The organism is Leifsonia sp. NPDC058292 (assembly GCF_042880955.1).
Taxonomy (GTDB): Bacteria; Actinomycetota; Actinomycetes; order Actinomycetales; family Microbacteriaceae; genus Leifsonia.
The window spans coordinates 1-57,203 of sequence record NZ_JBHVYL010000014.1 but is presented as its reverse complement, the minus strand read 5'-3'; the positions used below and the strand labels follow the sequence as shown (position 1 = coordinate 57,203).

Annotated in this window: 55 protein-coding genes (1 of these 55 running past the window's edge); 43 read left to right on the top strand and 12 right to left on the bottom strand. The window is 67.6% G+C overall.

What is annotated here, in order from left to right:
* Window positions 1-4: the final stretch of a J domain-containing protein gene (locus ACFVWR_RS09930; RefSeq protein WP_387210660.1), read on the top strand. The gene continues 947 nt to the left of window position 1, outside the view; only the last 4 of its 951 coding nucleotides appear in the window; the start codon falls outside the window, past its left edge; its stop codon occupies window positions 2-4.
* A 50-nt stretch (window positions 5-54) separates the two neighbouring features.
* Window positions 55-444, top strand: a complete 390-nt coding sequence (locus ACFVWR_RS09925; protein ID WP_387210657.1) for a VOC family protein — start codon at window positions 55-57, stop codon at window positions 442-444.
* Here the strand turns inward: ACFVWR_RS09925 and ACFVWR_RS09920 are convergent.
* The 4 genes from ACFVWR_RS09920 to ACFVWR_RS09905 form a co-directional block, all read right to left on the bottom strand.
* Window positions 435-1,283 (bottom strand): DUF72 domain-containing protein, encoded by an 849-nt coding sequence (locus ACFVWR_RS09920; RefSeq protein WP_387210654.1) that lies wholly within the window; start codon window positions 1,281-1,283, stop codon window positions 435-437. The two genes, ACFVWR_RS09925 and ACFVWR_RS09920, sit on opposite strands and share 10 nt — an antisense overlap.
* Window positions 1,283-1,657 (bottom strand): RNA-binding S4 domain-containing protein, encoded by a 375-nt coding sequence (locus ACFVWR_RS09915; RefSeq protein ID WP_387210774.1) that lies wholly within the window; start codon window positions 1,655-1,657, stop codon window positions 1,283-1,285. Before ACFVWR_RS09915 ends, ACFVWR_RS09920 begins: the two co-directional genes overlap by 1 nt.
* Complete coding sequence (locus ACFVWR_RS09910) at window positions 1,654-2,100, bottom strand: hypothetical protein (RefSeq protein ID WP_387210651.1); 447 nt, start codon at window positions 2,098-2,100, stop codon at window positions 1,654-1,656. The genes ACFVWR_RS09915 and ACFVWR_RS09910 overlap by 4 nt, the downstream gene beginning before the upstream one ends.
* Window positions 2,101-2,164: 64 nt before the next feature.
* Window positions 2,165-2,995 (bottom strand): DUF1295 domain-containing protein, encoded by an 831-nt coding sequence (locus tag ACFVWR_RS09905; protein WP_387210647.1) that lies wholly within the window; start codon window positions 2,993-2,995, stop codon window positions 2,165-2,167.
* A gap of 44 nt (window positions 2,996-3,039) precedes the next feature.
* On the opposite strand from ACFVWR_RS09905, the gene ACFVWR_RS09900 reads away from it, so the two are divergent.
* The 4 genes from ACFVWR_RS09900 to ACFVWR_RS09885 all read left to right on the top strand — a co-directional run bounded on the left by ACFVWR_RS09900 (window position 3,040) and on the right by ACFVWR_RS09885 (window position 5,554).
* Window positions 3,040-3,675 carry a CDP-alcohol phosphatidyltransferase family protein gene (locus tag ACFVWR_RS09900; protein ID WP_387210644.1) on the top strand — a complete coding sequence of 212 codons (636 nt, stop codon included), beginning with the start codon at window positions 3,040-3,042 and terminating at the stop codon, window positions 3,673-3,675.
* Complete coding sequence (locus ACFVWR_RS09895) at window positions 3,668-4,174, top strand: FHA domain-containing protein (RefSeq protein WP_387210641.1); 507 nt, start codon at window positions 3,668-3,670, stop codon at window positions 4,172-4,174. Before ACFVWR_RS09900 ends, ACFVWR_RS09895 begins: the two co-directional genes overlap by 8 nt.
* On the top strand, window positions 4,174-4,875 hold the full coding sequence (locus ACFVWR_RS09890) for a MerR family transcriptional regulator (protein ID WP_387210638.1): 702 nt from the start codon (window positions 4,174-4,176) through the stop codon (window positions 4,873-4,875). The genes ACFVWR_RS09895 and ACFVWR_RS09890 overlap by 1 nt, the downstream gene beginning before the upstream one ends.
* Window positions 4,876-5,005: 130 nt before the next feature.
* Window positions 5,006-5,554, top strand: coding sequence for a MerR family transcriptional regulator (locus ACFVWR_RS09885; protein WP_387210635.1), 549 nt, complete (start codon window positions 5,006-5,008; stop codon window positions 5,552-5,554).
* Window positions 5,555-5,669: 115 nt separating this feature from the next.
* Here ACFVWR_RS09885 and ACFVWR_RS09880 read toward each other — a convergent pair whose 3' ends face one another.
* Window positions 5,670-6,473, bottom strand: a complete 804-nt coding sequence (locus tag ACFVWR_RS09880) for a ParA family protein (RefSeq protein ID WP_387210632.1) — start codon at window positions 6,471-6,473, stop codon at window positions 5,670-5,672.
* Window positions 6,474-6,553: 80 nt separating this feature from the next.
* On the opposite strand from ACFVWR_RS09880, the gene ACFVWR_RS09875 reads away from it, so the two are divergent.
* The 4 genes from ACFVWR_RS09875 (at window position 6,554) to ACFVWR_RS09860 (ending at window position 12,790) form a co-directional block, all read left to right on the top strand.
* Window positions 6,554-9,958, top strand: coding sequence for a pyruvate carboxylase (locus tag ACFVWR_RS09875; protein ID WP_387210628.1), 3,405 nt, complete (start codon window positions 6,554-6,556; stop codon window positions 9,956-9,958).
* A gap of 81 nt (window positions 9,959-10,039) precedes the next feature.
* Window positions 10,040-11,347: an AAA family ATPase gene (locus ACFVWR_RS09870; RefSeq protein ID WP_387210625.1), complete on the top strand. Its 1,308-nt coding sequence runs from the start codon at window positions 10,040-10,042 to the stop codon at window positions 11,345-11,347.
* Window positions 11,348-11,393: 46 nt separating this feature from the next.
* Window positions 11,394-11,885, top strand: a complete 492-nt coding sequence (def, locus tag ACFVWR_RS09865; protein ID WP_387210622.1) for a peptide deformylase — start codon at window positions 11,394-11,396, stop codon at window positions 11,883-11,885.
* A gap of 59 nt (window positions 11,886-11,944) precedes the next feature.
* Window positions 11,945-12,790, top strand: coding sequence for an NAD-dependent epimerase/dehydratase family protein (locus ACFVWR_RS09860; RefSeq protein WP_387210620.1), 846 nt, complete (start codon window positions 11,945-11,947; stop codon window positions 12,788-12,790).
* Between the two features lie 20 nt (window positions 12,791-12,810).
* Here the strand turns inward: ACFVWR_RS09860 and ACFVWR_RS09855 are convergent, their stop codons facing one another.
* Window positions 12,811-14,640, bottom strand: a complete 1,830-nt coding sequence (locus ACFVWR_RS09855; protein WP_387210617.1) for an AMP-dependent synthetase/ligase — start codon at window positions 14,638-14,640, stop codon at window positions 12,811-12,813.
* A gap of 151 nt (window positions 14,641-14,791) precedes the next feature.
* On the opposite strand from ACFVWR_RS09855, the gene ACFVWR_RS09850 reads away from it, so the two are divergent.
* The 3 genes from ACFVWR_RS09850 (at window position 14,792) to ACFVWR_RS09840 (ending at window position 17,904) form a co-directional block, all read left to right on the top strand.
* On the top strand, window positions 14,792-15,742 hold the full coding sequence (locus tag ACFVWR_RS09850; RefSeq protein WP_387210614.1) for an ROK family glucokinase: 951 nt from the start codon (window positions 14,792-14,794) through the stop codon (window positions 15,740-15,742).
* A gap of 9 nt (window positions 15,743-15,751) precedes the next feature.
* Window positions 15,752-16,441, top strand: a complete 690-nt coding sequence (locus tag ACFVWR_RS09845; RefSeq protein ID WP_387210611.1) for a lysophospholipid acyltransferase family protein — start codon at window positions 15,752-15,754, stop codon at window positions 16,439-16,441.
* 134 nt (window positions 16,442-16,575) lie between these two features.
* The gene (locus ACFVWR_RS09840; RefSeq protein WP_387210608.1) at window positions 16,576-17,904 is read left to right on the top strand and encodes a class II 3-deoxy-7-phosphoheptulonate synthase; all 1,329 of its coding nucleotides are present in this window, start codon (window positions 16,576-16,578) and stop codon (window positions 17,902-17,904) included.
* 18 nt (window positions 17,905-17,922) lie between these two features.
* Here the strand turns inward: ACFVWR_RS09840 and pknB are convergent, their stop codons facing one another.
* On the bottom strand, window positions 17,923-19,833 hold the full coding sequence (gene pknB, locus ACFVWR_RS09835) for a Stk1 family PASTA domain-containing Ser/Thr kinase (protein ID WP_387210605.1): 1,911 nt from the start codon (window positions 19,831-19,833) through the stop codon (window positions 17,923-17,925).
* Window positions 19,834-19,923: 90 nt separating this feature from the next.
* A complete protein-coding gene (locus tag ACFVWR_RS09830) occupies window positions 19,924-21,063 on the bottom strand; it encodes a LysM peptidoglycan-binding domain-containing protein (protein ID WP_387210602.1) in 1,140 nt (379 codons plus the stop codon).
* 147 nt (window positions 21,064-21,210) lie between these two features.
* On the opposite strand from ACFVWR_RS09830, the gene ACFVWR_RS09825 reads away from it, so the two are divergent.
* Complete coding sequence (locus tag ACFVWR_RS09825; RefSeq protein ID WP_387210599.1) at window positions 21,211-21,552, top strand: Rv2175c family DNA-binding protein; 342 nt, start codon at window positions 21,211-21,213, stop codon at window positions 21,550-21,552.
* A gap of 12 nt (window positions 21,553-21,564) precedes the next feature.
* On the opposite strand, the gene ACFVWR_RS09820 is transcribed toward ACFVWR_RS09825, so the two are convergent.
* A complete protein-coding gene (locus tag ACFVWR_RS09820; RefSeq protein ID WP_387210596.1) occupies window positions 21,565-22,683 on the bottom strand; it encodes a polyprenyl synthetase family protein in 1,119 nt (372 codons plus the stop codon).
* A 76-nt stretch (window positions 22,684-22,759) separates the two neighbouring features.
* Between ACFVWR_RS09820 and ACFVWR_RS09815 the strand changes: the two genes are divergently transcribed.
* The 21 genes from ACFVWR_RS09815 (at window position 22,760) to dnaE (ending at window position 46,916) form a co-directional block, all read left to right on the top strand.
* Window positions 22,760-23,149, top strand: coding sequence for a DUF3040 domain-containing protein (locus ACFVWR_RS09815; RefSeq protein WP_387210593.1), 390 nt, complete (start codon window positions 22,760-22,762; stop codon window positions 23,147-23,149).
* 239 nt (window positions 23,150-23,388) lie between these two features.
* Window positions 23,389-23,820, top strand: coding sequence for a division/cell wall cluster transcriptional repressor MraZ (gene mraZ / locus ACFVWR_RS09810; protein ID WP_387210590.1), 432 nt, complete (start codon window positions 23,389-23,391; stop codon window positions 23,818-23,820).
* Between the two features lie 104 nt (window positions 23,821-23,924).
* A complete protein-coding gene (gene rsmH / locus ACFVWR_RS09805; RefSeq protein WP_387210587.1) occupies window positions 23,925-24,890 on the top strand; it encodes a 16S rRNA (cytosine(1402)-N(4))-methyltransferase RsmH in 966 nt (321 codons plus the stop codon).
* Window positions 24,887-25,552: a hypothetical protein gene (locus ACFVWR_RS09800; RefSeq protein ID WP_387210584.1), complete on the top strand. Its 666-nt coding sequence runs from the start codon at window positions 24,887-24,889 to the stop codon at window positions 25,550-25,552. Before rsmH ends, ACFVWR_RS09800 begins: the two co-directional genes overlap by 4 nt.
* 25 nt (window positions 25,553-25,577) lie before the next feature.
* Window positions 25,578-27,329, top strand: a complete 1,752-nt coding sequence (locus ACFVWR_RS09795) for a peptidoglycan D,D-transpeptidase FtsI family protein (RefSeq protein WP_387210771.1) — start codon at window positions 25,578-25,580, stop codon at window positions 27,327-27,329.
* A gap of 11 nt (window positions 27,330-27,340) precedes the next feature.
* Window positions 27,341-28,885 (top strand): Mur ligase family protein, encoded by a 1,545-nt coding sequence (locus ACFVWR_RS09790; RefSeq protein WP_387210581.1) that lies wholly within the window; start codon window positions 27,341-27,343, stop codon window positions 28,883-28,885.
* Complete coding sequence (gene murF / locus ACFVWR_RS09785; RefSeq protein ID WP_387210578.1) at window positions 28,885-30,312, top strand: UDP-N-acetylmuramoyl-tripeptide--D-alanyl-D-alanine ligase; 1,428 nt, start codon at window positions 28,885-28,887, stop codon at window positions 30,310-30,312. Before ACFVWR_RS09790 ends, murF begins: the two co-directional genes overlap by 1 nt.
* Window positions 30,309-31,421 (top strand): phospho-N-acetylmuramoyl-pentapeptide-transferase, encoded by a 1,113-nt coding sequence (gene mraY / locus ACFVWR_RS09780; protein WP_387210575.1) that lies wholly within the window; start codon window positions 30,309-30,311, stop codon window positions 31,419-31,421. Before murF ends, mraY begins: the two co-directional genes overlap by 4 nt.
* 5 nt (window positions 31,422-31,426) lie before the next feature.
* Window positions 31,427-32,947 (top strand): UDP-N-acetylmuramoyl-L-alanine--D-glutamate ligase, encoded by a 1,521-nt coding sequence (gene murD, locus ACFVWR_RS09775; RefSeq protein WP_387210767.1) that lies wholly within the window; start codon window positions 31,427-31,429, stop codon window positions 32,945-32,947.
* Window positions 32,910-34,142, top strand: coding sequence for a putative lipid II flippase FtsW (gene ftsW, locus ACFVWR_RS09770; protein WP_387210572.1), 1,233 nt, complete (start codon window positions 32,910-32,912; stop codon window positions 34,140-34,142). The genes murD and ftsW overlap by 38 nt, the downstream gene beginning before the upstream one ends.
* Window positions 34,139-35,215, top strand: coding sequence for a glycosyltransferase (locus tag ACFVWR_RS09765; protein ID WP_387210569.1), 1,077 nt, complete (start codon window positions 34,139-34,141; stop codon window positions 35,213-35,215). Before ftsW ends, ACFVWR_RS09765 begins: the two co-directional genes overlap by 4 nt.
* Before the next feature lie 75 nt (window positions 35,216-35,290).
* Window positions 35,291-36,700, top strand: a complete 1,410-nt coding sequence (gene murC, locus ACFVWR_RS09760; protein WP_387210566.1) for a UDP-N-acetylmuramate--L-alanine ligase — start codon at window positions 35,291-35,293, stop codon at window positions 36,698-36,700.
* 13 nt (window positions 36,701-36,713) lie between these two features.
* Window positions 36,714-37,799, top strand: coding sequence for an FtsQ-type POTRA domain-containing protein (locus tag ACFVWR_RS09755; RefSeq protein WP_387210563.1), 1,086 nt, complete (start codon window positions 36,714-36,716; stop codon window positions 37,797-37,799).
* Window positions 37,800-37,969: 170 nt separating this feature from the next.
* On the top strand, window positions 37,970-39,154 hold the full coding sequence (gene ftsZ, locus ACFVWR_RS09750) for a cell division protein FtsZ (RefSeq protein ID WP_387210560.1): 1,185 nt from the start codon (window positions 37,970-37,972) through the stop codon (window positions 39,152-39,154).
* Complete coding sequence (locus tag ACFVWR_RS09745) at window positions 39,120-39,821, top strand: YggS family pyridoxal phosphate-dependent enzyme (protein ID WP_387210557.1); 702 nt, start codon at window positions 39,120-39,122, stop codon at window positions 39,819-39,821. Before ftsZ ends, ACFVWR_RS09745 begins: the two co-directional genes overlap by 35 nt.
* A gap of 65 nt (window positions 39,822-39,886) precedes the next feature.
* Window positions 39,887-40,402 (top strand): cell division protein SepF, encoded by a 516-nt coding sequence (locus ACFVWR_RS09740; protein ID WP_387210554.1) that lies wholly within the window; start codon window positions 39,887-39,889, stop codon window positions 40,400-40,402.
* Window positions 40,403-40,472: 70 nt separating this feature from the next.
* A complete protein-coding gene (locus ACFVWR_RS09735) occupies window positions 40,473-40,775 on the top strand; it encodes a YggT family protein (RefSeq protein WP_387210551.1) in 303 nt (100 codons plus the stop codon).
* Window positions 40,776-40,957: 182 nt separating this feature from the next.
* On the top strand, window positions 40,958-41,764 hold the full coding sequence (locus tag ACFVWR_RS09730) for a DivIVA domain-containing protein (protein ID WP_387210548.1): 807 nt from the start codon (window positions 40,958-40,960) through the stop codon (window positions 41,762-41,764).
* Between the two features lie 34 nt (window positions 41,765-41,798).
* Window positions 41,799-42,413 carry a signal peptidase II gene (gene lspA, locus ACFVWR_RS09725; protein ID WP_387210545.1) on the top strand — a complete coding sequence of 205 codons (615 nt, stop codon included), beginning with the start codon at window positions 41,799-41,801 and terminating at the stop codon, window positions 42,411-42,413.
* 2 nt (window positions 42,414-42,415) lie between these two features.
* A complete protein-coding gene (locus ACFVWR_RS09720; RefSeq protein ID WP_387210542.1) occupies window positions 42,416-43,336 on the top strand; it encodes an RluA family pseudouridine synthase in 921 nt (306 codons plus the stop codon).
* 109 nt (window positions 43,337-43,445) lie between these two features.
* The gene (dnaE, locus tag ACFVWR_RS09715; RefSeq protein ID WP_387210763.1) at window positions 43,446-46,916 is read left to right on the top strand and encodes a DNA polymerase III subunit alpha; all 3,471 of its coding nucleotides are present in this window, start codon (window positions 43,446-43,448) and stop codon (window positions 46,914-46,916) included.
* A 3-nt stretch (window positions 46,917-46,919) separates the two neighbouring features.
* On the opposite strand, the gene ACFVWR_RS09710 is transcribed toward dnaE, so the two are convergent.
* Window positions 46,920-47,504 carry a flavin reductase gene (locus ACFVWR_RS09710; protein ID WP_387210539.1) on the bottom strand — a complete coding sequence of 195 codons (585 nt, stop codon included), beginning with the start codon at window positions 47,502-47,504 and terminating at the stop codon, window positions 46,920-46,922.
* A gap of 61 nt (window positions 47,505-47,565) precedes the next feature.
* Here ACFVWR_RS09710 and hisD point away from each other — a divergent pair, with 61 nt between their 5' ends.
* From hisD to ACFVWR_RS09695, 3 genes are read left to right on the top strand one after another with little or no spacing between them, the layout of a single operon-like run.
* Entirely contained in the window at window positions 47,566-48,891 is a 1,326-nt protein-coding gene (gene hisD / locus ACFVWR_RS09705) for a histidinol dehydrogenase (protein WP_387210536.1), read from the top strand.
* Window positions 48,892-48,950: 59 nt separating this feature from the next.
* Entirely contained in the window at window positions 48,951-49,424 is a 474-nt protein-coding gene (nrdR, locus tag ACFVWR_RS09700) for a transcriptional regulator NrdR (protein ID WP_387210533.1), read from the top strand.
* An 8-nt stretch (window positions 49,425-49,432) separates the two neighbouring features.
* A complete protein-coding gene (locus tag ACFVWR_RS09695; protein WP_387210760.1) occupies window positions 49,433-50,458 on the top strand; it encodes a quinone-dependent dihydroorotate dehydrogenase in 1,026 nt (341 codons plus the stop codon).
* A 39-nt stretch (window positions 50,459-50,497) separates the two neighbouring features.
* Here ACFVWR_RS09695 and ACFVWR_RS09690 read toward each other — a convergent pair whose 3' ends face one another.
* Both ACFVWR_RS09690 and ACFVWR_RS09685 read right to left on the bottom strand, forming a co-directional pair.
* Window positions 50,498-51,433 carry an RNase H family protein gene (locus tag ACFVWR_RS09690; RefSeq protein ID WP_387210530.1) on the bottom strand — a complete coding sequence of 312 codons (936 nt, stop codon included), beginning with the start codon at window positions 51,431-51,433 and terminating at the stop codon, window positions 50,498-50,500.
* Window position 51,434: 1 nt separating this feature from the next.
* Window positions 51,435-52,031: a DUF3043 domain-containing protein gene (locus tag ACFVWR_RS09685; RefSeq protein WP_387210527.1), complete on the bottom strand. Its 597-nt coding sequence runs from the start codon at window positions 52,029-52,031 to the stop codon at window positions 51,435-51,437.
* 41 nt (window positions 52,032-52,072) lie between these two features.
* Here ACFVWR_RS09685 and ACFVWR_RS09680 point away from each other — a divergent pair, with 41 nt between their 5' ends.
* From ACFVWR_RS09680 to ACFVWR_RS09660, 5 genes are all read left to right on the top strand, one after another.
* Complete coding sequence (locus ACFVWR_RS09680) at window positions 52,073-53,497, top strand: dipeptidase (protein ID WP_387210524.1); 1,425 nt, start codon at window positions 52,073-52,075, stop codon at window positions 53,495-53,497.
* An 81-nt stretch (window positions 53,498-53,578) separates the two neighbouring features.
* Window positions 53,579-53,935 carry an iron-sulfur cluster insertion protein ErpA gene (gene erpA / locus ACFVWR_RS09675; RefSeq protein WP_387210522.1) on the top strand — a complete coding sequence of 119 codons (357 nt, stop codon included), beginning with the start codon at window positions 53,579-53,581 and terminating at the stop codon, window positions 53,933-53,935.
* A gap of 142 nt (window positions 53,936-54,077) precedes the next feature.
* Window positions 54,078-54,965: a cytochrome c oxidase subunit II gene (gene coxB / locus ACFVWR_RS09670; RefSeq protein WP_387210519.1), complete on the top strand. Its 888-nt coding sequence runs from the start codon at window positions 54,078-54,080 to the stop codon at window positions 54,963-54,965.
* Window positions 54,966-54,977: 12 nt separating this feature from the next.
* Window positions 54,978-56,729: a cytochrome c oxidase subunit I gene (gene ctaD / locus ACFVWR_RS09665; protein ID WP_387210515.1), complete on the top strand. Its 1,752-nt coding sequence runs from the start codon at window positions 54,978-54,980 to the stop codon at window positions 56,727-56,729.
* Window positions 56,730-56,732: 3 nt separating this feature from the next.
* Entirely contained in the window at window positions 56,733-57,155 is a 423-nt protein-coding gene (locus ACFVWR_RS09660) for a cytochrome c oxidase subunit 4 (protein WP_387210512.1), read from the top strand.
* Window positions 57,156-57,203: the final 48 nt, after the last annotated feature.

Here is a 57,203-nt window from a genome sequence, read left to right as displayed (position 1 = left end):
CTAGCGGCAGGGCGACCCTAGACAGTGAGCCGTGCGCGGGCGCACAGTAGAGGCATGGTCACCCCTCTCGACGTGTTCAGCGGTTTCAGTGTCAGCGACATCCCGGCAGCCAAAGCCTTCTACGGCGACACGCTCGGCCTCGACATCACCGAGGGTCCGATGGGAAACCTCGACCTCGCGCTGCCATCGGGCAGTCACGTCTTCATCTATCCGAAGGCGAACCACGAGCCCGCGACGTACACAATCCTCAACCTGGTGGTCGACGACATCGACGCCGCCGTCGACGACCTCAACACCAAGGGGGTCAAGACCGACATCTACGACGACCCGAACCTGCCCACCGATGAGAAGGGCGTCCTGCGCGGCAAGGCGGCGAACCGCGGCCCCGACATCGCCTGGTTCCTCGACCCGTCGGGCAACATCCTCTCCGTGCTTCAGGACTGATCGGGCTCGTCGCTGCCGACCGAGCCGGCGCCGCTGAGTCGCTCGCGCAACCCCATCGCGTCGTAGGGCGAGCGGACTTTGGCGTCGTTGTCGAAATAAGAGTAGACGTCGAGACCCCGGTCGAGCCAGCCCCGCACGTCGGCGGCCCAGCGGTCGAGCGCCTCCGGCGTGTATCCGCTCGTATACAGCTCGACGTCGCCGTGGAGGCGCACGTACATGAAGTCGGTCGTGATCTCGCGGATGACCGGGTAGCGCCCGGCGGTGTCGGCGACGACGATCGCCACATCCTGCTCGCGGGCGAGCTCGACGAACGCCGCGACCTCGAAGCTCGCATGGCGCACCTCGACCGCGTGGCGCAGGGGTCTGTCCTCCCCGGGTTCGAGCAGCCGTCTGTCTTCGTCGAGGGTCGACTCGGCGGCGAGGGCGGCGGCCGCCGACGTCGTCCGGGGGAGCGAGGCGAGGAAGGCGCGCACCTCGTCCTCGTCGAACTGCAGGGTCGGCGGCACCTGCCAGAGCAGGGGCCCGAGCTTCGGGCCCAGCCCGAACACCCCCGAAGCGAAGAAGTTGGCGAGCGCCTCCCTGGTGTTGCGCAGCCTGAGGATGTGGGTGATGTAGCGGCCGCCCTTCACCGCGAAGACGAAGTCGTCCGGTGTCTCCTCCGCCCAGCGGCGATAGCTGCTCGGTCGCTGCAGAGAGTAGAAGCTGCCGTTGATCTCGATCGAGTCGAGACGTTCGGCGGCGAAGGCCAGCTCCTGACGGTGAACGAGCCCCTTCGGGTAGAAGGTGCCGCGCCAGGGCGGGTAGGTCCAGCCGGAGATGCCGACACGGGAAAGGGCCATCAGCGGCCCCGGAGCTGATCCATGATGCGGCGATCGCGCTTCGTCGGCCGCCCGGCGCCGCGCTCGCGCACGATCGTCGACGGCGCTTCCACCTTCGGCGGCGGGGGAGGAGTGAGGTCGTCGAAGCACTCGGCGGCGACGGCAGCACTCACGCGTTTGACGATGAGGCGTTTCGCGATGAGGATGCGCTCGGTCTCGCCGACCCTGGCGCGCACCTCGTCGCCGACCCGGACGGCCTGCGACGGCTTGGCCTTCTCGCCGTTGACACGCACGTGGCCGCCTTTGCAGTCCGTCGCGGCAGCCGAGCGCGTCTTGTACAGGCGAACGGCCCACACCCACGAATCGACCCGCACGGAATCGCCCGGCACGGTCAGCCGACTTCGGCGAGCTGGGACTTCCACTTCACCAGGCTGCGCACGGTCTTGCTCCTGTCGTTCGCGAGCCGGGCCATCACATCCTCGGGAACGAAATAGTTGACCGCCACCCAACCGCGCACGGTCTCAGAGGGATCTTCCGCCAGCATCCGCAGGATGTCGCACGGGGTCGCCTCGTTCTTGGCGACGCAGCCGCGCACTCCGGCGTCCTTGTCGCGGGCGAGCGCCTCGAACACGTCGTCAGGGGCGTTGTAGCTGCTCGCGACGCTCTCGCGGATCTTCGGATTCGGGTCGCCGGCGAGCAGTCGCAGCCGGCGGATCTTGCTCTCGGTCACCGGCGGCGACGGATGCAGGGCCGCGGCCTCCTCTGCGGTGAGCATCGCGGGCCTGTGCTCACGCATCGCCTGGCGCTGGGCAGGGGTGTTGAACCGAATGCACGACATGCGCTCAACGGTACGCTTTCCTCGCCGCCGGGCGGGCGAACGGCTCGCGAGTCGGCTCAGCCGGCTACTGCGACGCCGTCGCCGGCTCCGCCCCACGACGGCGCGGGAACCACGGGATGATCGGCGACGTTCGCCGCTGGAACCCGGCGTACTCGGGGTAGCGCGACAGCGTGATCGTCTCCGTGAAGACCGTCGAGCCGATGAAGAGACCGGTGAGCAGCAGGGGGCCGATCACAGTCCACTGCAGGATCGACCCGGCGGCGACGCAGCCGATCAGAAAGAGCACCCACCACTGCGCCTGCTCGAAGAAGAAGTTCGGGTGGCGTGAGAACCGGAAGAGACCCGACTGCAGGAACCGTGGCTGCGGCTCGCGACCGGCGGCGACCTCGGCCTTCTTCCAGGTGTGGAAGTTCCACTGCTGCTGATCGGCGACCGTCTCGCCGACCAGGAGCGCGAGGAACACGACGGCGAGCACGATGTCCAGGCCGTTCGGCGGAGCCTGGTTCTCGTAAGCGACCCAGGCCGGAAGGGTGATGAGGAACAGCAGCACGTTCTGGTAGATCACGATGAAGAAGAGGTTGAACAGCCAGAACTGCCACGACGACATCTTGGTGCGCAGGAACTGCCACCGGTAGTCCTCGCCGCCGGGGGCGTAGCCGCCCTTGCGGGCGAAGTTGAAGGTGAGCCGGATGCCCCACAGCGTGACGAGCACGGCCATGAGGTTCAGCCGGGCGTCCTGCAGCCCGGCGAAGCCCGCGAAGACCCAGACGTAAGCGAGCGGGATGACCGACCAGATGCGGTCGACCCACGAGTGCTCACCGGTGATCAGGGACAGCACCCAGGTGACCACGCAGATGCCGGCAAGGATCCACAGACAGACGATGAAAGGCTCCACGTGCTCATCCTAGGCATGGCGAGAGGTCACTAGACTCGTTTCCCGTGGATGGAATCGGTGCGCGCGAGGTCAGTTCGCGTGTCCTGACGATCCCGAACATCCTCAGCTTCTTCCGGCTCGCGCTGGTGCCGGTGTTCCTGGCCTTCGTGATCTCGGGCCAAGACGCCCTGGCGCTGCTGGTGCTCGTCGTGTCGAGCATCACCGATTTCCTCGACGGCTACCTCGCCCGCCGACTCGACCAGGTGTCGAGGCTCGGGCAGCTGCTCGACCCGGCCGCCGACCGGCTCTACATCTTCGCCGCGCTCATCGGCCTGGCCTGGCGAGAGGTCATCCCGTGGTGGCTCGTCGCTCTGATCGTGGCGAGGGATGTGATGCTCGCGGTTCTCGGCATCATCCTCGCGAACCACGGCTACGGTCCGCTGCCCGTGCATCACCTGGGCAAAGTCGCCACGTTCTGCCTGTTCTGGGCGCTCCCGCTGCTCATGCTCGGGGAGGCCTTCGGCGTTTTCGCGCCGTTCTCCCTGCCGCTCGGCTGGGCGTTCGCGCTCTGGGGTGCGTTCCTCTATTGGTGGGCAGGATTTGTCTATATCGGAGAAACCGCTCGCGTAATCCGTCTTCCGGCCGACGACAGGCCCGGTCGATCGGATACGCTGGATCAGAAGGAGGTTGACGGTGCCTGAAGAGACATTTCCCGATGGTCCGGCGAACAACGACGCCGCGAACAACCCCCTGCGTAATTCAGCCGCGGGGAACGAAGACACGACGGCGCGCTTCGGCGAGGAGTTCGTGTCGAAGATGTACCCCGTCGACCCCGAGATCTCGGCCGAAGAGCAGGAGGCCATCGCGGCCCTGCCCTCCGGCTCGGCGTTGCTCGTCGTGAGGCGCGGCCCCAACACGGGTGCGCGCTTCCTGCTCGACGCCGACGTCACGAGCGCAGGCCGCCATCCCGACGCCGAGATCTTCCTCGACGACGTGACGGTGTCCCGGCGTCACGCCGAGTTCATCCGGCGCGGAACGGCGTTCGAGGTGCGCGACCTCGGTTCGCTGAACGGCACGTACTACGACGGGGTCCGGATCGAGAGCGCCCTGCTCTCCGACTCCGCCGAGGTGCAGATCGGCAAGTTCCGGCTGACGTTCTACGCTTCCCGCTTCGACCTCGCCGCTCCGGCGCAGAGCTAGTGGCGCGGCAGACGGCGCGAGCCGGAGCCGCGGCCTCCCCAGCTCTGCTGAGCATCGGACAGGTTCTCGCGCGTCTGACGCCCGAGTTCCCCGATCTCTCGTCGTCGAAGCTGCGCTTCCTCGAGGAGCGCGGCCTGATCACCCCTGCGCGCACAGCGTCGGGCTATCGCAAGTTCTCGCCGTCAGACCTCGAGCGGCTGCGCATCATCCTGGGGATGCAGCGCGACCACTACCTTCCGCTCAAGGTGATCAAGGCCTATCTGACCGACCTCGACGCGGGCCTGAACCCCGTCATGCCGGGCAGCGCAGCACCGGGCGGGCGATCGATGCTCCCGACCGGCCGCCGCTTCAAGCGAGGCGAACTCCTGCGCGAGTGCGGCGCGACGCCCGAGCTGCTGCAAGAGGCGGTCTCCGCGTCCGTGCTGGCGCCGGCGGAGGTGTACGGCGAAGAATCGCTCGCGGTGCTCAAAGCGCTCGTGGAGTTGCAGCGCAACGGTATCGAGCCGCGCCATCTGCGCGGTTTCCGGGCCGCCGCGGAGCGCGAACTCGGACTCATCGAGACCGCCTTGACGCCTGTCGCACGGCGCAACGACGTGTCCAGCCGAGCGAAGACCGCCGAACTGGCGCGCGAGATCTCGGGGCAGCTCGACGTGGTGCGCTCCAGCATCATCCGGTCGGCTCTGTCGCGCATCCAGCCGTGACGACACCCGACCTCCTCGACACGCCGACCCCGAAAGGGCGAATGTCATTGCCCGCGACCCCCGGCATGGGTACCGTGGAGCATGCGCCGTCGAACGTGCGCACGACGACCATGGGGCGAGAGGCAAACACATGAGTGAATTGAGTCGCGACAGCGACGCGCCCCGGTACGATCTCGGTCTGCTGTTCACCGATGGTCTGCCCGAGATGGACGACTCGAGCGGGTATCGCGGCGCTGTCGCGGCCCGCGCGGCGGGCATCAGCTACCGCCAGCTCGACTACTGGGCTCGCACCGGGCTCGTGGAGCCGACCGTTCGCGGTGCAGCGGGCTCCGGGTCGCAGCGTCTCTACGGTTTCCGCGACATCCTCGTGCTCAAACTCGTCAAGCGCCTGCTCGACACGGGCATCTCGCTGCAGCAGATCCGCACTGCGGTCAACCAGCTTCGTGAGGCCGGCGTCAACGACCTGGCGCAGACCACGCTGATGAGCGACGGCGCGAGCGTCTACCTCTGCACCTCGAACGACGAGGTCATCGACCTCGTGAGCCGTGGCCAGGGCGTGTTCGGCATCGCCGTCGGCAAGGTGCTCCGCGAGGTCGAATCCTCCCTCGTCGAGCTCAACACGCAGGCCGAAGACCCCATGGACGAGCTCGCCGCTCGTCGCGCGACCCGCGCCTCCTGACCCGCCTGGCGCCGCCGAGACTCGCGTGCTGACGTCGGTGTTTTTCGCGCCCACGCGCGAAATCTCCGTCTAGCCGGTCGAAACGCCGAGGCTGCCGCAGAAAACTCCGGCGCCGTTACGCGTTGGCGTATTCGCCGATCCGCGCCGTACGCAGAACGCGCTCGAGCAGCATGTCGAAGTTGTGCGCCATCTCCTGTGCGCTCTCGCCCGGCCAGACGTGCAGCGGCTTCGCCGCGCCCTGTGCCTGCTGCAGCGAGGTGCGCTCCGGCAGCTGGGGGGAGAGCACGAGAGGGCCGAACATGTCGCGCAGCTCTTTGATGCGGAACTGGTGCTCGAGCGATTGCACGCGCGCGCGGTTCACGATGATGCCGAGCGGCTGCAGGCGAGGGGAGAGTCCGCGGCGAATTTCCTCGATGGCACGGAGCGCGCGGTCGGCGGCGGCGACCGAGAACAGTCCCGGCTCGGTGACGACGGCGACGCGATCGCTCGCAGCCCACGCCGTGCGGGTGAGTGCGTTCAGCGACGGAGCGCAGTCGATGAGCACGAGTTCGTAGTCATGCTCGACGTTGGCGAGCGCCTCCTCGAGCTTCCAGATGTCGCGGATGCTCGGGTGCGGACCGTCGAAGTTGATCGCCGACGGGCTGCCGATCATCACGTCGATCTTGCTGGTGCGGCCTTTCGTCCAGCCGCTCGGAGCGATCGCCGCGCGGACGATCTTCTCCTTCGGGGAGGCGAGCACATCGGCCACGTTGAGGTGACCGGCGACCTGGATGTCCATGCCGGTCGAGACGTCGGATTGCGGGTCGAGGTCGACGACGAGAGTGCGGAGGCCTTTGGCGAACGCTGCGGAAGCCAGCCCCAGCGTCACCGTGGTCTTACCGACACCACCTTTGAGAGAACTAACGCTGAGTACGTGCACAATCGACTACGTTACCTTCACTAGTCTTAGAGAACCTAACCGTTTGCTGTGTGGCCCCGACCCCTGCTCGAAAGGTCCCAATGTTCCGTAAGATCCTCGTTGCCAATCGCGGTGAAATCGCCATCCGAGCTTTCCGCGCCGCCTATGAACTGGGTGCCCAGACGGTGGCCGTGTTCCCGTACGAGGACCGCAACTCGATGCACCGGCTCAAGGCCGACGAGGCGTACCAGATCGGCGAGCCCGGTCATCCTGTGCGCGCTTACCTGGATGTGAAGGAGATCATCCGGGTCGCCCTCGAGTCGGGCGCCGACGCGATCTACCCGGGTTACGGCTTCCTGTCGGAGAACCCGGAGCTGGCCGAGGCTGCCCGGGATGCCGGCATCACGTTCATCGGGCCGGACTCGAAGGTGCTCGAGATGGCAGGCAACAAGGTGACGGCCAAGGAGCACGCGATCGCCGCGGGTGTGCCGGTGCTCGCCTCCTCCGCGCCGTCGCGCGACATCGACGAGCTTCTCGCCGCAGCCGACGGCATCGGCTTCCCGATCTTCGCCAAGGCGGTCGCGGGTGGCGGCGGGCGCGGGATGCGTCGCGTCAACACCAAGGCCGAGTTGCGCCCGGCGCTCGAAGAGGCGATGCGGGAGGCGGACAGCGCGTTCGGCGACCCGACCATGTTCCTGGAGCAGGCCGTTCTGCGGCCCCGTCACATCGAGGTGCAGATCCTCGCCGACAGCGCAGGGAACACCATGCACTTGTTCGAGCGCGACTGCTCGGTGCAGCGGCGCCACCAGAAGGTCGTCGAGATCGCGCCGGCGCCGAACCTGGACGAAGACATCCGCCAGGCCCTCTTCCGGGATGCGGTCGCGTTCGCCCGCTCCATCGGCTACGTGAACGCCGGCACCGTCGAGTTCCTGCTCGACACCGCGGGCGAGCGCGCCGGACAGCACGTGTTCATCGAGATGAACCCGCGCATCCAGGTGGAGCACACGGTCACCGAAGAGATCACCGACGTCGACCTCGTGCAGTCGCAGATGCGCATCGCGGCGGGGGAGACCCTGGCCGACCTCGGTCTCAGCCAGGAGACCGTGCACGTGCGCGGCGCGGCGCTGCAGTGCCGCATCACGACCGAGGACCCGACCGCCGGCTTCCGCCCGGACACCGGGAAGATCACCACCTACCGTTCCCCGGGCGGTGGCGGCATCCGCCTCGACGGCGGCACGATCAGCCCCGGATCGCAGATCAGCCCGCACTTCGACTCGATGCTCGCCAAGCTCATCTGCCGCGGGCGTGACTTCCCCTCCGCCGTGCAGCGGGCACGCCGCGCGTTGGCCGAGTTCCGAGTGCGCGGCGTCTCCACCAACATCCCCTTCCTGCAGGCCGTGCTCGACGATCCGGACTTCATGGCCGGAGACGTCTCGACCTCGTTCATCGAGGAGCGCCCGGAGCTCTTCAAGGGTCGCGTCTCCAAAGACCGCGGCACGAAGGTGCTCAACTGGCTCGCGGACGTGACGGTCAACCAGCCCAACGGCGCGCGCCCGGAGACGGCCGAGCCCACGGACAAGCTGCCGCACATCGACCTCAACGCGCCGGCTCCCTCCGGTTCGCGCCAGCGGCTCCTCGAGCTGGGCCCGAAGGGCTTCGCCGAGGCACTCCGCGCGCAGACGCCGCTGGCCGTCACCGAGACCACGTTCCGCGACGCCCACCAGTCGCTGCTCGCGACCCGCGTTCGCACCAGGGACCTGCTCGCCGTGGCGCCGTACGTTGCCCGCATGACCCCCGAGCTGTTCTCGGTCGAGGCGTGGGGCGGCGCGACGTACGACGTGGCGCTGCGGTTCCTCGGTGAAGACCCGTGGGAGCGTCTCGCCTCCCTGCGTGGCGCCCTTCCGAACATCAACATCCAGATGCTGCTGCGCGGTCGCAACACGGTCGGCTACACGCCGTACCCGACCCAGGTGACCGACGCCTTCGTGCGCGAGGCCGCGGCGACCGGCGTCGACATCTTCCGCATCTTCGACGCGCTCAACGATGTTTCGCAGATGCGCCCGGCCATCGAGTCGGTGCTCGCGACCGGCACCGCCGTCGCCGAGGTCGCCGTCTGCTACACCGGCGACCTGCTCGACCCGGCCGAAGACCTCTACACGCTCGACTACTACCTGAGGCTCGCCGAGCAGATCGTCGAGTCGGGCGCGCACATCCTCGCGATCAAAGACATGGCCGGCCTCCTGCGTCCTTCGGCCGCCGAGAAGCTGGTGGGCGCTTTCCGCGAGCGCTTCGACCTGCCCGTGCACGTTCACACCCACGACACTCCGGGCGGCCAGCTGGCGACCCTGCTCGCGGCGGCACGTGCCGGCGCGGATGCGGTGGATGTGGCGAGCGCACCGATGGCCGGCACCACCAGCCAGCCGAGTGCATCCGCTCTCGTCGCCGCCCTCGCCCACACCGAGCGCGACACCGGCATCTCGCTCACCGCGGTCGAAGACCTCGAACCGTACTGGGAGGCCGTGCGCCACGTCTACAAGCCGTTCGAGTCGGGTCTTCCCGGCCCGACCGGGCGCGTGTACAAGCACGAGATCCCCGGCGGTCAGCTCTCCAACCTGCGTCAGCAGGCGAAGGCGCTCGGCCTGGCGGAGGACTTCGAGCTGGTGGAGGACATGTATGCGGCCGCGAACCGCATCCTGGGCCGCATCCCGAAGGTGACGCCGTCGTCCAAGGTCGTCGGCGACCTCGCTCTGCACCTGGCGGCCGTGAAGGCCGACCCGGACGACTTCGCCGAGAACCCGCAGAACTACGACATCCCCGACTCGGTGGTCGGCTTCATGGCCGGCGAGCTGGGCGAGCTGCCGGGCGGATGGCCGGAGCCGTTCCGCACCAAGGTGCTCGCGGGCAAGACGGTCAAGGTCGGGGTGGAAGACATCTCGGCCGACGATGCCGCCGCGCTCGAAGGGTCGAGCACCGAGCGCCGTACGACTCTCAACCGGCTGCTCTTCCCCGCGCCCACGCGCACATACGAGCAGATCCGCGAGTTGTTCGGCGACCTGTCCGTCGTCGACTCGCTCGACTATCTCTACGGCCTCAAGCAGGGCTCGGAGCACGTCATCGAGTTCAGCAAGGGCGTGCGCCTCTACGTCGGCCTCGAGGCCATCGGCGAGGCGGACGAGAAGGGGATGCGCACGGTCATGACCACGCTCAACGGCCAGTTGCGGCCGGTGTTCGTGCGCGACCGCGGCATCACCGTCGAGACCAAGGCGGCCGAGAAGGCCGACACGGCGAAGCCCGGTCACGTCGCGGCGCCCTTCTCGGGTGTCGTGACGCTGCAGGTCGCGGTCGGAGACACCGTGGCGGCCGGGCAGTCGGTCGCATCGATCGAGGCCATGAAGATGGAGGCGGCCATCACCGCCCCCATCGCCGGTGTCGTCGAGCGGCTCGCCATCCCGAAGACCCAGCAGGTCGACGCGGGCGACCTGCTCGTGGTCGTCACACCCGCATAGCGGGCGCGAAGGCGGGCGGGTCGGCGGGGGCCGCTAAACTGTCCCAGTCGCTTTCACCAGTGGCAGAAGGAGACAGAATCCGTGGCTGACAAGCCTGAGAAGGGTCGCGCGAGCGAGCCTGGCGACGAGCTCGCCGCGACGTCGAGCGATCTGACGATCTCGGTTCCCGAGAACCTCAGCATCGTCGTCGACCTGCCGCCGGCGCCCGCACCCGAGGCCCCGGACGACGAGATCGCCGTCGCCATCGACGACGTGCCGGTGGACCCGGGCTTCGTCGCATCCCCGACCGAGCCGTCGACCATGTCGGTCGCCATCGTCGCGTCGCGTCTGGCGACGGGCCCGACATCGACGCAGCCCGATGCGGCAGCGGAGATCCCACCCCTCCCCGGCACCGACGCGTTCAATCAGTCGCGGCGCGACCGGCTCCGCGGCGAGCACTCGCAACAGCCGGAGCCCGCGGCGATGCTCACCGCCGACAGGCTCCTCGCGGTGAACCGCAAGACGCGCCCCGGCCCCGAAGGCGGTTGGCAGCGTTTCGTGTACGGCATCACCTTCCACATGGTGAACCTCGGCGACTCCGCCAAGGTGCGCGCACGCAAAGAGCTCGACCACCGCATCCAGAAGCAGTTCGAGGGCGGAACCCGCTTCGTGCCGGTGCTGACGCGCAAGGGCGGCGTCGGCAAGACCACGGTCACCACTCTGCTCGGCATGGCGTTGGCAGACGCCCGCGAAGACCGCATCGTGGCGATCGACGCGAACCCCGATCGGGGAACGCTGGCCGAACGCGTCACCAAGCAGACCAGAGCCACGGTGCGGGATGTGGTGCAGAAGGCCCCGAGCATCGGCGGCTTCACCGATTTCTCGGCGCTGGTGTCGCGCGACGAGACGCGGCTCGACATCCTCGCCTCCGACACCGACCCCCTCCTCTCCGAGGCCTTCGACGAGAACGACTACAACGTGGTCGCCGATCTCACGGCGCGGTTCTATTCCATCGTGCTCACCGACTGCGGCACGGGCATCGTGCACTCCGTCATGCGGGCGACCCTGCAGCGCGCCGATTCGGTCGTGATCGTCTCGGGCGGCAGCGTCGACGAAGCCCGTCTCGCGTCTGAGACGCTGACCTGGCTCGAGGCCAACGGATACGGCGACCTGGTGCGCAACGCGATCGTCGCCCTCAACACGGCCACCCAGGGAACGAACCTCGTGAAGCTCGACGAGATCGAGTCGCACTTCCGTTCGCGGGTGCGGGAGGTCGTGCGCATCCCGTACGACCCGCAGCTCGCCGCCGGGTCGGTGGTGTCGTACAAAGACCTGAAGCCGCTCACCAAGCAGTCGGCCCGCACCCTCGCCGCCCTCGTCGTCGAAGGCCTGCCGACCAGTCGCGGCTGATCGCCGCACGTCCCCGCCGCCCCCAGCACCATTCGAGGAGAGACCTGTGACCGAGCGTCAGATCCGCCTGTTCGGCGACCCCGTGCTGAAGACGGTGTCCGACCCGATCGTCGAGGTCGACGACGGCGTGCGCGGACTCGTCGAAGATCTGGTCGACAGCGTGCTCCCGCCCGGCCGTGCCGGCGTCGCGGCGCCGCAGATCGGTGTCAACCTGCGCGCGTTCAGCTACAACGTCGACGGCGACGTCGGCTACGTCATCAACCCGGTGCTCGTCGAGGTGTCTGGTGAACCCGAGCTCGTCGACGAGGGCTGCCTGTCGGTGCCCGGGCTGTGGTTCAAGACGGCACGGTATCCGTTCGCCCGGGTGACCGGCACCGATCTCGACGGCAACGAGATCGAGATCTCGGGAACGGGAGTGCTCGCGCAGGCTCTGCAGCACGAGACCGATCACCTCGACGGAAAGCTCTATCTCGACAGGCTCGACAAGGAGAGCCGGCGCGAGGCGATGAAGCAGGTGCGCGAGAGCGACTGGTTCTAGACCGCCGCCCGGCAGAATCAGGGCACCGTCTCGCCACGTCGCCTCACTAGACTGGCCGAATGCGTATCGCGGTCACCGGTGGATCAGGAAAGCTCGGGCGCACGGTCGTGCGCGAACTCGCAGCGGCGGGCAACGAGGTCATCAATCTCGACGTCGCAGGGGAGCGCGGTCCGTCGTTCGTGAAGGTCGACCTGACCGATTTCGGCGACACGCTGGATGCGATCCTCGGCGTGCAGGACAAGCACACCGGGTTCGACGCGATCGTGCACCTCGCCGCGATCCCGGCGCCGGGCATCCTGAGCGACATGGCGACGTTCCACAACAACATCCGCGTCACCTACAACGTGTTCCACGCCGCGCAGCGCGCCGGGATCAACAACATCGTGTACGCCTCGAGCGAGACCGTGCTCGGGCTGCCGTTCGATGTGCCGCCGCCCTACATTCCGGTCGACGAGGAGTACCCGGCACGGCCGGAGAGCACGTACTCGCTCGTGAAGCACCTCGAAGAGCAGATGGCGATCGAGCTGGTGCGCTGGGATCCGACGCTGAAGATCGTCGCTCTGCGCTTCTCGAACGTCATGTACCCGGAGGACTACGCCCAGTTCCCGTCCTACGACGCAGACGCGCGGGCGCGCAAGTGGAATCTGTGGGGCTACATCGACGCGCGCGACGGAGCCCAGGCCATCCGCCGAGCACTCGAGTGGAACACGACAGGGTTCGACCGGTTCATCATCGCGAACGCCGACACCGTCATGTCCCGGCCGAACGCCGAGCTCGTCGCAGAGGTGTTCCCGGGCGTGCCGATCAAGGGTGAGCTCGGAGTGAACGACACCCTGCTCTCGATCGCGAAGGCTCGCCGAGTGCTCGGGTACGAACCCGAGCACTCGTGGCGCGACCAGGTGTAGCGGCGCCGTCGTAGCGGCCGCTAGTGGGCGAGTGAGATGCCCTGCGTCGCCGGTGCGCCGCTGTAGATTCCGTCGACCACGTCGGCGAAGTCGGTCATGATGACGTTGCGCTTGATGCTGAGCTTCGGCGTCAGGTGACCGCTGGCCTCGGTGAGGTCGGTGGGCAGGATGACGAACTTGCGGATCGACTCCGCACGCGACACGTGGGTGTTGGCGTTGTCGACCGCCCGCTGGATCTCGGCGTTGACCGCCGGGTTCACCGATGCCTCGGCCAGCGTCATCTCCTTGTTCTCCCCATTGTTGGCGAGCCAGGTCGGCAGCATCTCGGTGTCGAGGGTGACGAGTGCGGCGATGAACGGTTTCTGGTCACCGACCACGACCACCTGGCTGACGAGCGGGTTCGCCCGGATGGGGTCTTCGAGCGCCGCGGGGGAGACGTTCTTGCCTCCGGCGGTGACGATGATCTCCTTCTTGCGACCGGTGATCGTCAAGAAGCCGTCGTCGTCGAAGCTGCCCAGGTCGCCGGTGCGGAACCAGCCGTCGTCGAACGCGGCGGCGGTCGCCTCCGGGTTCTTCCAGTACTCCTTGAAGACGTTGATGCCCTTGACTTCGATCTCGTTGTCGTCGGCGAGCCGGAGTGAGACGCCGGGGAGCGCGGGGCCGACCGTGCCGATCTTGAACTTGTCGGGCAGGTTCACGGTGGCGGGCGCGGTGGTCTCGGTGAGCCCGTATCCCTCGAGGATCTTGATGCCGAGGCTGTGGAAGAAGTGCCCGAGGTGCGAGCCGAGCGGGGCCGAGCCCGAGACGGCGTACTTGATGCGTCCGCCCATCGCGGCGCGCAGCTTGCTGAACACCAGTCGGTCGAACACGGCGAACTTCAGTCGCAGGCCGAACGGCACCGAACCGGCCTCGACGGCCTTCGAGTACTCGACGGCCGTCTCGGCTGCCTTGCGGAAGATCTTGCCCTTGCCGCCGGCCTCCGCCTTCTGCTCCGCCGAGTTGTAGACCTTCTCGAACACGCGCGGAACGGCGAGCAGGAACGTCGGTTTGAAGCTCGCGAGCGCCGGCAGCAGCTGCTTCGTGTCCGCCTGGTGGCCGACCTTGACGCCGCCGGTGACGCACAGCACGGCGATGAAGCGCGCGAATATATGGGCGGTGGTGATGAAGAGGAGGGTGGATGCGCCGCCCGGCTGCTGCACGACCTCGCTGAGGGCGTCGGCCGAGTTGCGTGAGAGCTCCACGAAGTTCGCGTGGGTCAGCACGCATCCCTTGGGCTTGCCGGTCGAGCCGGAGGTGTAGATGAGCGTGCCGATGTCGTCGGCGTTCGCCAGGTTGCGGCGACGCTCGATCTCCTCGTCGGGAACGCCGGCGCCCGCTGCCACGAGCTTGTCCAGATCGCCGAGGTGGAGCTGCCAGACGTCGGCGATGAGCGGGAGGTCTGCGTGCACCTCGTCGAAACGGGCGAACATCTCGGGCGTCTCGAGGATGATGGCGACGGCCTCGGAGTCGGTCATGTTCCACTGCACCTGGTGCGGCGACGACGTCTCATAAACGGGAACGAGAACGGCCCCGGCGAACCAGGTCGCGAAGTCGATGAGCGTCCACTCGTAGCGTGTCTTGCACATCAGGCCGATCTTGTCGCCCGGCTGGATCCCGGCGGCGACGAGGCCCTTCGCGAGCGCGATCACCTGGCGGTGGAACTCGGCGGCGGAGATGTCGCGCCAGCCGGCGCCCTCCGGCACGGCGAACAGGGGCGCATCGGGCGTCGCGGCGACGCGGGCGACCAGGAGATCGGTGGCGTTCGCCGTCGGATCGGCGGTGACGAGCGGCGGTGTGTCGAACTGTTTCACGGTAACTCCCTCGGTACCGGTAGGGCGGGTCAGACCCCAGAATGGCCTTCGCCGAACTGGGTAACTACACTCTAGATGGTGCGGATGTGAGTCCTCTGCCCGCGTCGACTCCACCGTCACTCCCACAAACTTCTGAGAAAGGCTGCTGCCTGTGCACGCGATCGGTATCGACATCGGCGGAACCAAGATCGCGGGGGCGGTCGTCGACGAATTCGGCGTCATCGTGCGCGAAGATCGCGTTCCGACGGAGGCGACCGAGCCGATCGAGATCGAGAACGCCGTCGTCGCGATGATCGAGCGTCTGGCCGACGGACCGGAGGTGATCGCCGGGGCCGGCGTCGCCGCAGCAGGGTTCTTCGACGCAGCACAGTCGACCGTGTACTACTCGCCCAACATCGCCTGGCGTCACGAACCGCTGCGCGAGAAGCTCGAGAAGCGCGTCGATCTTCCGATCATCATCGAGAACGACGCCAACGCCGCGGGCTGGGCCGAGTTCCGCTACGGCGCCGGGCGCCTCGTGAGCGACATGGTCATCCTCACCATCGGAACAGGTGTCGGCGGCGCCATCGTCAGCAACGACCGCCTCTTCCGCGGTGGTTTCGGCGCGGGCGCCGAGCTCGGCCACATGCGGGTCGTGCCGGGCGGACTGCCCTGCGGATGCGGTGCCCACGGCTGCATCGAGCAGTACGGCTCCGGCCGTGCCTTGCAGCGGATGGCCAACGAGCTCGCCGACGCCGGCGGCATCGGGCAGTCGCTCGCCGACGTACGCGCGCGCACCGGCTCGCTGACCGGGGCAGACATCAGCGACCTCATCGTGGCGGGTGACGCCGGGGCGCTGGCCGCCCTCCGCCAGCTCGGCGACTGGCTCGGCCAGGCCTGCGCGAGCCTCGGCGCCATCCTCGACCCGCAGGTGTTCGTGTTCGGCGGCGGAGTGGCCCAGGCGGGCGAGCAGTTGCTGGAGCCCATCCGTCTGGCGTACTTCGAGAACCTTCCCGCGCGGGGCTTCCACCCGGAGCCCGAGTTCAAGATCGCCGAACTCGTCAACGACGCGGGAGCGGTGGGCGCCGCCGACCTCGCCCGCCTGCACGCGACAGGGCGTTAGGCTGAGCCGGTGTTCTATTGGCTGATGAAGCACCTCGTCGCAGGTCCCCTGCTCAAGAGCATCTTCCGGCCGTGGGTCATCGGTCTCGAGAACGTGCCGGCCAACGGCGCCGTCATCCTCGCCAGCAACCACCTGTCGTTCATCGACTCGGTCTTCCTGCCGCTCGTGGTCGACAGGCACGTGTCCTTCCTGGCCAAGAGCGACTACTTCACGCGGAAGGGCTTCAAGGGCTGGGCGACCAAGTCGTTCATGCGGGCGACGGGCCAGATCCCGATCGACCGTTCCGGGGGCAAGGCGTCGGAGGACTCGCTCAACACGGGCCTCGCGGTGCTGGCACGCGGCGAGATCCTCGGCATCTACCCGGAGGGCACGCGCAGCCCCGACGGCAAGCTCTACCGCGGCCGCACGGGCGTCGCACGGATGATCCTGGAGGGCGAGGTGCCCGTCGTGCCTGTCGCGATGGTCGACACCGAGAAGATCATGCCCATCGGAACCCGGCTGCCCAAGGTCGGCCGCATCGGCATCGTCATCGGCGAGCCCCTCGACTTCAGCCGCTTCCGCGGCATGGAGGGCGACCGCTTCATCCTCCGCTCCGTCACCGACGAGATCATGTACTCGCTGCACGCGCTCGGCGAGCAGGAATACGACGACGTGTACGCCAGCAGTGTGAAAGAGAAGCGCACTTCGCTTTCACGGTAGGCTCAGATATCCGGCTCGCGCCACCTCGGCCGCCGGGTGACCCCACCGGCGTGCGATGAAGATCGATGCGCCCTGAACTGAGCGGAAGTCCTGTGCTAGACACCACTGATCCCGTCGTGAAGGCTGACGAGTCTGTGATTGCAGGGCTGGACTATTGGCGCACCCTCGAGGTGAAGCAGCAGCCGCAGTGGCCGGATGCCGACGCCGCCGCGGCCGCGTCCGCCGAGATCGCCACGCTGCCTCCCCTCGTGTTCGCGGGTGAGGTCGACCAGTTGCGCGAGCGCCTGGCCCGCGCCGCGGACGGCAAGGCCTTCCTCCTCCAGGGCGGCGACTGCGCCGAGACGTTCGCCGGCGCCACCGCCGACCAGATCCGCAACCGGGTCAAGACCGTGCTGCAGATGGCCGTGGTGCTCACCTACGGTGCGTCCATGCCCGTCATCAAGATGGGGCGCATGGCCGGCCAGTTCGCCAAGCCGCGCTCCAGCGACACGGAGACCCGTGGGGGAGTGACGCTGCCCGCCTACCGCGGCGACATCGTCAACGGCTACGACTTCACCCCCGAATCCCGTCAGGCCGACCCGCGCCGCCTGGTGCAGGGGTACCACACCGCGGCCTCGACGCTGAACCTCATCCGCGCGTTCACGCAGGGTGGCTTCGCCGATCTGCGACAGGTGCACAGCTGGAATCGCGGCTTCGCCGCGAACCCGGCCAACCAGCGCTACGAAGGTCTCGCGCGTGAGATCGACAGGGCCATCAAGTTCATGGAGGCGGCGGGAGCCGATTTCGACGAGCTGAAGCGTGTGGAGTTCTACTCCAGCCACGAGGGCTTGCTCATGGACTACGAGCGCCCGATGACGCGCATCGACTCGCGCACCGGAACGCCGTACGACACGTCGGCGCACTTCGTGTGGATCGGGGAGCGCACCCGCGACCTCGACGGCGCCCACGTCGACTTCCTCTCCCGCGTCCGCAACCCGATCGGCGTCAAGCTCGGTCCGACGACGACGCCCGAGACGATGCTGCAGCTGGTGGACAAGCTCGACCCGAATCGCGAGCCGGGTCGTCTCACCTTCATCACGCGCATGGGAGCGGGCAAGGTGCGGGATGCGCTTCCGCCGCTGCTCGAGGCCATCAAAGCCAGCGACGCGAAGCCGCTCTGGGTCACCGACCCGATGCACGGCAACGGGCTCACCACCCCGACCGGCTACAAGACCCGTCGGTTCGACGACGTCGTCGACGAGGTCAAGGGCTTCTTCGAGGCGCACCGCGCCGCGGGCACGCACCCGGGCGGCATCCACATCGAGCTCACCGGCGACGACGTCACAGAGTGCCTCGGCGGCTCCGAGCACATCGACGAGGCCACCCTGGCCACCCGCTACGAGTCGCTCTGCGACCCGCGCCTCAACCACATGCAGTCGCTCGAACTCGCTTTCCTGGTGGCCGAGGAGCTCGGCTCGCGCTGAGCGGTCGACTTCGCCGGGTCAGAACCCGGCGAAGTTGATCGTGATCGTTGAGCCCTTGGGCTGCTCGGTGCCGGGGTCGGGGCTCACCTTGGAGACCACGAAGGCGGAGGGCGCGACGTCGGCGATCGCGCTGTACTTGAGGTCGAAGCCGGCGTCTTTCAGCGCCTTCTTCGCCACATCCCACGACTTGCCGACAACGTCGGGCACTGCGACGGGCGCCGGCCCCTTCGAGGTCTCGAGCAGGAGGGTGTCGCCCGGCTTGACCGGCGCGTCGCTCTGCGGCTGGGCCGAGATCACGAGGCCCTTCTCGACCGTGTCGCTGTAGCTCTCCGGCCCCGCCGCGTAGAGCAGGTGCACCTTGGTGAGAGCCGCCTGGGCGTCTTCGACCGACATGCCGGCGACCGACGGAACAGACCCGACGGAGACGAGCAGGTTGATCTTGGTGCCCTCGAACGAGTCGCCGCCGGCGGACAGATCTTTGCCGTTCGGGTCGGCTGCTGAGAGCACGACGTCGGCGGGGACCTTCGCGTCGAACTGCTGATCGACGGCGCCGACGGTGCCACCGGCCTTCGTGATGGCGGCCTTCGCGTCGTCGACCGACGTGCCGGCCAGGGCCGGGAGCGTGATCGGTTTCGGGCCTTGCGAGACACGGATCGTGACGGTGCTTCCCCGGTGCGCCGATCCACCGGAGGCGGGGTCGGTGCTGGAGACGAGCCCGGCGCCGACGGTCGTGCTGTATTCCTGAGCCTGCTTGGACTCCAGGCCGAGTTGCTTGAGGGTCTGCGCGGCCTCGGCGGGGGCCTTGCCAGCGAGGTTCGGGATCTGCACCGTCGAGCCGGGGCCGGAACCGAAGTACCAGCCCGTGCCGCCGGCGACACCGGCGAGCAGGATGATGAGAGCGAACAGCCACCAGCCCTTGCCGCGCCGTCGATTGGCTGTCGCCGTCAGCGTGGCGACGCTGTCGGGCGCGCTCGACGCCACCTGCTGGCGGATGGCCGGGTTGATGATCTGGGTGTCGCCGTCGTCGATGCCGGGGCCGAAGGCAGGCGGAAGCACCATGGTCGACTGCAGAGCGGTGGAGTCGCCCCGGATGGCCTTCTCGGCTTCGATGAGACGGTCGAGCATCTCCCGGGCGTCGCGCGGCCGCTGGTCGGGGTCTTTCGCCGTCGCCCAGAGAACGAGGTCGTCGAGCTCGCGGGGGACCGACGGGTTCTTCGCGCTGGGGGCGGGAACCGTGTCGTTCGCGTGCTGGTACGCGATCTGCATCGGCTGTTCGCCCTTGAACGGCTGCTCGCCGGTGAGCATCTCGTACATCATGATGCCGAGCGCGTAGATGTCGCTGCGAGCATCCGCGATGCCGCGCGTCACGAGCTCGGGGGAGAGGTAGGCGATCGTGCCGAGCAGCGCCTGACCGGTGGCCGTGTTGGCGCTCGCGGCGCGCGCGAGGCCGAAGTCGCCGATCTTGATGCGGCCGTCGTCGGCCAGCAGCACGTTCTCGGGCTTGAGGTCGCGGTGCACGATGCCGGCCTTGTGCGCGGCGGCGAGGCCGCTCAGCACGGCTTCCATGATGTCGATCGTCTGCTCGGGCGTCAGCTTGCCGTAGTCCTTGAGCAGGTCTCGCAGAGTGATGCCCGGCAGGTACTCCATGACCATGTAGGCCATGTCGGAGTCTTGGCCCTGATCGAAGACGTTGACGACGTTCGGATGCGCCAGCCGCGCCGCCGAGCGCGCCTCTTGCACGAAGCGGCTCTTGAAGGTGCTGTCGTCGGCGAGATGGCCGTGCATGACCTTGATGGCGACGCGCCGCTCGAGACGCAGGTCGGTGGCGAGATAGACCGTCGCCATGCCGCCACGGGCAATCCTCGAGCGCACCTGATAGCGGCCGTCGATAAGACGTCCGATCATGGGGTCGGTCTGGCTCGTGGTCACGTATCGAGTTTAGAGAGAGGGACCTGCCGGAACCCTGCAAAACACCGTGAAGGCGTCGGCTGTGATCGGCTTGTGATCATCCGCGGGGCTTCAGCCGACCTGAGCGAGCCAGCTGCGAGCCGAGACTTCCCATTTCGCGTATGCGTTCGGGAAAGCGGAGATCTGCACCGCCTGCGCCGCCTGCGTGACGGTCATCGAGTGCCAGCCGGGGATGTCGAGGAGCCCGCGGGTGCGACCCTTGTTCGGGTTGTTCGCACCACCGAAGAAGGCGCGCGTCGCGTAGGCGGGGTCGAGCACCTGGGCGGGTGTTCCCCATCCCGTGCTCGGACGCTGCTGGAACAGACCGAGCGAGTCGCGATCGCCGTACTGCACGTTGCGCAACCCCGACTCCTGGGCGGCAGCGGCGAGGGCGATGACGATTCCGTCGTCGTCGACGCCCTCCTGCCGGCCGATCTGCACGATAAGCGCGGCGTTCGCGCGCATCTCGGCGGTCAAGGCGACCGGCGCCGAAGACGTCGGCGCAGGAGCTGGAGCAGGAGCGGGAGCCGGCGCGGGAGCCGGTGCAACCGGCGCCGCAGGCGTCGTGGACGCTGCCGTGGCCATGCCCGGAATCGTCACGAGCTGACCGGGGAAGATGAGGCTCGATCCACTCAGCCCGTTGGCGCTGAGCACGGATGCCGTCGCGACGCCGAACTTGGCGGCGATCCCACTGATCGTGTCGCCGGAGACGACCTTGTACTTGGTCACGGAGGGGGCGGGCGCGGGAGCCGGAGCGCTCGGAGCCGGCGCCGACGAGCTCGCTCCGGTCAGCGCGAGAACCTGGCCCGGAAAGATCAGGCTCTTCCAGCTGAGCCCGTTGAGGGCGAGGATGCTCGCGGTCGAGAGCCCGAATCGGCCGGCGATGCCCGAGACGGTGTCGCCCGACTGCACCTTGTACGACGCCGGCGCTGCGGCGGTGACAGTTCTTGCGACAGAGGTGGTCTGCGCGGTGGAGGCTGCACTCTTCGAGAGAGCGACATGCGTCGAGCCCAGTGAGTCGGGGACGGTCTCCTTCGACCGCTCCGCGTCGTCACGGTTCGTGGCGGCCTGCGCCGGCGTGACCAGGTTCAAGGTGATGGCGAGCGAGCTCGCGATGGCGATGGGAACGGTAGCGAACACCGACCTGCCCGACCGACGTGGGCGCTCGACCGAGCCTTCGATGGAGCGGTCCTCGGTTTCGAGCAGCGACATGCGTCCCACCTCCTGCTTGTTGCGAACCTCCACGCTGACACACAATGCATAAGGAGTCAACCAGTGTGACTGGTGTGACTCTGGTTAACATGATCGTAACAAAGCGTGTGGCTCCCGAAGGGCTCCGGGCCGTGGCAGGCTTGTGGTGTGACTGAGCAAGCCCCAGCCCGCGAGTGGCTGACCATTCCCGACCTCGTCGACACCCTCGGACTGGGCGTGAGCCGGGTGCGGCGACTGATCGAAGACAAACATCTCGCCGCCAAGCGCGTCGACGGCGTCCTCAAGGTCCCCGCCGACTTCATCCGCGACGGCGAGCCCGTCGGCGAGTTGCGCGGCACCCTGATCGTGCTCGGCGATGCCGGGTTCGACGAGGACGAGGCCGTCGACTGGCTCATCGAGGTGGAGGAGACCCTCGGCGCCGCTCCCATCGACGCACTGCGTGCCGGCCGAAAGGCGGAGGTGCGCCGGGTGGCTCAAGCCCTGGCCTGAGCCGTGTCGTGATCAGTAGGCCCGTTTGGTGACCGTGCCGGCAAGCTCCCGCAGCTGAGCTCGGGCCTGCGCTCCGAGCGGAGCGGTCTCGATCGCCGCAACCGCGCGGCGAACGTTCTCGGCGATCATCGCCTCGACCTTGTCGACCGCCCCGCTGTCGCGGATGGTCATCTGCAGCGTCTCGATCTGCTGGGGGGTGAGGTCGGGATCGCCCAGGAGTTCGTCCATGGCGGCGCGCGCTCCGCCGGGAAGGGCGTCGCGGGTGAAGGCGATGAGCACGGTGCGCTTTCCCTCGCGCAGGTCGTCCCCACTCGGCTTGCCGGTGATCTCGGCATCTCCGAAGACGCCGAGGAGGTCGTCCCGCAGCTGGTACGCGATGCCGAGCGGCAGGCCGAACGCACGAAGGGCATCCAGTTGCCCGATGGTGGCTCCCGCGAGACTGGCACCGATCAAGAGGGGCGCCTCGATGCTGTACTTGGCCGACTTGTAGACGATGACGCGCTCGGCGCGCTGAAGCTGCGCCGACTCGGGCTGTGCGTTCCAGCCGATCTCCTCGAAGATGTCGAGGTACTGGCCGGCGGTCACCTCCAGTCGCATCCGGTTGAACTCCGCCCGCGCCGCCCGACGCGCGGGAGCGCTGACGAGTTCGCTCAAACCTTCGTCGAACAGCTCGTCGCTCAGGATGAGCAGGAGGTCGCCCAGCAGTGTGGCCGCGCCGGCACCGAAGTCGGCGGCCGATCCGCGCCAGCTGTTCTCCTCGTGCAGAGCGGCGAAGCGACGATGGGCGGACGGGGCTCCTCGGCGCGTGTCGGAGTTGTCGATGATGTCGTCGTGCACCAGGGCGGCGGCGTGGAAGACCTCGAGCGCGCTCGCGACGGAGACCACCGCATCCAGGGGGCCACCGGCGCCGACGGTCGCCGAATCATCCTCCGAGCCGGTCGAGCGCACCGCCTGCCAGCCCCAGAAACAGAAAAGCGCTCGGAATCTCTTGCCGCCGCTGAGAAAATCCCGGGAGAAAGCCTCGATCGGCGAGAGTTCGTCTGCTATCGAGACGAGAATGGATGCACGCGCATCGAGGAACCCATCGATTCTGGTCTGGATCAGGTCGACGAACCGAATGCTTTCTGACACACGCCTAGCCTAGCCACCACGGCCGGGCTACAATCAGCTTCATAACGCCATGAACCCGGGAAAGAGGGGGAAACGGATGCCGCTTTCAGAACACGAGCAGCGCCTCCTCGAAGAGATGGAGCGCAGCCTCTATCAAAACGATGCAGATTTCGTGGCGACGGTGGGTGCCAGACGGGGCAGACCCGCGTACCGCTCCATCGTGCTGGGCATCCTCGTCGCGGTCGTCGGCGTCGGTGTGCTCATCGCCGGAGTCACTTTCCAGATCCCCGTCGTGGGCATCCTCGGCTTCGTCGTCATGTTCGGCGGCGTTCTGATCGCCATCGCGCCGGGCAAGCGTTCCATCGGCGCCGGGCCGTCGGCGGCGAATCCGGCCGCCGGATCAGCCAAGCCGACCAAGGCTTCGCAAGAGGGCTTCATGAACAAACTCAACGACAGGTGGGACAAGCGTCAGGACGGGCAGGGCTAGCCCCTCCCTTTCGCTCCACCGGAGCGGACACCAGGGTCGATCCTCAGGATCGGCCCTTTTTTGTACCCTCGTGCGTGGGCAAGCGCTCCAATTTCCTCCACCAGGGTTTCCCTTGATTTTCCGCGCCCTTTTGACCCCTAATCGGGTCAACTTGGCAGAATGCCGTGTGTTTGTGGATGGTTGTGGAGTAAAGTGGAGTCACACCGCAACCTTGGCCGGAAGAGTGGGGGGAGTCACCGATGTTTCTCGGTACCTATGCCCCCAAGCTCGACGAGAAGGGCCGCATCATCCTGCCGGCCAAGTTTCGGGACGAACTCGCCTCCGGCATCGTGCTCACCCGCGGTCAAGAGCACTGCGTGTACGTCTTCAGTCAGCGTGAGTTCGAATCGCTGCACGAGAAGATCCGGCAGGCGCCGGTGACGAGCAAGCAGGCACGCGACTATCTGCGGGTCTTCCTCTCGGGCGCGAGCGCGGAGGTCCCCGACAAGCAGAACCGTCTGACGGTTCCGCAGACGCTGCGGTCGTACGCAGGACTCGAGCGCGACCTCGTCGTGATCGGCGCGGGAAGCCGCGCCGAGATCTGGGACGCACAGGCCTGGGAGACCTACCTGGCCGAACAGGAAGCAACATTCGCCAACACCACCGAGGAGGTGATTCCGGGACTCTTCTAGCACCTGACGCCCGACTCCCAGCCATTCGCCGCCCTGACACACTTCCCCGGTGCCAGGTCGGAATGGATGGGGATCAGGTTTCAGGAGCCCGACCCCGTCACACCATGACCGACGACGACACGACTCCGCAGATCCACACCCCGGTGCTCCTCGAGCGCTGCATCGAGCTGCTCGGCCCCGCGCTGCAGCAGCCCGGCTCGGTGTTCGTCGACGCGACCCTCGGCATGGGCGGCCACTCGGCCGGGATCCTCGAGCGGTTTCCGGATGTCACGCTCATCGGCCTCGACCGCGATCAGGACGCGCTGGCCATCGCCGGTGAGCGTCTCGCCCGGTTCGGCGATCGGGTTCACCTGGTGCACACGGTCTACGACGGCATCCTCGACGCGGTGCGCGGGCTCGGTTACGACGAGGTGCAGGGCATCCTGTTCGATCTCGGCGTCTCGTCGCTTCAGCTGGACAGGGTCGAGCGCGGGTTCTCCTACTCGAAAGACGCGCCGCTCGACATGCGCATGGACGCGACCAGCGATCTCACGGCGGCCGTGATCCTGGCGGAGTACAGCGAGGCCGACCTGCGGAAGATCTTCCGCGACTACGGCGAGGAGAAGCTCGCAGCGCGCTATGCGCAGAAGATCGTGGAGGCCCGCCAGACACGTCCCTTCGTGCGCTCGGCGGAATTGGTCGACGTGATCACCCGCGCCACCCCGGTGGCCGTGCAGCGACAGGGGCACCCGGCGAAACGTGTCTTCCAGGCTCTCCGCATCGAGGTCAACCAAGAGCTGTCGGTGCTCGAGCGGGCGATCCCCGCGGCCATCGACGCGCTGGCCATCGGCGGGCGACTCGTCGTCGAGGCGTACCAGTCGCTCGAAGACAGGATCGTGAAACGCGAGCTGCAGACGCGCTCGGTCTCGAGCGCACCCGCCGGCCTGCCGGTGGAGCTTCCCGAGCACCGGCCGGAACTGAAACTCCTCATCCGTGGTGCCGAACTGGCGAACGACGACGAGAAGGCGGCGAACCCCCGAGCGACCCCGGTGCGACTGCGGGCCGCTGAACGAGTGAGGAGGGCGTCGTGAGCGGCACTGTGGCGCAGAAGCGTCCTGCGGTCGAGTGGATGGGCCGCCCGGCGACCCGCCCGATCGAGGATGAGCGCCCCCATCACCTCGAAGTCGTACCCACTCGCACGCAGCGGCGGGCCAGGCCTCGGGCCGCGTACGCGATCGTGGCGATCAGTGTGCTTCTGGGCATCGTCATCGCCCAGCTTCTGCTGAGCATCTCGGTGTCGCAGGGCGCCTATCAGCTGAGCTCACTGCAAGCGAAGCAGACGCAGCTGCAGCGCTCGTACCAGGCGGCGTCGGAAGACCTCAACCGTCTCACCTCGCCGCAGAACCTCGCCGCGAACGCGAACGCGCTCGGGATGGTGAGCAACAGCAACCCGGCGTACCTCCGCCTGTCGGACGGCGCGGTGCTCGGCGCCGCGCTCCCGGCCGATGGATCGGCCGGTACGGTCACCGGCGGACAGGGAAATCTCGTCCCCAACTCGCTGCTGGCCGGGGTTCCCCTGGTCACCGCGCCGAAAGCCGCGACCACCGGAACGGCGACGAAGCCGCCGGCGACGAACAAGCCCGCATCGGATGCGCAAACTGGGAATTCTGCAAGCACGGGCGCGGCCGACGGGGTGACGCCGAAGTCGTCCGTACCTTTGGACGGAGCGCTGCCGACACCGGTGACGCACTGACGACGGAACGAGCTCTCACGTGAACATGCGTAAGACGATGCGCCGGCGAACCGCTGTGACGGCGGTGGCCGTTGCGGCCACGGTGTGCATCCTGGGCGCCAGGCTGGTCGACATCCAGGTGGTGCGGGCGGACGAGCTCCAGAAGGCGTCGGTCGACGCGAAAGAGGTCGAGCAGACCCTGCTCGGAGCCCGCGGCAGCATCGTCGACGACAACGGAACCGTGCTCGCCGACACGATCTACCGCTACACGGCGGCGCTGTCTCCCTCCGACGCGATCGGCGTCGGAGCCGACGGGCGTGCCGCGATGGTCAAGGCTGCAGCGAAGATCGGCGCGATCACCGGCCAGGGCGGCGACGCGATCGTCGCGATCATCGACAAGGCGCTGAAAGAGAATCCGAAGTCCAAGTACGCCCTCGTCAAGAAGGGCATGGACGTCGGGATGTTCGACAAGCTCGACAAGCTCCCTTACGGCTGGCTGACGTTCGAGAAGGTGCCGGCGCGAACGTATCCGAACGGCGCCGTGGCGGGGAGCCTGCTCGGCTATCTCTCGGGCGCGGGTTCCGCGCAGGCCGGGATCGAGTCGAGCGAGAACGGGTGCCTCGCCGGCGAGAACGGCGTGCAGACCTATCAGCGGGGCGCAGACGGTGTCGCTATCCCGGGGAGCACCGTGGTGCAGAAGGAGCCGAAGGACGGCGGCACCCTCAAGCTCACGATCGACCGCGATCTCCAGTGGTTCACCGAGCAGACGCTCGCCCAGCAGGTCTCCGCGGTGGGCGCGAAGTTCGGTTTCGTGACGGTGGCGGAAGCCAAGACGGGCAAGATCAAGGCGATCGCCCAGTGGCCGGCGGCCGACCCCAACGACCTCGACGCGACAGACCCGACGTACTGGTCTCTGCTGCCGTTCAGCACGCCGTACGAGCCCGGTTCGACGTTCAAGGCGCTGACCGCGAGCATGCTGATCGACCAGAACAAGGCCAATCCGACCTCGCAGGTGCTCGCTCCGTACCGGTTCCAGTCCGGCCAAGGGGCCGACCTGCACGACTCGGGATTCCACGAGCCCGAGCGCCTCACCCTCACCGGCGTGCTCATGAACTCGTCGAACACCGGCATGTCGATCCTCGGCAGCGCCCTGTCGAACCAGACGCGGTACGACTATCTGCAGAAATTCGGGATCGGCGAAGACACGGGTCTCCCGTATCCGGGGCAGTCCTCCGGCATCCTGAACCCGGTCTCCGACTGGGACGACCAGACGAAGTACGCGACCATGTTCGGCCAGGGCGTCTCGACCACCCAGGTGCAGATGGTGAGCGCCTATCAAGCACTGGCCAACAACGGGGTGCGCGTTCCGCTCACGCTGGTCGAAGGCTGCAAACAGACCGACGGCACCGTGACAGACGTGCCCAAGCCCAAATCGACCCAGGTGGTCTCCGCGAACGCGGCCAACACGACGCTCGGCATGATGGAGTCGGTCGTGACCGATGGCGAGCTGGCGGGCAAGCTGGAGATACCCGGATACCGCATCGCCGCGAAGACCGGAACGGCCCAGCAGCCCGACGGCAAGGGCGGCTACCTTCCGTCGTACTACGTCTCGGTGATGGGTGTCGCGCCGGTCGACGATCCGCAGTACGTCATTTCGGTCAACCTCGGATACCCGACTACGCTTACTTCGTCGGCAGCCGCCGCTCCGCTGTTCCACACGATCATGAGTCAGGTGCTGAAGACCTTCCGGGTGAAGCCTTCCACGACCAGCCCGGCCGACTACCCGCCGTACTACTGAAAGTGAGCCCCGTGACAGGACCGGCGCCCTCTTCTCTGCGCCCCGAGCATCCCGTCGCCCGTCCGCTCGCACAGCTGGTGGCGGAGTTCGGGTTGGCTTCTCGAGGCGACCTCGACGCCGTCGAGCTGACCGGCGTCGCCCTGGCGACGACCGCGATCGAGCCCGGCGACCTCTACGTCGGGGTGCCCGGCCGCAACGCGCACGGCGCGAGCTTCGCGGCGAAGGCGGCCGAGAACGGAGCCGTCGCGATCCTCACCGACGAGGAGGGCGCCGACCTCGCGGTCGACTCCGGCCTGCCGATCGTGGTGACCCAGGATGCCCGCGCTGCCCTCGGCGCCGTCGCGGCCTGGATCTACCGCACCGACGAGAACTCGGCGACCCTGTTCGGGGTCACCGGCACCAACGGCAAGACCAGCGTCGTCTATCTGCTGAACGCGATCCTCGGCCAGCTGGGCGTCGTCTCCGGGCTCAGCTCCACCGCCGAGCGCCGGATCGGCGACACGGCCATCACGAGCAAGCTCACGACACCCGAGGCGAGCGAACTGCACGCTCTGCTCGCCCGGATGCGCGAGGAGGCGGTGCGCGCGGTCGCCATCGAGGTCTCGGCGCAGGCGCTCAGCCGTCACCGGGTCGACGGCATCGTGTTCGACGTCGTGGGTTTCACGAACCTCAGCCACGACCACCTCGACGACTACGCAGCGATGGACGACTACTTCGCGGCGAAGCTCGAGCTCTTCCAGCCCGACCGCGCCCGCCGCGGCGTGGTGACGGTCGACTCCGACTGGGGCCGTTCCCTGGTCGAGCAGTCCCGCATCCCGATCGCCACGCTCTCCACGTCGGCCAGCGCAGACGCGGAGTGGGTCATGACGGTCACCGAGGAGACCGTCGACCACACGGCGTTCGTGCTGGAGGGGCCCGACGGCCGCAACCTGGCGACGCGTGTGCCGTTGCTCGGCGCGTACATGGCGGCCAATGCGGCGCTGGCGATCGTGATGCTCGTGGAGTCGGGTTACGACCTCGACGCGATCGGCGCGGCTTTGGAGCGCGACGGCGGCATCGACGCGTTCATCCCCGGTCGCGCGGAACGTATCTCGGGCGACGAAGGCCCGGTGGTGTTCATCGACTACGGCCACAGCCCCGACGCCTTCCTCTCGACCCTCGGCGCGCTCCGCAAGGTCTCCGACGGCAAGATCGTGATGGTGTTCGGCGCCGACGGCGACCGCGACACGACGAAGCGCACCGACATGGGTGCGATCGCGGCGCGTGGCTCGGATGCGGTCGTGATCACCGACTTCCACCCGCGCTGGGAAGACCCCGCGGCCATCCGCGCGACACTGCTCGACGGTGCGCGCGGCGCTGTCCCCGACATCGAGCTCTACGAGATCGCCGACCCGCGTGCGGCGTTCCGCAAGGCGCTGTCGCTGGCGGGCGAGGGCGACATCGTGCTCTACGCCGGCCCCGGTCACGAGGACTATCAAGAGGTGGCGGGCGAGCGCATCCCCTACTCCGCGCGCGAAGACGCGAAGCTCGCGCTGCGAGAGGCGGGGTGGCTCTGATGATCGCGATGACCCTGGCCGAGATCGCCGCGGCGACCGGAGGAGAGGTGCTGCTCGACGGCACCGACGCGACCATCGAGACGGTGGTCGACGGACTGTCGACGACCGATTCCCGGGAGGTCGTGCCCGGAACCATCTTCTTCGCCAAACCGGGTGAGGTGACCGACGGCCACCTCTTCGTTCCGCAGGCCGTCGCAGCCGGAGCGGATCTCGTGGTCGTCGATCACCCGCTGGAGAGTGCCGATTGGGAGCGGGTCGTTCCGCAGCTGGTGGTCGCTGACACGGTGGTGGCACTCGGCGACCTGGCGACGGAGGTCGTGGCCCGCGTTCGCTCTGCCGGTGACCTGCAGGTCGTCGGCGTGACGGGCTCGAACGGCAAGACGACGACGAAGAACCTCCTGCGAGCGATCCTGGAGAACGTCGGGCCGACGATCGCGCCCCGCGCCTCGTTCAACAACGAGGTCGGCGCCCCGGTCACGATGCTTCAGGTCACCGAAGAGACCCGGTTCCTCGTTGCGGAGATGGGCGCCAGCGGCATCGGCGAGATCGCTCGGCTGGTGCGGATGGCGCGCCCCGACATCGGCATCGTGCTGAAAGTGGGCCTCGCCCACGCCGGAGAGTTCGGCGGCATCGAGATGACGCTCGCGGCGAAGACCGAGATGGTCTCCGATCTGCTCGACACGGATGTCGCGGTGCTCAACCTCGACGACCCGCGCGTGGCGTCGATGGCGGACAAGACCGTCGCGCGCGTGCTGTGGTTCGGTCTGGACGAGCACGCCGACGTGCGCGCCACCGCAGTGGTGTCGAGCGCTCAGGGAACGAGCTTCGAGCTGCACCTGCCGAACGGCGAGTCGCGGCCTGTGCGGTTCCGCGTGCTCGGCGAGCACCACGTCATGAACGCCCTGGCCGCGGCCGCAGCCGCCCACACGCTCGGCGTCCCCATCGACGACATCGTCGTCGCGTTGCAGACTGTGCAGCGGGCCGAACGTTGGCGGATGGAGGTGATGGGCGGAGCCCGCGGGGTGACGGTCATCAACGACGCGTACAACGCGAGCCCGGATTCGATGTCCGCCGCTCTCAAGACGCTCGCCCAGATCGCCGAACCCGGCGGGCGCACCGTCGCGGTGCTCGGCGAGATGAGCGAGCTCGGCGAGTTCTCCGGCGAGGAGCACGACCGCATCGGTCTGCTCGCCGTCCGTCTGGGCATCGACCAGGTCATCGTCGTCGGCCCCGCCGCGCGCCGCATGCACATCTCGACGATCAACGAGGGGTCGTGGGACGGCGAGTCCCTCTACTTCGACACGCCGGACGCGGCGTACGAGCACCTCGAAACGGCCCTGAAAGCCGGGGACACCGTGCTCGTGAAATCTTCGAACTCGGCCGGCCTCCGCTTTCTGGGTGATCGACTGGGAGAATTGTTCTCGTGAAAGCTCTGCTCACGTCCGGTGTGCTGTCGATGGCGTTCTCGCTCTTTCTGACCCCCGTGTTCATCCGGCTGTTCCGCAAACTGCAGTGGGGGCAGTTCATCCGCGACGACGGACCTCAGAGTCATCACGCCAAGCGCGGAACGGCGACCATGGGCGGCATCATCGTCATCCTGGGTACGCTGTTCGGCTATTTCGTCGCGCTGCTGCTGACCGGTGACGAGACCAGTGTGTCCGCCCTGCTCGTCCTGTTCCTCATGGTCGGGCTCGGAATCGTCGGATTCATCGACGATTTTCTGAAGACCCGCAATGAGCGCAGCCTCGGTCTCACGGGATGGGCCAAGGTCGGCGGCCAGGTGATCGTCGCGACGGTGTGGGCGCTGATCGCGATCCAGTTCCCCAACGGCAACGGGGCGACGGCGGCCTCGATGAGCGTGTCGCTCATCCGCGATCTCCCGATCGACTTCATGTCGATCACGAAGTTCGGTGCGATCGGTGTGATCGTCGGTTACGGCCTGTACCTCATCTGGATCAACTTCATCGTCGCGGCGACGTCGAACGGCGTGAACGTCACCGACGGGCTCGACGGTCTCGCCTCCGGGGCCTCGATCCTCGCCATCGGCGCCTACATCATCATCGGGTTCTGGCAGTCCATCCAGTCGTGCACAAACGCCGGGCTCCTGCCCGAGAACGTGCCGAAGTGCTACGACGTGCGCGATCCGTTCGACCTGGCGATCGTCGCCACGGCGATCGTGGGCGCCGTCGTCGGCTTCCTCTGGTGGAACACCTCGCCCGCGCAGATCTTCCTCGGCGACACCGGCTCGCTCGCCCTCGGTGGAGCGGTCGCCGCGCTCGCCATCCTCAGCCGCACCGAACTGCTGCTCGTGCTCATCGGCGGTCTGTTCGTGATCGAGGCCGGATCGGTCATCGTGCAGCGGGCGTACTTCAAACTCACGCACGGCAAACGTATCTTCTTGATGAGTCCCATCCATCATCACTTCGAGTTGAAGGGATGGGCGGAGGTCACCGTCGTCGTGCGGTTCTGGATCATCGGCGGTCTGCTCGTCGCGGCCGGCGTCGGCAGCTTCTACCTCGAGTGGCTCGCCACGTGAGCGAGCTGACCGATCGGCTCGACGCGCTGACCAGCTGGCATTCGGACTGGCGCGGGCTGCGCGTGGCCGTCTATGGCCTGGGCGTCACCGGATTCTCGGTGGCCGACACGCTCGCCGAGCTCGGCGCAGACGTTCTCGTGGTCACGGCGAAGGCAGACCCCGAGCGGGCGATGCTACTCGAGGTGATCGGTGCCGAGCTGCTGGAGTCGGAGCTCGACAGCCCGCCGGCGCGGCTCGTCGAATTCGACCCCGAGCTCGTGGTCGTCTCGCCCGGGTTCCGTCACGATCATCCCCTGCTCGACTGGGCCGGCGAGCGCGGAGTGCAGATCTGGGGCGACATCGAGCTCGCCTGGCGCCTGCGCGACAAGGTGGGCGAGCCCGCCGACTGGATCGCGGTCACCGGCACCAACGGAAAGACCACGACGGTGCAGCTCACGGCCGCCATGCTGGTCGGCGGCGGCTATCGCGCCGCACCGTGCGGCAACATCGGCATCCCCGTGCTCGACGCCATCCGCGACCCGCAGGGGTTCGACGTGCTCGTCGTCGAGCTGTCGAGCTACCAACTGCACTGGGTCAACCGCAACGCCGGCGGTCAGCTGTCGCCGTACTCGGCCGCCTGCCTGAACATCGCGGACGACCACCTCGACTGGCACGGTTCGGCCGACGCCTATCGCGCCGCCAAGGCGAAGGTCTACGACAACGCGCAGGTCGCGTGCGTCTACAACCGCGCCGACCCGGCGACCGTGGCGATGGTCGAGGAAGCCGAGGTGATCGAGGGCGCCAGAGCCATCGGTTTCGGTCTCGACATTCCCGGCCCGAGCGACTTCGGGATCGTCGACGGCATTCTCTGCGACCGAGCTTTCCTGGAAGACAGGTTCACCAGCGCGATCGAGCTGACCACCATCGACGAGCTGCGGGATGCCGGGCTCGCGGCGCCGCACATCGTCGCCAACATCCTCGCGGCCAGTGCCCTCGCCCGTTCCTACGGCGTCGAGCCCGGCGTGATCCGCGACGTGCTCACCGCTTTTCGTCTCGACCAGCACCGCATCGAGCTGGTGCGCATCGAAGGCGGCGTCAACTGGGTCGACGACTCGAAGGCGACCAACCCGCACGCGGCGGATGCGTCGCTGCGCGCCTACGAGTCCGTCGTCTGGATCGCCGGTGGCCTGCTCAAGGGCGTCGACGTCGACGAGCTGGTCGAACGGCACGCGCCGCGGCTCAGGGCCGTGGTGCTCATCGGGGTCGACCGCGGGGCGCTGCGCTCCGCATTCGAGCGACACGCGCCCGACCTGCCCTGCTACGAGGTCGCCGCCGACGAGACTGATCAGGTCATGCCGACGGCGGTGAGATTGGCCGGCGAGGCCGCTCAGGCGGGGGACACGGTGCTCCTGGCTCCCGCGGCGGCGTCCATGGATCAGTTCGCCGACTACGCGGAACGCGGTCGCCGATTCCAGTCGGCGGTCAACGACTACTTTGGAGGTGAGGCGGATGACGACGAGTCCGCCTCGCACCCAGACGGCGAGTAAGCCGTCGTCGAAGGCCGGCTCGTTCACCTCCCGCATCTCGCTCGGCAGGGCGATGCAGGCCGAGTCCGCCAACTACTTCCTGCTGCTCGGCATCACGCTGTTCATGGTCGTGTTCGGCCTCGTGATGGTGCTGTCGTCGTCGTCGGTCGAATCGCACAACGACACGGACAACTTCTTCACCAGATTCTGGTCTCAGGGCGCATACGCCCTCATCGGGCTGCCGCTGATGTTCATCGTCTCCCGGCTGCCGAGCCGGTTCTGGAAGAGATCGATCTGGGTCTTCCTCGGCCTGGCCTGCTTTCTCCAGCTGCTCGTGCTCGTCACCCCGCTCGGCGTCGAGATCGGCGGCAACCGGAACTGGCTGAAGATCGGCTCGCAGACCGTGCAGCCCTCCGAGGCCATCAAGGTCGCGCTTGTGATCTGGCTCGGAGTGGTGCTCGCCCGAAAGAAAGACCTGCTCGCGCAGTGGAAGCACGTGGCCGTTCCGGTGATCCCGATCGCGGGTGGGGCGATCCTGCTCGTCATCCTCGGCGGTGACCTAGGGACCACGGTCATCATGGCGGCCATCGTGCTCGGGGCGCTCTTCTTCGCCGGTGTCAAGCTGCGTCACCTTGCGGTCGGCACGGCGGTGGTCGGTGTGCTGGCGGTCATCGTCGCCTTCTCGAGTCAGAGCCGCATCGGCCGCATCGCCGCGCTCTTCGGCGGGTCGAGCGCGGCGAACCCCGACGTCAACTGGCAGATCGACAACGGCTTCTACGCTCTCGCCTCCGGCGGGGTGTTCGGCGTCGGCCTCGGCAACTCGCACTCGAAATGGTCGTGGTTGCCCGCCGCCGACACCGACTTCATCTTCGCCATCATCGGCGAGGAACTCGGGCTGATCGGCGCGCTCGTGGTGCTCATCCTCTTCGTGCTGCTGGCTGTCGTCTTCTTGCGCATCATCCACGCGTCGAGCGATCCGTTCGCGCGGGTGACGACCGCCGCGATCATGGTCTGGCTGATCGGTCAGGCGTTCGTCAACATCGCGGTCGTGCTCGGTGTGATCCCGGTGCTCGGCGTCCCGCTCCCGCTGATCTCCGCGGGAGGAACTGCGATGATCAGTTCCATGATCGCTATCGGAATCGTTCTCTCGTTCGCCAGGGAGACGGGCAAGCAGGCTCGGGAAGAAGCCGAGAGCCGCGGCGGTTCGCCGGCATGACCCGCTACCTCCTCGCCGGTGGCGGAACCGCCGGTCATGTGAACCCCTTGCTCGCCGTCGCCGACAGTCTTCGCCGCGACGATCCGTCGGCCGAGGTGCTGGTGCTCGGCACGGCGGAGGGCCTCGAGGCACGACTCGTGCCCGACCGCGGGTATGAGCTGGCGACCATCCCGAAGCTGCCCTTTCCGCGCCGGCCGAACGCGGCTGCTCTGCGATTTCCCCGCGACTACCGCGCGACGACCGGGCGGGTGCGCAACCTCATCCGCGAGCGCGGCATCGAGGTCGTCGTCGGCTTCGGGGGCTATGCGTCGGCGCCGGCGTACTCCGCGGCGCGCAAGGCGGGCATCCCTTACGTGCTGCACGAGGCCAACGCGAGGCCGGGGCTCGCCAATCGCCTCGGGGCCCGGTCGACGCCGTTCGTCGGCGTCGCGTTCGAAGGAACGAAGCTGCCCCACGCCCGCTTCGTCGGCATGCCGCTGCGTGTCGAGATCGAAGAGCTCGACCGCGACGCGTCGCGCGTCGATGCGCTCGAGTTCTTCGGCCTCTCGGATGCGCGCCCGACACTTCTCGTCACCGGCGGCTCGCTGGGCGCCCGGCGCATCAACCTCACGATCGCCGACCGCGCTGCGGAACTCGTGGCGGCGGGATATCAGGTGCTCCACATCCAGGGGGGCAAGGGCGAGCTCACCGACCCGGGCATCGAGCACTATTGCCTCCTCGACTACTGCGACCGCATGGACCTGGCGTTCGCCATCACCGACTTCGCCGTCGCCCGCGCCGGAGCCGCCACCGTCTGCGAGTTCGCCGCCCTCGGAATCCCCGCGGTCTACGTGCCGTTCCCCGTCGGCAACGGGGAGCAGCGCTTCAACGCCGCCGGAGTGGTCGAGGCGGGCGGCGGAATTCTGGTGGACGACGCGGCGTTCCTCCCGTTCTGGATCGACGACGAGCTCATCCCGCTGCTGGTCGATCCCGACCGCGTGGTGACGATGAGCGAGCGTGCCGCCGGTGTCGGGGTGCGCGACGGCTCCGACCGAATGGTGTCGCTCATCCGGTCGGCGCTGCACGGAGCGTAACGTCATGATCGTGGCGTCATACTTGACGGGTGCCTCCGGCAGGCGCCGCCCGACTAGACAACGAAAGCTGTAGAAGTGATCAAACCCGACCTCACCATGACCCTTCCCGACGACCTGGGCGCCGTGCACTTCGTGGGTATCGGCGGCTCGGGCATGAGCGGCATCGCGCGCCTGTTCCTCGAGGCCGGTCACACCGTGACGGGGTCGGATGTGCGGGAATCGTCGAACGTGCTGGCGCTCCGCGAGCTCGGTGCGACGATCGCCATCGGCCACGACGCCGCCAACGTGGGCGACGCCGACACCCTCGTGGTCACGGGCGCCCTGTGGCAGGAGAACCCGGAGTACCAGCTGGCCCTGCAAAAGGGGCTGCCGGTGCTGCATCGCTCGCAGGCACTCGCGTGGCTGATCAGCGGCAAGCGTCTCGTCTCCGTCGCCGGGGCGCACGGCAAGACGACGTCGACCGGGATGATCATCACCGGCCTGCTCGGCCTGGGCGAAGACCCGAGCTTCGTCAACGGCGGCGTCATCGAGTCGTTGGGCAAGAGCTCTCAGAGCGGATCAGGCGAGCTGTTCGTGGTCGAAGCCGACGAATCCGACGGCTCCTTCCTGCTCTACGACACCTCGGTGGCGTTGATCACCAACGTCGATCCCGATCACCTCGACCACTACGGCTCGCTGGAAGCCTTCGAGCAGGCATTCGTCACGTTCGCGAAGGAGTCGAAGGAGTTCGTCGTCGTCTCCTCCGACGACGCCGGCGCGGTGCATGTCACCGGCAGGCTGCGTTCCGAGTCGCCGGACAAGCGCGTCGTCACGTTCGGCGAGGCTGCCGACGCCGACGTGCGCGTGCACTCGATCGCCACCGACGGCCCCGTGTCGTTCTCCGTGCGCTACGAGGGCTCCGACTACTCGGCCCGGCTGCGCATCCCCGGCCGCCACAACGCCATCAACGCTGCGGGCGCCTTCGCCGTGCTGACCGGTCTGGGCTTCGACCCCGCGGCCTCGCTCACGGCGATCGCCGAGTTCGGCGGCACCGAACGCCGGTTCGAACTGCACGGAACCGTCGGCGGCGTGAGCGTGTACGACGACTACGCCCACCACCCGACCGAGGTCGCCGCAGCACTGGCGGCGGCGCGTACCGTCGTGGGGGAGGGCCGCATCATCGCGGTGCACCAGCCCCACCTCTACAGCCGCACGCGGTTGTTCGCCCAGGAGTTCGCCGAGACCCTCGAGAAGTACGCCGACGAGACCGTCGTGCTCGACGTCTACGGCGCGCGCGAAGACCCGGAGCCCGGGGTGACCGGTGCGCTCGTCGCCGACCGCTTCGAGCATCCCGAGCGTGTGGCGTTCATCGCCGACTGGCAGGCCGCGGCCGACCACACGGCCGACATCGCCCGCGACGGCGATTTCGTGATCACCCTCGGGTGCGGAGACGTTTATCGCATCGTTCCGCAGCTCCTCGACTCGCTTCGCCGCACCCGCGGCTAGAGGCTCTGCCGGAATGAAGCGTCCCCAGGGGTTCGACCGGTCTTCGGCCGCGGCGGGCACGTCCGACCGCGATGCGACGACGGCACCCGTCCCGGTTCAGGAGACACGGCGGCAAGAGGCGGCCCGGCCGGCGGCGACCGTCCGGAGCTCCGGAGCGAGCGCCGCCGAGCCGAACGATGCCGGTCCCTGGTGGAAGCGGCCCAACCCGACGGACGACGCAACGGATGCGCGCGTATCCGGCGCAGCCGGGGCATCCGGCGCGCCGGCGGCGGATGTGTCGGGCAAGGTCGCCGCGCCGAAGAGTCCGTACGGTCACCTGCCGTCGAATCGGGAGATCAACCGCGCCCTCCGTGCGGCGCGCAAGGAACGCTCGAAGGTCGAGCGCGGCGAGGTGCGACGTTTCACCAAGCGGTCGCGCCGCCGCCGGATGGTCTGGCTCGCCAGCCTCGGCACCCTCGTCGTTCTCGTGGTCGCCGTCGCGCTCACGGCGTTCTCGCCGCTGATGGCGCTCCGCACGATCGACGTCGCTGGAACGTCGCGCATCGACGCGGCGGCGGTGAAGAAGGCGCTCGAAGGGCAGCTCGGCCGCCCGTTGCCGCTCGTCGACCAGGGCGCGATCCGCTCCGACCTGGCGACGTTCCCGCTCATCCGCAGCTACAGCGTCGAGAGTCACCCGCCCAACACGATCGTCGTGCGGATCGTCGAGCGCCAGCCGATCGGCGTCGTCATGACCGGCTCGAAGTTCGCCGTGGTGGATGCGGCCAAGGTGACGATCCAGACGAGCGATCAGCGGCCCGACGGCTATCCGATCATCAAGGCCTCCGGGGCGGCGGTCGACTCGGATTCGACATCGGGCTTCGCGGCGGCCGCCAGCGTGCTGAGCGCTCTGCCGCCGGCACTCCTCGCGCAGGTCGACACGATCACAGCCGCGACGAGGGACGACGTGAACTTCACCCTTCGCGACTCCGGCGCGACGGTGGTGTGGGGCAGTGCCGACGACTCGGGGTTGAAGGCTGTGGCCTTGGATGCGCTCCTCAAGTCGGTTCCCGGAGCCGGGCGATACGACGTCTCGTCGCCACACAGCGTCACGACGGGCTGAATCGCGGGCCGCAGCCGTGTTTCGCCACGGGTTCGCCGTGCACTTTCCCGACACGCCTAAGGCGATTCGCGGGCGGAGCCCTGCCGCACCTACCCTCGAATCAGGAATTGCATACTGAGCATAACTTTAAGCCTCGACTTGAGGTTGAAGGTTCCCAGCGGAGGCCGGACGTGACATCAAACCAGAACTACCTCGCCGTGATCAAGGTCGTCGGCATTGGCGGTGGCGGCGTGAACGCCGTCAACCGGATGATCGAACTCGGGCTTCGCGGCGTCGAGTTCATCGCCATCAACACGGATGCGCAAGCTCTGTTGATGAGCGACGCCGACGTCAAGCTCGACGTCGGTCGCGAGATCACTCGCGGACTCGGTGCGGGCGCAGACCCCGAGGTCGGGCGCCGTGCGGCAGAAGACCACGCCGAGGAGATCGAGGAAGCCCTCGCCGGCGCCGACATGGTCTTCGTGACGGCCGGAGAAGGCGGCGGAACGGGCACCGGTGGTGCTCCCGTCGTCGCACGCATCGCGAAGTCGATCGGCGCACTGACCATCGGTGTCGTCACCCGGCCGTTCGGCTTCGAGGGCAAGCGCCGCTCGGAGCAGGCCGACGCCGGTGTGCAGCGGCTCAAAGAAGAGGTCGACACCCTCATCGTGGTGCCGAACGACCGCCTGCTGGAGATCAGCGACCGCGGCATCAGCATGCTCGAGGCCTTCTCGACGGCAGACCAGGTGCTCCTCGCCGGTGTGCAGGGCATCACAGACCTCATCACGACCCCCGGTCTCATCAACCTCGACTTCGCCGACGTGAAGTCGGTCATGCAGGGTGCGGGTTCCGCCCTGATGGGAATCGGCTCATCGAGGGGAGCGGATCGCGCCATCAAGGCCGCAGAGCTCGCCGTCGCCTCTCCGCTGCTCGAAGCGAGCATCGACGGCGCGCACGGTGTGCTGCTCTCCATCCAGGGCGGGTCGAACCTCGGAATCTTCGAGATCAACGACGCCGCGCGACTGGTGCAGGAGGCGGTGCATCCCGAGGCCAACATCATCTTCGGTGCCGTCATCGACGACACGCTGGGCGACGAGGTGCGGGTGACCGTGATCGCGGCCGGCTTCGACGGCGGCGAACCCAACGCGGCGAAGCAGGCGCTCGACACCCGTCGCTCGACCTTCGTCGAAGCGGGCGAGGAAAACGCCGCCGGCGCAGGGCTCGCGGCGACCGCCGCGCTCGACGCCGAGGACATCCCTTCGCCGTCCACCGACGCATGGTCATCGGCCGAGAGCCCCGTGACCGAGACGACGCCCAACGACCCGGCGTTCGACGACGAGAATGACGACCTCGACATCCCCGACTTCCTCAAGTAGCCCGCTGGCCGAACGTCTCGACGGCGTTCGGGCTGGAATCGCCGACGCCGCGAGAGCCGCCGGACGCAGGCCGGAGGAACTGACCACCATCGTGGTCACCAAGTTCCACCCGGCCTCGCTCGTGCGCGAGCTCGCGGCGCTCGGCGTGCGGGATGTGGGGGAGAACCGGCACCAGGAGGCGCAGGCGAAGGCAGCGGAGCTGTCCGATCTCGGCCTTCGCTGGCATTTCGTCGGTCAGCTGCAGAGCAAGAAGGCGCGTCAGGTGCGCGCGTACGCCGATGTCATCCACTCGATCGACAGGATGTCGCTCGTCGAAGCGCTGCGCTCCGACGAGGCCGAGGTCGACTGCTTCGTGCAGCTCAACCTCACCAGCGACCCCGGGCGAGGGGGAGTGTCCGACCGCGACCTCGAACCGCTCGTCGAGCGCGTGCTCGAGACTCCCGGTCTCCGGTTGCTCGGCGTGATGGCGGTCGCGCCCCTCGACGAGGACGCGCGCGCCGCGTTCGCGCGGGTACGCAGTGCGAGCGACCGTGTCGTCGCGATCGAGCCGCGAGCCGACAAGATCTCCGCCGGGATGTCGCAGGACTACGCCGCCGCGATCGCGGAAGGGGCGACACACCTTCGGATTGGCACGGCCATTACCGGGAATCGGCCGCCGCACGGTTAATCTCGAAGAGAAAGTTCTCGAGTGCGTGCGAAAGCGTCGGCGCACAGGTTTACACGGAGGATCGCATGTCCAACCCGCTGAAGAAGACGATGGTCTACCTCGGTCTCGCCGACGAAGAACTCGAGTACGACGAGCAGCCCGACGGTCAGCAGCCGCAGCAGCAGCCTCGTCAGCAACCGCACCAGGCCCCCGTCGCCCCGGTTCCCCACCCCACCCCGGTCGCCCCCGTGGCCGGCCGCGCCCCGGTGACGCCGCTGCGCAAGTCGTCCACCGCACGGAATGTTTCGGTACAGGAAATGAACGAGATCCTCACGGTCCACCCCCGCCAGTACCGCGACGCCCAGGCGATCGCCGAGTCCTTCCGCGAGGGGATCCCAGTGATCATCAACCTCTCGCAGATGAGCGAGGGGGATGCCCGGCGCCTCATCGACTTCGCCAGCGGCCTCTCGCAGGGCCTCTACGGCAAGATCGAGCGGGTGACCCCCAAGGTCTTCCTCCTCTCGCCCTCGCACGTGGTCGTCTCCGGCGAGCACGGCGGCCAGGACGCCGAGGTCGACGCGTCGTTCTTCGCGCAGGCCTGAGCCGACAGTCAGCTGACAGCGCACCTCTCCCGGTCAGGGGGGCGGTGCGCTTTCACGCATACTTGTAGCCGTGTCAGTCGTTTCGATCATCGCCAGCATCCTCTACTACGCGTTGCTGATCTACTTCTTCGTGATGTGGGGTCGCTTCATCCTGGATCTGGTGCGCACCTTCAGCCGCTCCTGGCGCCCTCGCGGGTTCGTGCTCGTGCTCGCCGAAGCGGTGTACGTGCTCACCGATCCGCCGCTGAAGTTCTTCCGCAAACTCATCCCTCAGCTGTCGATGGGCCCGATCGCGATCGACTTCGGCTGGAGTCTCACGATGCTCGTCGTGATCATCCTGCTGTACGTCTCACTCGGTTTCACGGCGGTGTGAGCCGAACCCGCCCCGCCACACTGCGTTTTCGCTGAGAGTCGGGCGGGGGTGCCGCATCCCGTGGGATGTAGTGTTGACGAGCCGACGTACGTGGTGCGGCGAAGTGCGTCGCAAGGGCTCACTTTGCTAGCGTTGGCTTCACGCACTTTTTGTTCGTATCTCAAGATCTAAGGTGGCTTGCCATGGCGCTGACTCCGGAAGATGTAGTCAACAAGCGATTCCAACCGACGAAGTTCCGTGAGGGCTACGACCAGGACGAGGTCGACGACTTCCTCGACGAGGTCGTCGTGGAGCTGCGTCGCCTCAACCAGGAGAACGAGGAGTTCAAGCAGCGCCTCGTCGCGAGCGACTCCCGCATCGCCGAGCTTCAGCGCAGCGGCGCGCAGGCAGCGGGCGGCGCCCCGGTCGCGGCTGCTCCGACGGTCGACACGGCCGAGCTCGAGCGGCTCAAGCAGGAGAACGAGCAGCTCAAGGAGCGCCTCGCGGCGGCCCCGCAGGCCGCTGCCCCCGTCGCCGAGAGCGTCGACCCGAACAGCACGAACAACCTGCTGCAGCTGGCTCGCCGCCTGCACGAGGAGCACGTCAAGGAAGGCCTCGAGAAGCGTGACGCCCTCGTCGCCGAGGGTCACGCCACCGCAGCGCGCATCGTCGCCGAGGCGGAGTCGAAGCAGCGTGCCCAGATCAGCGCTCTCGACCAGGAGCGTGGTCTGCTCGAGCACCGCATCGACGAGCTCCGCACGTTCGAGCGCGAGTACCGTCAGAAGCTCAAGGGGCTCATCGAGTCGCAGTTGCGCGACCTCGACACCTCGTCGGTCGCCGGCACGGGCAGCTACGCGGCGCCCGCGACGGGCGAGCAGAGCACGCCGGCACCGGTCGGCGCCTCGCAGGGCGGTTCGTCGGTACCCGCCCCGGTCTCCGCCTCCGGCGCAGACTCGGGCAGCCAGGACAAGGCTCAGACGCCTCCGACGTTCCAGGGCTTTGGAGGCTAGCCCCTCCCGGAGCAAGGTCAGCGTCCGGGCGCTGGTGATCCTCGGCATCGTCGCGCTCTGCGTGTACCTCGTCGATCAGATCGCCAAAGTCCTGGTCGTGGCTAACCTCTACGAGGGTCAGCGCGTCCAGGTGCTCGGGCAACTGCTTCAGTTCAACTTCGTCAAGAACCCTGGCGCCGCCTTCTCGATCGGCAGCGGATCCACCTGGATCTTCTCGATCGTCGGCGTCGGGGTTCTCGGCTTCGTCATCTGGTATGCGCCGCGCATCCGGTCCACGGCCTGGGCGGTGCTGTTCGGTCTGCTTCTCGGCGGGCTGCTCGGCAACCTGACCGACCGTCTGTTCCGGGAACCGGGATTCGGCGTCGGCCACGTGGTCGACTTCCTGCAGATTCCGTTGCTGCCGGCGATCTTCAACCTCGCCGACGTCGCGATCGTCTCCAGCATGGCGCTCTTCCTCATCCTGACCATCCGCGGCGTCGGTCTCGACGGCAAGCGCCCGGCCGAGGCCGAAGAAGAGGTGGTAGAGGGCGTGCTAGAGCCGGAGGCCGACGCGTCGCCCGTCGCCGATGCGTCGCCCGTCGCCGACGCGTCGCCCGTCGCCGATGCGTCAGCGGAGCAGGCACGTCCGGACGAGAAGCCCCAGCCGTAGGCATGGAGTCCCGCAGCTTCCCCATCCCGGACGGGCTCGAAGGCTCTCGGGTCGACGCCGGCCTCGCCAAACTGCTCGGCTTCTCGCGCAGCTTCGCGGCCGAGATCGCCGAAGCCGGCGGTGTGAGCGTCGACGGGCGCCCCGTCGACAAGTCGGACAGGCTCTCCGCCGGCAGCTGGCTCGAGGTGAGCTGGCAGCCGAAGGAAGAGGTCAGGATCGTCCCGATCGCCGTGCCGGAGTTGACGATCGTGCACGACGACGACGACATCGTCGTGATCGACAAGCCCGTCGGCGTCGCCGCGCATCCATCTGTGGGCTGGACGGGCCCGACCGTTCTCGGAGCGCTGGCGGCCGCTGGGTTCCGCATCTCCACCTCGGGAGCGGCGGAACGAGCGGGCATCGTGCACCGGCTCGATGCGGGCACGAGCGGCCTCATGGTCGTCGCCAAGTCGGAGCACGCGTACACCGTGCTGAAGCGCGCGTTCCACGACCGCACTGTCGAGAAGATCTATCACGCGGTCGTGCAGGGGCATCCCGATCCGCTCGCCGGAACGATCGACGCTCCCATCGGCCGGCATCCCAAGAGCGACTGGAAGTTCGCGGTGATCGCCGACGGCAAGCCGTCGGTGACCCACTACGAGACGATCGAGGCGTTCCGGGCGGCGAGTCTGCTGGAGATCCACCTCGAGACCGGACGTACCCACCAGATCCGCGTGCACATGGCCGCCCAGCGGCACCCCTGCGTCGGCGACTCGATGTACGGCGCCGACCCCACGCTCTCGGCCAGGCTCGGCCTCACGCGGCAGTGGCTGCACGCGGTGCAGCTCGCCTTCGCGCACCCGGCGACGGGAGACTGGGTCACCTTCACGACCGGATATCCCGCCGATCTCCAGCACGCATTGGATGTGCTCCGGGAGTCTTGACGACGTGTCGGTGGTCGCCGGTTACTCTTGATCAGACAGCTCACTAGACGGAGATCCATTGCCCTCAAACGACTCGTTCGTTCACCTCCACGTCCACAGCGAGTACTCGATGCTGGACGGCGCGGCGCGCATCAAACCGCTCGTCGACGCTGCCGTCGAACAGGGGATGCCCGCCGTCGCGGTCACCGACCACGGCAACATGTTCGGTGCGTTCGACTTCTGGCGAACGGCGACGGATGCGGGCATCAAGCCGATCATCGGCACCGAGGCCTACCTGACTCCGGGAACCCACCGCACCGACCGCACGCGCATCCGCTGGGGCGACGGCGGAGGCGACGACGTCTCCGGTTCGGGCGCGTACACCCACATGACGATGTTCGCGGCGACCACGGAGGGCATGCACAACCTGTTCCGCATGTCGTCGAAGGCGTCGACCGAGGGCTACTACTTCAAGCCGCGCATGGACCGCGAGCTTCTGAACACCTATTCGTCCGGCATCATCGCGACGACGGGATGCCCGTCCGGCGAGGTGCAGACGCGCCTGCGTCTCGGCCAGTACGAGGAGGCGAAGAAGGCGGCGGCGGAGTTCCGCGACATCTTCGGCAAAGAGAACTTCTACGCCGAGATCATGGACCACGGGCTCGGCATCGAGCGCCGCATCATGGCCGACCTCATCCGGCTCGCCAAGGAGCTCGACCTCCCGCTCGTCGCCACCAACGACCTCCACTACACGCACGCGAGCGACGCGACGAGCCACGCCGCCCTTCTCTGCGTGCAGTCGGGCTCGACCCTCGACGACCCCAATCGCTTCAAGTTCGACGCCGACGAGTTCTATCTCAAGTCGGCCGAGCAGATGCGCCAGCTGTTCCGTGACCATCCCGAGGCCTGCGACGCCACGCTCGAGATCGCCGAACGCTGCGACGTGAAGTTCGACACCTCGGCCAACTACATGCCGCGCTTCCCGGTTCCCGAGGAGGAGACGGAGCAGAGCTGGTTCGTCAAAGAGGTCGAGAAGGGCCTGAACGAGCGCTACCCCGACGGCATCACCGACGAGGTGCGCAAGCAGGCAGACTACGAGATCGGGGTGATCTCGCAGATGGGCTTCCCGGGATACTTCCTGGTGGTCGCCGACTTCATCAACTGGTCGAAGCGCAACGGCATCCGCGTCGGCCCCGGCCGTGGTTCCGGCGCCGGCTCGATGGCGGCGTACGCGATGCGCATCACCGACCTCGACCCGCTGCGTCACGGGCTGATCTTCGAGCGCTTCCTGAACCCCGACCGCGTCTCCATGCCCGACTTCGACGTCGACTTCGACGACCGGCGCCGCGGCGAGGTCATCAAGTACGTGACGGAGAAGTACGGCGAGGAGCGCGTCGCCCAGATCGTCACCTACGGAACGATCAAGGCGAAGCAGGCGCTGAAAGACTCCTCGCGGGTGCTCGGCTTCCCGTTCGGGATGGGCGACAAGCTCACCAAGGCGATGCCGCCGCCCGTCATGGGGAAAGACATCCCGCTGACAGGGATCTTCGACAAGGATCATCCGCGCTACAAGGAGGCGGTGGACATCCGCGCGGTCGTGGAGACCGATCCGGATGCCAAGACGGTCTTCGACACGGCCCTCGGGTTGGAGAACCTGAAGCGCCAGTGGGGTGTGCACGCGGCCGGCGTGATCATGTCGTCAGACCCCCTGATCGACATCATCCCGATCATGAAGCGCGAGCAAGACGGCCAGATCGTCACGCAGTTCGACTACCCGGCCTGCGAGTCGCTCGGCCTGATCAAGATGGACTTCCTGGGGCTGCGCAACCTCACGATCATCAACGACGCGCTCGACAACATCGAGGCCAACCGCGGCGAGAAGCTGGTGCTCGAAGACCTCGAGCTCGACGACAGGGCGGCCTACGACCTGTTGTCCCGTGGCGACACCCTCGGAGTGTTCCAGCTCGACGGCGGGCCGATGCGCTCGCTGCTGCGGCTGATGAAGCCCGACAACTTCGAAGACATCTCGGCGCTCATCGCCCTGTACCGGCCCGGCCCGATGGGTGCGAACTCGCACACCAACTACGCGCTCCGCAAGAACGGCCTGCAGGAGATCACGCCGATCCACCCCGAGCTGGCGGAACCGCTGGCCGAGATCCTCTCCACCAGCTACGGCCTGATCATCTATCAGGAGCAGGTCATGGCGATCGCGCAGAAGGTGGCCGGGTTCTCGCTCGGACAGGCCGACATCCTGCGCCGTGCGATGGGCAAGAAGAAGAAGTCCGAGCTGGACAAGCAGTTCGCGGGCTTCGCGGAGGGCATGCAGTCCAACGGGTACTCGATGGACGCGGTCAACAAGCTGTGGGAGATTCTGCTCCCGTTCTCGGACTACGCGTTCAACAAGGCGCACTCGGCCGCCTACGGCGTCATCTCCTACTGGACGGCCTACCTGAAGGCGCACTATCCGGCCGAGTACATGGCGGGGCTGCTCACCAGCGTCGGCGACTCCAAAGACAAGATGGCGCTCTACCTCAACGAGTGCCGCCGGATGGGCATCAAGGTGCTCCCGCCCGACGTCAACGAGTCGATCGGCTTCTTCGCCGCTGTCGGCACCGACATCCGCTTCGGCCTGGGGGCCGTGCGCAACGTCGGCACCAACGTGGTCGACGGCATCCGTCTCGCCCGCGAGGAGAAGGGGCGTTTCGAGACGTTCCACGACTTCTTGAACAAGGTCCCGATCCACGCCGCGAACAAGCGCACCGTCGAGTCGCTCATCAAGGCGGGGGCGTTCGACTCCCTCGGGGCCACCCGCCGTTCGCTCGTCGAGGTGCACGAAGACGCGGTCGAGTCGGCGGTCAAGATCAAACGCAACGAGGCCAACGGCGATGTCGGCTTCGACTTCGACAGCCTGTGGGGCGACGACGAGCAGACCTCGTCGCAGCACCACATCCCGGAGCGCCCGGAGTGGGCCAAACGGGACAAACTGGCGTTCGAGCGCGAGATGCTGGGGCTCTACGTCTCCGACCATCCTCTGGCCGGGCTCGAACTGCAACTGGCGAAGCTGCAGAGCACCTCGATCGCCGACCTCGTGGCGTCGGAGACCGTGCAAGACGGCGAGACCGTCACCATCGCGGGGCTCGTGACGGGCGTTCAGCACCGCGTGGCGAAAGCCTCCGGCAACCAGTACGGGATGATCACGGTCGAAGACTTCGGCGGTGAGATCACGGTCATGTTCATGGGCAAGGCGTATCAAGAGTACGCACCGTCACTGCAGGGCGACTCGATCGTCGTCGTGCGAGGTCGCGTGAGCATGCGCGACGACGGGATGAACCTGCACGCGTTCAGCGTGATGACGCCCGACCTCGGTCAATCGTTCGGCACGGGCCCGTTGCTCATCACCATGCCCGACCAGCGCGCCACGACCGACACGGTCAAGGCGCTCAGCGAGGTGCTCGCGCGTCACGCGGGAGACAACGAGGTGCGGCTGCGCCTCGTGAAAGGTCAGGTGGCCCGGGTGTTCGAGGTGCCGAAGCCGGTCACGGTGAGCGCCGATCTGTTCGGCGAGCTGAAAGGCCTGCTCGGCCCGAACTGCCTGGTGTGACCGCTAGGCCGTCTCGCCGGGGGTGAGGTAGCGGCGCTCGTGGTAGAGCAGCGCGTCGTCGTCGTCGCCGAGGCCGCCCTCCTCGATCTGCACGACCACGACGGCGTTGTTGTGCACGGGAACGCGCTCGACGATGCGGCCGATCATCCAGCTGGTCACATCCTTGATGATGGGAAGCCCGTGGGGTCCGCGGTACCAGTGGTCGCCGTCGAATCGGGTGGCGTTGTCCCCGGCCAGCTTCTGGGCGATCTCCCGATTGCGCACGCCCAGCATGTGGATGACGACGCGGTCGGTCTCGGCGATCGCCGGCCAGCTCGACGCCGACCGGGCGATGTTGAACGTCGCGAGAGGAGGCACCGCGGCGAGGGAGGCCAGCGACGTCGCAGTGAAGCCGACCGGGGTGCCGTCCGTTGTGAGCGCCGTGACGATGGCGACCCCGGCGGCATGGCGGCGGAACGCCTGGCGGAAAGCGGCGAGGTCGTCCGTCACGTCGAGCGCGGCGCTGTCGCTCGGGCGCGGGGGCTGCGCGCTCGGGCGCGGGGACTGTGCGCTCGGGCGCGGAGTTTGGGGGAGCGGTGAGCTGTTCATACGTATGCATCAAGCACGGTGGGACTCCTGGATATTCCTGAGCGGATAGGCTGGATGCGCCATGATGCAGACCATTGACCTCCGCGGAATCAAGCCTACTCGCGCCGCCTTCGCCCGCCTCGTGCCGCGTCCCGTCGTCGATGTGGCCGTGGCGATGACAGTCGCCTCTCAGCTCATCGACGACGTCAAGGAGCACGGCGCGACGGCTCTGACCGAGCAGGCCGAACGGTTCGACGGGGTGGCTCCCGCGTCGCTGCGGGTTCCGCAGAACGAGATCGACGCCGCCGTGAACGGGCTCCCCGCCGACGTGCGCGCGGCTCTCGAAGAGGCGATCGCTCGGGTTCGCCAGGCGACCGCGGCCCAGGTACCGCCCACCGTCGAGACGGTCATCGGCCCGGGAGCGACGATCGTGCAGCGCTGGCAGCCGGTCGAACGCGCCGGGCTCTACGTGCCCGGCGGCAAAGCCGTGTACCCGTCGAGCGTCGTGATGAACGCCGTGCCGGCGCAGGTGGCCGGGGTCGCATCCGTCGCTCTCGCAAGCCCGCCGCAGCGCGAGTTCGGGGGAGCGGTGCACCCCGCGATCCTCGGTGCCGCAGGCCTGCTCGGCATCGACGAGGTCTACGCCATGGGCGGCGCCGGCGCCATCGGCGCGCTCGCCTGGGGAGTCGAGGAGATCGGACTCGATCCTGTTCAGGTCATCACCGGCCCCGGCAACATCTACGTGGCCGCCGCGAAACGCGTGGTGCGCGGGCAGGCGGGGATCGACGCGGAGGCCGGAACGACCGAGATCCTCGTGATCGCCGACGCGAGCGCCGATGCCGGATATGTCGCCGCCGATCTGGTGAGCCAGGCCGAGCACGACGAGGCGGCCGCCAGCGTGCTGGTCACCGACAGCCCCGACTTCGCGCGTCGTGTCGTGTCCGAGCTGGATGTGCTGGCCGGCGCCACGAAGCACTCGGAGCGGGTGCGCACCGCGCTCTCGGGCCAGCAGTCGGCCGTCGTGCTCGTCGACGACCTTGCGGCGGCGGCGGCGTTCAGCAACGCCTACGGTCCCGAGCACCTGGAGATCCAGACGGAGAACCCGGATGCGGTGCTCGCGCGCATCGAGAACGCCGGCGCGATCTTCCTCGGCGCTCACTCCCCGGTGAGTCTGGGCGACTACCTGGCGGGCTCGAACCACGTGCTGCCGACCGGTGGACAGGCGCGCTTCTCCTCCGGACTCGGGGCGTACTCGTTCCTGCGGCCGCAGCAGGTCATCCGTTACGACCGTCCGGCCCTCGGTGAGGTCGCCGACCGCATCGTCGCGCTGTCGAATGCCGAAGACCTGCCGGCGCACGGTGAGGCGGTCACGGCTCGCTTCGAGACCGCTCCCGACTCGGGCGCCTGATTTCGCCCCGAGCGACATCCCGTGGGCGCGTCGTGAGAACCGGATAGAATCGAGCCACCATGTTCTGCCCCTTCTGCCGCCACCCGGATTCCCGCGTCATCGACTCGCGCACGAGCGATGACGGCCTCTCCATCCGCCGTCGTCGGCAGTGTCCCGAATGCGGTCGTCGCTTCAGCACCACCGAGACCGCCAGCCTGAGCGTGATCAAGCGCAGCGGGGTGGCCGAGCCGTTCAGCCGCGAGAAGATCGTGCTGGGCGTTCGCAAGGCCTGCCAGGGCCGACCGGTGACAGACTCCGATCTGGCCGTGCTGGCGCAGAAGGTGGAGGAGACGATCCGTTCGACGGGGGCGTCGCAGATCGAGGCGAACGACATCGGCCTGGCCATCCTGCCGCCGCTGCGTGACCTCGACGAGGTGGCCTACCTGCGGTTCGCAAGCGTGTACCAGGGCTTCGACTCGCTCGACGACTTCGAAGAGGCGATCGGTCAGTTGCGGGTCGAGCACCACGGTGCTCCGGTCGACGCTCAGGCGTGACGACAGGTATGTACCGCGCACTCTTCACCCTCATCCTGTCCAAAATGGATCCGGAGCGGGCCCACCATCTCGCGTTCGCGGTGATCAAGGCTCTGCCGGTGCTCGGGGTCGGCCGGTTCGCGCGCCGGTTCACGGCGCCGCATCCGTCGCTCGCCGTCGAGACGCTCGGGCTCCGCTTCGACTCGCCGTTCGGCGTCGCGGCCGGCTTCGACAAAGACGGCGAGGGTGTCATCGGTCTCGGCCAGCTCGGCTTCGGGCACGTCGAGGTCGGAACGCTGACCGCGCGCGCGCAGCCGGGCAACGAGAAGCCCCGGCTGTTCCGGCTCATCCCCGATCGCGCTGTGATCAACCGGATGGGCTTCAACAACCACGGCGCGGCGGCGGCGGCTGCGCGCCTGGCCAGGACGGCCGCGAAGACGAAGCGCCCGGTGCTCGGCGTCAACATCGGCAAGAGCCGCGTCGTCGCCGTGGAAGACGCCACCGCCGACTACCTGGCGAGCGCCCGCGCGCTCGCTCCTGTGGCGGACTATCTCGTGGTGAACGTCAGCTCGCCCAACACTCCGGGGCTGCGGGGCTTGCAAGAGCTCGAGCTGCTCTCGCCGCTGCTCAGCGCCGTCAAAGAGGTCGCCGGCGCCGTACCTCTGCTGGTGAAGATCGCACCCGACCTCACCGACGACGAGGTGCGCAAGATCGCGGAACTCGTCGTCGAGCTCGGCCTCGCGGGCATCATCGCCACCAACACGACGATCTCGCGCGAGGGACTGCGCACCGACCCGGCCGTCGTCTCGGCGGCGGGCGCGGGCGGTCTCTCCGGCGCTCCGCTCGCCGAGCGGTCGCTCGAGGTGCTGCGGCTCATCCGTGCTCATGTGCCCGCCGAGCTCTGCGTGATCTCGGTGGGCGGTGTGGAGACGGCCGAGGATGTGCGCCTCAGGCTCGACGCCGGAGCGACCCTCGTGCAGGGCTACACGGCCTTCCTCTACCTCGGCCCGCTCTGGGCTCGTCAGATCAACCGCGGACTCGTCGCCCGCGGCTGACGCCGGAGCGGCGCGCCGGGAACACCGGCGCGGCGCCGGTCACTCGGCTTCGGGGGTTCCCTGGTGGAAGCGGAGACGCCAGCGGCCGTTCACCCGAAGCCAGAGCGAGCTGCGCAGGGCGCTGCCTCGTGCATCCGTGGTGCGCGCGGTGAGCAGGATCGTTTCGGGGGAGAGGCGTTCACTTCCGAGCAGTTCGAAGTCGACGCTCGACGGTTGCTCGCTCGCGAGAGCCTGGACCATCGCGTCGTGGCCCCACAGGCGCCCCGACCGGCCGATCTCTTCGAAGTCCGGGTGAAGCAGCGCCGCCACGCGTGACGCGTCGGCACGCACCCCGGGCTCCAGCAGCTCTCGTTCGAGCCGTTCGACGACCTCGGTGTCCGACTCCTCGACCAAGGAGTCCAGACCGAAGAGGTCGAGCTCGACCGAGGTCGGCGCAGGCTCTGCGACGGCCTTCTGCTCCGCGGCGGTCGGCTCGGCCTCGATGACCTCGCCGTTCGCCTCCGCGCGCACGACTCCCGGCCATCCGGGGCCGATCGGGATGGGATCGCCGTTCTGATACGCGGTGGCGACTCCGCGGGCGCGCACGTCGGCGGCCTCGTTGAGGTCGTGCCCGGCGTGGCCTTTGACCCATTCGAAGGTGTAGCGCCTGCCCTGGGTGGCACGGTCGAGACGCTCCAGGAGCTCACGGTTGAGCACGGGGGAGCCGTCGGCCTTGCGCCAGCCCTTGCGCTTCCAGCCCGGCATCCACTTGGTGACAGCATTGATGACGTACTGGCTGTCGCAGAGGATGCGCAGGTCTTCATCGAGGTGCGCCGTCGACTCGAGGAGGTCGACGACGGCCATGAGCTCGCCCTGGTTGTTGGTGCCGTGGGGCCAGCCGCCGGCGGCCCAGGTGTCGTCATCGACATACCAGGCCCAGCCGGCGGGGCCGGGGTTGCCGAGGGCGGAGCCGTCGGCCGCTGCGACGATCGTCACGTCAGCTGGGGTACTGGCCGCGCTTGACCTGCGGCTTCGGCAGGCGGATGACTCGCAGCTGCAGCGCGCGCATGGCCGCGTACCAGCGCAGGCCCTTCTCGACCTTCGAGACGCCGAACTTCTCGCCGACCTTGCGGCGCACGATGAAGCCCAGGATGAAGCAGTCGATCACCGCGACGGCGAAGAACGCCCAGAGCGCGAGCAGACCGTAGACCTGGAACAGGCCGGGAAGGAACGAGAGCACGATCACGAGCAGCATCACCGGGATGAGGAACTCGCCGATGTTGAAGCGGGCGTCGACGTAGTCACGCACGTAGCGCCGCTGGGGCCCCTTGTCGCGCGTGGTGAGGTAGCGGTCGTCGCCGGCCGCCATGCCGACGCGGGCTTTCTCCCGGGCCTCCTGCGTCTTGGCGCGCGCCTGGCGCGCGGCCTCCTTGCGGTCGTCGGGAACGAGGGGGCGCTTGCGCGCGGCCTCCTGCTCACGGCGGGTCGGGGTCGGGGCGCCTTTGCCCTGCCTCAGCCGCTCGGCGGTCTCTTCTGCTGTCTCGACGATCGGCTCTTCTGCCGGGGTCGTCTCGGAGTTGTCGCGTTTTGCCAACGTTAAGCCTTCGATCGTGGGGTCGGCTTAAGATTACCGTCATGACGAACACTGAGCAGACGCCGCCCATCGAACCCACAGAAGTAGAGCAGGCCGTGCGGTCGAGCGTCGAGCAGGGGATGCCGTCGACGATCGCCGATCTGGGGGCGTTGGTGCGCATCCCGTCGGTGTCATGGTCGGCGTTCGACCCGGCGAACGTGGCCGCGAGCGCCGCCGCTGTCGCCGCTCATCTGGAGGCCACGGGTGCCTTCGACTCGGTGACGATCACGCAGGCTCCGATCGGTGAGGGAGCCGAGCTGGGACAGCCAGCGGTGCTCGCGTCGCGCGAGGCGAAGAACGGCCGCCCCACCGTGCTCCTCTACGCTCACCATGACGTGCAGCCTCAGGGCGCGGAGGAAGGCTGGGAGACCCCGCCGTTCGAGCCGACGGTGCGAGGGGACCGCCTCTACGGACGCGGGGCCGCAGACGACAAGGCCGGCGTGATGGTCCACGTGGCGACCGTACGCGCGCTGGTCGAGGCACTGGGGCCCGACTTCGATCTCGGCCTCGCCGTGTTCATCGAGGGCGAGGAGGAGTTCGGCTCGCGCTCGTTCGCGAACTTCCTGCAGCAGAACAAGGAGGCTCTGGCCGCCGACGCGATCATCGTCGCCGATTCCGACAACGTCGACGTGAATACGCCGGCGCTCACCGTGTCGCTGCGCGGCAACGTGACCTTCAAGCTCACCGTGTCGACCCTCGAGCACGCCTCGCACTCCGGCATGTTCGGCGGGGCCGCTCCGGATGCGATGCTCGCGCTCGTGAAGCTCCTCGCCACCCTCCACGACGAGAACGGCCGGGTCGCGGTCGACGGGCTCACGTCGCGCGCCGACGGCGCCGAGCCGCCGGCCTACACGGACGAGCAGTTGATCGAGGAGGCCGCGCTGCTCGATGGCGTGACGCCCATCGGGACGGGACCCATCCTGTCCCGCCTGTGGTTCCAGCCGAGCATCACCGTCACCGGAATCGACGCGCCGAGCGTGGCGAACGCCTCGAACACGCTCCTGCCGAGTGTCGCCGTGCGCATCAGCGCCCGCATCGCTCCGGGGCAGACGGCGAAAGACGCGTACGCGGCGCTCGAACGGCACCTGCTGTCCCACGCGCCCTTCGGCGCCCACCTCTCGATCGACGACGTCGACACAGGGGATCCCTTCCTCGTCGACACCGCCGGCTGGGCCGCGACCGAGGCGAAGCAGGCCATGACCGACGCCTGGGGCCGCACGGCGGTCGAGACCGGCATCGGCGGCTCCATCCCGTTCATCGCCGACCTCGTGCGCGAGTTCCCGTCCGCCCAGATCCTCGTGACCGGCGTCGAAGACCCCGACACGCGCGCGCACAGCCCGAACGAGTCGCTGCACCTCGGCGTCTTCAAGCGTGCGATCCTCGCCGAAGCGCTGCTTCTGGCGCGCCTCGACCGCCGTTCGGAGTGATCTCGACGGACTTTGAGTTTTCCGACGTAGAATCGACCCAGTTTTTCCGTTAGACCGAACCGCATCCTTGTGAGGAGTGCCATGACCGACACAACACTGACCGCGACGAAGGCCCACGGAGTCGGCCTCTCGGCCGCCGCCGCAGGCAAGGTCAAGAGCCTGCTCGAGCAGGAAGGCCGCGACGACCTCCGTCTCCGCGTCGCCGTGCAGCCGGGCGGATGCTCGGGGCTCATCTACCAGCTTTACTTCGACGAGCGCATGCTCGACGGCGACGCGACCGTCGACTTCGACGGCGTGGAGGTCATCGTCGACAAGATGAGCGTTCCGTATCTCGACGGCGCGAGCATCGACTTCGAAGACACCATCCAGAAGCAGGGTTTCACCATCGACAACCCGAACGCTTCGGGAAGCTGCGCCTGTGGAGACTCGTTCCACTAGGCGTTCCATAGCATAAAAATCAGTCAGGGCCGCCCGATCGGGCGGCCCTTTCTGGTTCGTTCCGGCGCGTGTGGCGGAGTAGGGTAGGAGAGATCAAATACAGTTCCAAGCGAACTGTCCATGAGTCTCTGAAAGGTCACCGGTGCGTCACAATCGCCGTCTCCGATGGGCTGCTATTCCGATCGCAGCGACACTCGCAATCGTCCTCGCGGGGTGCACGCAGGCGCAGCTGAACGGATTCCTGCCCGGGTTCGTCGAAGGCGAGCAGCCCGTCACCAACCACACGGAGCGGGTGAGCGGCCTCTGGGTCACCAGCTGGATCGTGCTCCTCATCGTGGGCGTCATCGTCTGGGGCCTCATCATCTGGGCGGTCATCGTGTACCGCCGTCGCAAGGGCCAGACCGGCCTTCCGGTGCAGATGCGCTACAACATGCCGATCGAGATCTTCTACACGATCGTGCCCCTCATCCTCGTGCTCGGGTTCTTCGCCTTCACGGCGCGCGACCAGAACGCCATCGAGAAGCCTTACGCGAAGCCCGACCTCACGGTCCAGGTCTACGCGAAGCAGTGGGCGTGGGACTTCAACTACGTCGACGACAACGTCTACGACCCGGGCATCCAGGTGCAGCCGGATGACGAGAACGCGACGCCGGGATCGGTGCAGGAGAGCGAGATCCCGACGCTGTACCTCCCGGAGAACAAGAAGATCACGATCCTGCTGAACTCGCGCGATGTGATCCACTCGTTCTGGGTTCCGGCGACGCTGTACAAGAAAGACATCATCCCCGGCCAGACCAACAAGATGTACTTCGAGACCACGGGCCGCACCGGCACGTTCGTCGGCAAGTGCGCCGAGCTCTGCGGCGAGTACCACTCCGCCATGCTCTTCAACCTGAAGATCGTGTCGCAAGACGAGTACGACGCCCACATCCAGAGCCTCCGCGACAAGGGATACGAAGGCCAGCTCGGTTCCGAGTACGACCGCAACACCAACCTGCCCGGAACGGGCGCTCCCAAGGGCAACGAGTAGGGGCATCCAAGAATGACGACCACAGCACCGGCTCCCGCCGCCACCACCGCTCCCGCCCCGAAGGCGAACCCCGTCTTCAACGGCAACCAGGTGGAGCGCAAGGGCAACATCCTCGTGAACTACATCACGTCGACGGACCACAAGACGATCGGGTACATGTACCTGATCTCCTCGTTCATCTACTTCCTGATCGGCGGCGTCATGGCGCTGATCATCCGCGCCCAGCTGTTCGAGCCGGGCCTGGAGGTCGTGCAGACCAAGGAGCAGTACAACCAGCTGTTCACGATGCACGGCACGATCATGCTGCTGATGTTCGCGACGCCGCTGTTCGCCGGCTTCGTGAACGTGCTGATGCCCCTGCAGATCGGCGCCCCCGACGTCGCCTTCCCGCGACTCAACGCGCTGGCCTACTGGTTCTACTCCTTCGGCTCGCTGATCGCGGTTGCCGGCTTCCTCACCCCGCAGGGAGCAGCCTCGTTCGGCTGGTTCGCCTACGCGCCACTGTCGAGCACGACGTTCTCGCCAGGTGTCGGAGGAAACCTGTGGGTGGTGGGCCTCGGCCTGTCCGGATTCGGAACCATCCTCGGCGCCGTGAACTTCATCACGACGATCATCACCATGCGCGCCCCGGGTATGACGATGTTCCGCATGCCGATCTTCACGTGGAACGCCCTCGTCACCTCGATCCTCGTGCTGATGGCCTTCCCGGTGCTCGCCGCCGCGATGTTCGCTCTGGCCGCCGACCGCGTGTTCGACGCTCACATCTACGACGCCGCCAACGGTGGAGCGCTGCTCTGGCAGCACCTGTTCTGGTTCTTCGGCCACCCCGAGGTGTACATCATCGCCCTGCCGTTCTTCGGCATCGTGTCGGAGATCTTCCCTGTCTTCAGCCGAAAACCGATCTTCGGGTACAAGACTCTGATCTACGCCACGATCGCGATCGCGGCCCTGTCCGTCACCGTGTGGGCGCACCACATGTACGTCACCGGGTCGGTGCTGCTGCCGTGGTTCTCCCTGATGACGATGCTCATCGCGGTGCCGACGGGCGTGAAGATCTTCAACTGGATCGGCACGATGTGGCGTGGCTCGCTCACGTTCGAGTCGCCCATGCTCTGGTCGATCGGCTTCTTGATCACGTTCACGTTCGGCGGTCTGACCGGCGTGATCCTCGCGTCGCCGCCGCTCGACTTCCACGTGTCCGACACGTACTTCGTCGTCGCGCACTTCCACTACGTCGTCTTCGGTACCGTCGTGTTCGCGATGTTCGCCGGCTTCTACTTCTGGTGGCCCAAGTGGACGGGCAAGATGCTCAACGACCGACTGGGCAAGTGGCACTTCTGGCTTCTGTTCATCGGCTTCCACACGACGTTCCTCGTGCAGCACTGGCTGGGTGTCGTCGGCATGCCGCGACGCTACGCGACCTACCTTCCGACCGACGGGTTCACCTGGATGAACCAGCTGTCGTCGATCGGCGCCGGCATCCTCGCGATCTCGATGATCCCGTTCTTCGTGAACGTGTACCTCACGGCGCGTAACGCGCCGAAGGTCACGGTCAACGACCCGTGGGGTTACGGCCGTTCGCTCGAGTGGGCGACCAGCTGCCCGCCGCCGCGACACAACTTCACGTCGATCCCGCGCATCCGCAGCGAGTCGCCGGCCTTCGACCTCAACCACCCTGAGGCAGGCATCCCGATCGGAATCGGACCGGCCAAAGATGCGCCAGACGCACCGACGGTCGACCTCGACAGCAACAAGGTGAAGTAACCCATGAGAGCAAACGCAATCCTCTTCTGGATCCTCGCGATCTTCTTCTTCCTGTCCGCGGTCGTCTACACGGGCTGGAGCCTGCTCGACCCGATGCATCAGAAGGTCGAGTGGGCCGGCAGCGTGGCGCTCACGCTGAGTGCCATCCTGGCCGCGTTCATCGCCTTCTACGTCGGACGCTCGCACGCCTCACAGGGCGGTGAGCTTCCCGAGGACCGCCTTGACGCCAACGTCGACGACGGCGACCCCGAGCTCGGTCACTTCAGCCCGTGGAGCTGGTGGCCGGTGTCGCTGGCTGCCGGCGCGGCGCTCGTGATGCTCGGCCTCGCGGTCGGCTTCTGGATCTGCTTCATCGGTGTGGCGTTCGCACTGATCTGCATCGTGGGCTGGACCTACGAGTACTACCGCGGCTACTTCGCCCGCTAGGCCTCGAACCCGAGCCGCACACGCGAAGCGCCGCGCCCTCTCCGGAGG

What these genes read in the sequence shown, in the direction of transcription:
- ACFVWR_RS09925 (WP_387210657.1), top strand. Translation starts at nt 55, where the DNA reads ATGGTCACCCCTCTCGACGTGTTCAGCGGTTTCAGTGTCAGCGACATC.
- ACFVWR_RS09920 (WP_387210654.1), bottom strand. Translation starts at nt 1,283, where the DNA reads ATGGCCCTTTCCCGTGTCGGCATCTCCGGCTGGACCTACCCGCCCTGG.
- ACFVWR_RS09910 (WP_387210651.1), bottom strand. Translation starts at nt 2,100, where the DNA reads ATGTCGTGCATTCGGTTCAACACCCCTGCCCAGCGCCAGGCGATGCGT.
- ACFVWR_RS09885 (WP_387210635.1), top strand. Translation starts at nt 5,006, where the DNA reads ATGAGTGAATTGAGTCGCGACAGCGACGCGCCCCGGTACGATCTCGGT.
- ACFVWR_RS09875 (WP_387210628.1), top strand. Translation starts at nt 6,554, where the DNA reads ATGTTCCGTAAGATCCTCGTTGCCAATCGCGGTGAAATCGCCATCCGA.
- ACFVWR_RS09860 (WP_387210620.1), top strand. Translation starts at nt 11,945, where the DNA reads ATGCGTATCGCGGTCACCGGTGGATCAGGAAAGCTCGGGCGCACGGTC.
- ACFVWR_RS09830 (WP_387210602.1), bottom strand. Translation starts at nt 21,063, where the DNA reads ATGTCGCTGCTCGAAACCGAGGACCGCTCCATCGAAGGCTCGGTCGAG.
- ACFVWR_RS09815 (WP_387210593.1), top strand. Translation starts at nt 22,760, where the DNA reads ATGCCGCTTTCAGAACACGAGCAGCGCCTCCTCGAAGAGATGGAGCGC.
- mraZ (WP_387210590.1), top strand. Translation starts at nt 23,389, where the DNA reads ATGTTTCTCGGTACCTATGCCCCCAAGCTCGACGAGAAGGGCCGCATC.
- rsmH (WP_387210587.1), top strand. Translation starts at nt 23,925, where the DNA reads ATGACCGACGACGACACGACTCCGCAGATCCACACCCCGGTGCTCCTC.
- ACFVWR_RS09795 (WP_387210771.1), top strand. Translation starts at nt 25,578, where the DNA reads ATGCGTAAGACGATGCGCCGGCGAACCGCTGTGACGGCGGTGGCCGTT.
- murF (WP_387210578.1), top strand. Translation starts at nt 28,885, where the DNA reads ATGATCGCGATGACCCTGGCCGAGATCGCCGCGGCGACCGGAGGAGAG.
- ftsW (WP_387210572.1), top strand. Translation starts at nt 32,910, where the DNA reads ATGACGACGAGTCCGCCTCGCACCCAGACGGCGAGTAAGCCGTCGTCG.
- ACFVWR_RS09765 (WP_387210569.1), top strand. Translation starts at nt 34,139, where the DNA reads ATGACCCGCTACCTCCTCGCCGGTGGCGGAACCGCCGGTCATGTGAAC.
- ACFVWR_RS09755 (WP_387210563.1), top strand. Translation starts at nt 36,714, where the DNA reads ATGAAGCGTCCCCAGGGGTTCGACCGGTCTTCGGCCGCGGCGGGCACG.
- ACFVWR_RS09745 (WP_387210557.1), top strand. Translation starts at nt 39,120, where the DNA reads ATGACGACCTCGACATCCCCGACTTCCTCAAGTAGCCCGCTGGCCGAA.
- ACFVWR_RS09740 (WP_387210554.1), top strand. Translation starts at nt 39,887, where the DNA reads ATGTCCAACCCGCTGAAGAAGACGATGGTCTACCTCGGTCTCGCCGAC.
- ACFVWR_RS09730 (WP_387210548.1), top strand. Translation starts at nt 40,958, where the DNA reads ATGGCGCTGACTCCGGAAGATGTAGTCAACAAGCGATTCCAACCGACG.
- ACFVWR_RS09720 (WP_387210542.1), top strand. Translation starts at nt 42,416, where the DNA reads ATGGAGTCCCGCAGCTTCCCCATCCCGGACGGGCTCGAAGGCTCTCGG.
- dnaE (WP_387210763.1), top strand. Translation starts at nt 43,446, where the DNA reads ATGCTGGACGGCGCGGCGCGCATCAAACCGCTCGTCGACGCTGCCGTC.
- ACFVWR_RS09710 (WP_387210539.1), bottom strand. Translation starts at nt 47,504, where the DNA reads ATGAACAGCTCACCGCTCCCCCAAACTCCGCGCCCGAGCGCACAGTCC.
- hisD (WP_387210536.1), top strand. Translation starts at nt 47,566, where the DNA reads ATGATGCAGACCATTGACCTCCGCGGAATCAAGCCTACTCGCGCCGCC.
- nrdR (WP_387210533.1), top strand. Translation starts at nt 48,951, where the DNA reads ATGTTCTGCCCCTTCTGCCGCCACCCGGATTCCCGCGTCATCGACTCG.
- ACFVWR_RS09695 (WP_387210760.1), top strand. Translation starts at nt 49,433, where the DNA reads ATGTACCGCGCACTCTTCACCCTCATCCTGTCCAAAATGGATCCGGAG.
- ACFVWR_RS09680 (WP_387210524.1), top strand. Translation starts at nt 52,073, where the DNA reads ATGACGAACACTGAGCAGACGCCGCCCATCGAACCCACAGAAGTAGAG.
- erpA (WP_387210522.1), top strand. Translation starts at nt 53,579, where the DNA reads ATGACCGACACAACACTGACCGCGACGAAGGCCCACGGAGTCGGCCTC.
- ctaD (WP_387210515.1), top strand. Translation starts at nt 54,978, where the DNA reads ATGACGACCACAGCACCGGCTCCCGCCGCCACCACCGCTCCCGCCCCG.
- ACFVWR_RS09660 (WP_387210512.1), top strand. Translation starts at nt 56,733, where the DNA reads ATGAGAGCAAACGCAATCCTCTTCTGGATCCTCGCGATCTTCTTCTTC.